Here is a 57671-nt window from a genome sequence, read left to right on the forward strand (position 1 = left end):
CTGGCAGACAAGAGACTCTCCCTTGGGCGTCGTTTGTGCAAGATGCCTGAGGGAGATCCCCTCCGCTACATCACGCAAGCTGCTCAAAACGCCCCGAATTCCCATCGATTTACGTGCTCACGCTCAAACTCTTCAAGGCCGCAGAGTGCGTCGGGGAAGTAACGCTGATGCAGGCGCATGAAAGCGGAGAGGAGGAAGGCTGGTCTCTTGACGACGAGTCGGTTTCCATATTCACCGAGATTCTCGCCCTGCACGACGCCCAGCTAAGGATCGCGCCGCTGCATCAGTACGAGAGCGCCGAGCGGCGCCTGCTAGCTTTCCTGCATGGCCCCGAGCGCTCCCCTATCCCAACTCCAACTGATTGACGGAGGAACGGTCGTGTGTACCAGTTACGAAGCGCCTGGGAAGATCGAATTCGAAGCGTTCAGCCTGTTTCCAATGCCGTCATTCCACTACCGCGGCGAGATCTACAAGGATTACGCTGCGCCGATCTTCCGGCGGCTCGACGGCCAGCTATCGACCGACGCTGCGACTTTTGGCATGGTTCCGCGCGAGCGTATTCCGCCTGGCGTCAAGGTCTTCGACACCATGAACGCTCGCAGTGAGACAGTAGGTCAGAAGCGCAGTTTCAGTGGCGCGTGGAACCGGCTTCAACTCGCACTGATACCCTGTCACCGATTCTATGAGCCTTCGTACGAAACGGGCAACCCGGTACGGTGGCGCATTGGCTTGGCCGACGAAAGCGCCTGTGCGATCGCGGGCCTGTGGCGAGCGTGGGAGAACCCGGACGGCTCACAGACGCTTTCCATGACGATGCTTACCTTGAACGCCGACGAGCATCCGTTGATGAAGCGATTTCACAAGCCCGGGGCGGAGAAGCGCGGCGTCGTCGTGCTTCCGCAAGCCGAACACCTCGACTGGCTATCGTGCAAGAGCACGGACGAAGCCAGGTCTTTCCTGCGACTGCTGCCGGCCGACGCATTGCAGGCAGAGCCCTACCCGCTTCCACCACGCAAGCGCGCGACATCCACTCCCGACGAGGGCGAACAACCGTCCCTAATCTAGGCATAAAAAAATCCCCGGGGTTTTAGGCCCCGGGGATGTTGGAAAGGTTTCTGCGGCACGCCAATCAGGCTGCAGCGGCAAACAAGTCAAACTGCGGAGAGACCGGTTCAAGCATCGCCGTGTGGTCCGCGTCACTCACACTGTTTTCGATCAGGTGCGTGTCCAGTTCGTCAGGCGTCAGGTTCAGACGCTGGGCGAGTCTGCTGAAATACTGCCCTCGCTTGGCCATCTCCTGATATCGCTGCGCCATACCGACAGGCAGCTTCACGAAGCCTTCGTTCAGCCAGAAACGCGCCGAATCCATTGCGTCGTGATTCTGCGTCTTCAGCATGAACGCGGTGTTGTACGTGCAAGTCACGAACTCGCAAGCGGCTTCCGCATCCACCTCAAACTGCGAGGCTTCCTCGAAGTACACCGTTTGCTCCCCCGCTGACGTGCGCGCGTACCAGCCTGCACGCCCTGAATGCCGATAGCGGTTCCACTGCTCCGCATCGAAATCGCGAAGTCCGACCGTTGGTGCTTCGCGGTCGTATTGACCAACGGGGTACCAGCCATGCAATACGATGTCCGCCTTGGGCCTTGGCTCAACGTGAGGCACCGGGTATCTGCGACCCAGCACGTTGACGTCATGCCACGCTGCCATCGCGGGAAAAGCATGCGGTGCGTAGTGGTGCATCGACAGGAAGAAATCGACTGCCACAAGCTGCTGCGGCGTCACGAACTCGAACTGCGGGTCACACAGCGTCCGGTTGTGCTCAGTGTCGGCGATGAGGCCCGACGCCAACTCCCCCGAATGCCGTTCCGCTCTGTCCCGCTCGTTCGCATCGATCGAAAGGAGCATCCTCAACATGGCCATGCGTTCCAGGAATCGATAGGTATCTGCCTGAATCCGCGTGTACCCGGCATCGCTCAATGTCCTGCCCACCAGTTCACGGCGTGAGAGGTCCCACTGGATCGCAAGAAGATAGTTGCGGAAGTCATTCAACGGCTTCAGGTGCGCGTGTTCCGGCTCCTGAATCATGAACTCCATCGACTTGTCGCGAGCGCCTGTGACAGCGCAGAAACTGCAGCCGAACCTGGAACCACAAGCTGCACGTGCGCCACTCTCGCCTGCTACTACACCGCAAACACCGCCATTACCAGCGCGGTAGATATCCGAGAGTCGTGCGACGGTTGCAGGTTCCAGCGGGCTGCTGAACCCGAGCGAAGAATTCGCCATGCATCCCAGCATCGACCAGACATTGTCAGAGGTCCAGTCTCGGAGCGGAGAAAGTGACAGCGACCCCGAAGCCTGCCGTGTCGCGACATCAGCCTGCTCATTGCGCTCGGTCATTGCGACGCGGCGCACAGCAGACTCATCGAGCCTAAGACCCACGACGCTGATGATTTCCTTCACGCGGGCAGATGACGCCTGCTTTTCGAGACGCGCGCGAAGTCTGCCCTGTGGCTGCACCTTCCACGAATCGGCACATACTCTCATCCGTTTGCCGTCTCGCACACCGTTTTCAGGCGTTCGGACCAGCGTGCCTCGTCCGATGGTTGAGACAACGAACTGTGAGGCGAGCGAAGGCTGTGTGACGTGGATCTCGACCGGCAGTCCGCTGTCTTCCACAAACATTGCGACCTCATCGAGCATCGCATGCAGGAAGTTCGCGGTACTCGGGTTCTCGATCGTTGTATCTGACGACGTGATGTAATGCCTGACGCTAGGCGCTACGTGCTTCGCGCGCCTGACTGCTTCGAGCATCAACACCATCGCACACGTACTGTCCTTGCCCCCGCTCACACCGGCGGCCAGCGAATACCCCTGCTCGATATACGACTGCATCGATGCAATGGCGTTTTCCATCAGGGTTTGAATGTCATGGTCCATCGTTCGCTCCAAGATAAAAATGGGAGCTGCCCTTTCGGGATCGGCTCCCGAAAGGGTTAAGAAATCATGTGTTCGTTACAAGGTCAGACCCAGACTCGCTGCCTGCGCCTCTTCAAGCGACTGATCGGCCGCTGCGAAAAGATCAGGCTGCCGGGTCGCCCGGTCTAGCCGTGGTAACGCGTTGGAAAAGCGGCTTGGCCCGCTGCCGTCGAAACTGTCAGCGCCGGCGGCCGCACAGATGTGAATACGGCGCGCCGAGTTGACCCGCCCGACATGCAGATGGCAATTGCGTCGACGCGCGAGTAGCCCCCACGCTTCGGCTGTCGATTCCTTCCACTCGGTTGATCCGCCGATGAAAATTCCAACGACGGGCGAGAGGTATGGCGCGACGTCCTCCAGTTGCATCCCGTTCTGCACGGCGATGAGCAGTTGCGAGGGCATGCCTCGCAGACGCTCCATCCACCGCAATGAGAAGTCGAGAGAAGCGAGGCCGCCCTGCACGACATCGGGAAGCACGATCCAGTCAGCGCGCTCACCGAGCTTGTCGACGACCGCCAGGAACGCGTACTCGTCAAACGGCTCGCCTCGCTGGTAGGCGGTCCACGCGCCGTTGTCGATCGCGTAGCGCATGCCTTCGGTACGGTGTTCGCCCTTCGCCGAGACGAGGAGATGCCAGCCGGCATGCGCCAGCGCATCAAGGTTGCGGCGCGTGCCGGTACGACTCGCATAGCCCACCATCGGTGGGCGGTGCATGCTCAGACGCTCCTGAACCTCGGGATCATCGTCAGCGCTCCCATCGACGCAGTAGTAATCGGCGTACGCCATGACCGCTTGCGACCAGCCCTGCTTCTCGCCATTTGCATACGGCGCGAGCCAGCGAGGCATTGCTGCCGTTGATAGTGGTGCAGTATTAACCATGAAAACTCCACAAGTGAATGCGGAGCGACCCCGGCGGGGATCGCTTCCCGCGAGGGTCATAGAAAAATAGCGAGGCTGTATCGCCGTTAGCGGGCGCGGTACGGCTCGCCCTGCGACGTCACTGCCTTCCAGTCATCCAGATACGCTTTCGCAATCTCAGGATGGTTCGACAGCACCAGCACGTTTTCAGAATTCACGCGCGCGGCCGCCTGGCTGTAGTTATACGAACCGGTCTCGACCGTCGCGTTGTCCACTACCAGGAACTTGCTGTGCTGCATGGGAAATGCGTGAACGACAATGACGGGCACGCCTGCATACGTGAGTGCGCCCATTGCGGCCGCAGCTTTTCCACTATGGTCTTCGTCAACGTTGCTGCGGTAATCGACAGTGACTGCCACGTCCACACCGCGCCGCTTCGCATCGAGCAACGCCTTAACGACTGGCGGCGCAGTGAACGAGTAGGCCATCACTCGAATCGACTGACGTGCGCTGTGGATGGTTTGCAGCACGAGCTGCTCCGCACCTCCGTCCGGCGAAAACGCGACCTGCACATCATTTGTCGCGCTGAAAGCGGGTTGCGTCCATAGCAGGCCAGCGCCCGCTACCAGCGCGCCGACGACCGTCGCAACGACAATCTGCTTTTTCATGGGTAGCTCCGTTGGATTACCGGAAAAAGCCCCGGCCCCGGTAAGGGCGCCGAGGCGTTTCAATGCCCGCTCAGGTGCAGGTTTTGGGATGGCTAACCGGATATGTGATCAGCCTGCCGTCCGGACAAACGCGAAAGTCACCAGGTTCGCCTCGCGGGGCGGGGACGACAATCGCGGGACGCGCGCTTACTGCGTGCGCCTGTGGCTGCGCAGTACAGGCGCAGAGCGACGAAGAGCCTGCTGCCAAGAGCAGCAAAAGGTCTCGAGAAAAGAAAAGGTGCTCCGCTTACGCGGTGCGCAGATCAGAAGGGTCGGCCGTCTGGACAGTGACCCACTTGTCATCGACAAGAACGTCACGCAACAGCGAGCCGTTCAGGACATTGCGGTGGGTATTTCCAGACCGAGGCACGGCAGGACGAACCGACACCGTCACCGTTTCGGTATGGGTCTGGGAATTTCGATTGATTGACATGGCGCTTCTCGTAGGGAAAAGGCGAGAAACGCCCTGTGGGGGCGTTCCCCACAGGGTTAAAAAAGTTGCGTCACGCGGCCAGTGCCTGAACATCGATCACGGCGTCGGCCTCGCTGACGAGGTCGGGCGTTTGCGAAATGAAAAACTCCCGCTCATACCCGCCCTGTTTCAGCACCTCCCGCTTCATCCGCATGAACTGCAGCTTGCGCTGCGGATCGAGCGGACCATCGGACTCGTCACTGAAAAGCGTCTGGTAAGGCTGACCAGTGTTCTGCGCCTGATAGAGCGCAATGCCACGTGTCAGACACTCGTTGATCCAGACCTTCTGGCCACCGGACATCACCGACACCGACTTGGTGCTATCGGCTTCGGCGTCATGCACAAGAATCTCGAAACCCTCCCGCAGTTCGCCAGTTGCTAGCGCGCGCTGCGTGCGGATCTCGACCGTGAAACGTGTGCCGTAACAGGCAAGCAGCAGCGTGTTGACGGTGTCAGCCAGTGCGGGACCCGCGTCGTCGATCGTCAACGCAATGACGCCGTCGTTGCCGAGCCCTTTCGCGAGCAGCTTCCACTGCGCAATTTCATCGGAGAGCCGCTCGGCGCGCCGCTGCGTAGCAGAGAACCCGTTCAGCTCTGCATCCAGTCCGTTGGCCTCAGCCTGTAGCACTGTCTGGGCGCGGATCGCACCTTCGATCCTGCCCTCGAGCGCGGCGACTGCTTCGCGATTTGCGGACAGCTTCCGGTCGGTCTCTGCAATTGCGGCCGTCACATCGACGGCTGCAAGCTGCTTCGATTCCTGCTGGATTCTGACCATCTCCGCCGTCATACGCGCCTTTTCAGACTCGTATCGGGCAGCTCGCGCAGCTGCTTCTTCCGCGACTTCCCTCAGTTCCGCGTTGGCGGTTTCAAGGCCCGTCGCAGCAGCATCAAGGAGTGGCTTGCTGGCAGCGAGTTCAGTCGCCGCCTGCAGATCACGTCGAGCGTCGCTCAGGGTGCGGGTCAACACGGCAAGTTCGCCGCGCTTTGCCGCAAGCTCCGCGACAACCGGAGCCAGCAGGTCGGCCTGCGCTTTCTTTTCGCGATACTGCGCACGAAGTTCGGCCACCGACACACGCTGCTCTTCTGCCTGCAATCTGGCCTGCAGCGCCTGACTGAGCAGCGGACACGTGGCATGCATCGCATGCCCCACGCACGGCACCTGGTCGACGACTGCAGCCTGCTTCGTCAACGTCTCGAAGTGGGCGGCTTTCGTCTGACCCTGCGTCATGAGGCCCGATAGCGCGGTCTGAAGCGTCGCATGACTGACCTGCTTCGCTTCGAGATCGGCGATCACACGCTGCAGAGGCTCCAGCTTTGCCTCCTCGCGACCGATTAACAGTTGCGCTGCATCGCGCTTCGCCGCCGCTCCCAGAATCGCTTCCTTGCGGGCAAGCGTCGCCTGATGAGTCGTCACCGTCTGCTTCAGGACATTCACGCGCTGCTGGGTCCGAGCGGCTGCTGCCCGCTCATCGCCATCGAGCGTTTGCACGCCCTTGACCAGTTCTTGCGCGCGGACCGACAGTTCGCGCAGACGAGCTTCGGCAGTTGCCGATTCGCCCGCCTTCGCGGCCAGCGTCGCACGCTCCTGAGTCAGCTTCGCAGCTTCCTCGAGCTTCAGATCGCGTTGTGCACGCGTATCGCGTAGAAGTTCGCCCTGTGCAAGCACGGAGCGTTCGACATCCGCCTTACGCTGCCGCTTGCCCGCGAGTGCAGTCAGGTCCGTCTGCATTTCATCGAGCGCGCGGCCAAGATGCTTCGCGACGTCGCCGGCTTTCGCCGACAGCGCCTTCAGGTGTTCAATGCCGACGGCATGATCGGATACGGATGCATGTTATCCATGATCGTTGTCTTGCCCGCCCCGTTAGGGCCGACAAGCGCGATCAGGCCTTCAGGCAACGACTCCAGATCGAGTGTGACGCTCTCGCGCCTCATCCCGTCACGAACGCCGTAAAAGCCTTCGAGCGTCAGTTTCAGAGGCCGCATGACGACACCTCCATCGATTCGGACATTGCTGCCATACGCGAATAGAAGGCGACATCGTCATCGTCGGGAAAAGGCTCGACCATCGGGTCGACTCTCTCTGCAACCGCCACAGGCGCATGAAGCTTGCCTGCGATCGCCGCCTCGACTTTTTCACAGGCCCGGGCAAACTCGCGGCGGGCACACGTGAGAAGTTCGTCCCAACCGGCATAGCCGGTCAGCAGCAATGGCAGCGAGTCGCTCCATGTCCGGAGGGCCGTCGAAGTCAACGCAGACCGTCTCCCGCGCCGGCGTTGGAACAAGCAACGCTGTCGCGTTCCCCGTCTCAACGTCCCACGCCAGATAGCCTTTGTCACCTTCCTCGCCGTAGTGAAACCGGCCAGGGGAACCCGCATAGGCAACAACACGGCCACCGCGCTCCCACTGCTGCGACTTGTGAATGTGGCCCAGCATGAAGGCATCGCATTCGGCCTCGAACAATGCACCGAGCGAAAACTCGTGATCGAAGCCCGCCATCGTGACGCCATGCTCAGTCGTGCAACCGTTGACCGTGCCGTGCGACACACCGACCGTTCGAATGCCTGCTGCCCGAAGCCGTGCATTGATTCGCCCAGCCGCCGCCAGATAGTCACCCAGCACCGCTTCAAGCCCGGTTGCCGCATTCTTCGCGCCGACCGCGGCCGCCAGTTGCCCCTTGTTGATGGAGGGCAGGCACGCATCACCGTCACCTCATCCTTGCCGGAAACGAGGACGATTTCGTCAGCGAGGCGCTGGAACACAAGGAAGTCGCCGCGGCGGATAAAGTTGCCGACGACGCGATCGCCGTGATCCTTGTACATCGGAACCGGCCACGTCTGCGCCCCGGCAGGCATGCGCATCCATATCGAATGGCCGTCATCGAACACGACCTCGGGCTTGAACTCCGCATTGCCGTCGACGGAGTAGTCCCAGTTCAGCTTGTCGGGCGCGACGCTGATGCTGCCGGAGTCACCACCCCGGTCGCCAGCGGCAGCCCCGGGGCCCACTCCACCAATGTCATCGCGCGTAGCAGCCCGAGCCATCGGTGCACGCGGATACTGGAAGCGCACGGTCTGATAGAAGAAGCCGCCGGCGGGCGACGCGATCAGCGTGAGGTCGTATTCGCGCCTGTTTGTCGTCAGGTGAAGCGTGTTGACCAGATCCGCCTTGTGCGGCTTGATGAACACGTGGTTCATCTTGTCGTCGTCAACCTCCCACTGGATGCTGTCGCCCATAGCCGGATCGGCTATTAACTTCTCGCCCGGCTCGAGCTCGATCGTCGTGAGTTTGAGCGGCGCGGTGAGCACGCGAAAAATCTGGTCGCGGCTATATGGGAAGACGCCGATACGAGCGTCGCCTGGCATCGTGAGCGGGTCTGATCCACCGTTGAATGGATTAACCGGACTCATCGGGTCACCGGCAATCATCGCGGCGTTGAACGAACCGTTGTCCGTAGGCTTTTTTGCGTTCGCCGCGGTCATCGGCAACGCTGTTGCCGCGAGCAGAACGAGGCCGAGCGCCGGCCGCTGAAGTCTGGAAGTCATGCTGTTCAAGCTCCACCGGTCCGCTCAAGGCGGAAAAACGGAATATAGATGCCGAAGGGATTGGCGGTGAGTGCTGCGTCGGCGGTTGGCGCGACGATCTGATAGCGCAGGGTCAGCGCATACGACTTGACCTCTGGTTTGCCCGAAGCGCCTGCCTGAGAGGTCGTCGTTGTGAATTCAACGAGGACCGTCTGGTCCTCCAGCAGCGCGATGTTGCGCACGTTCACTTCTCGGATCAGCTTGGGATTGGCCGAGATCTGCTGGAAAGGAGCGTCGTCGTGCAGCCAGCTTTTGAACTGGTCTGTGGCCGCGCCGATCATCTGTGCCTTCACTGAGTTGATGTTCAGCGACATACGCGACGTCTGAAGGCTGTCGGTCAGCACCGGCTCGATAGTGAACCAGCGGACGGCCATGTCACGCATGCTCGTGCGCAAGGCCTGCGAGTCCGGCTTGTACGCAACAAGTTCGGTCACCACCGGATGACCGCTGACGTCGGCCGAGACCCCGACCACGCGAGTAACGGAAGGCGGTGGCTGACGCGTCCAGACCGCTCCGGCGGCGACCGCAGCACAGGCGAAAGCGATGAGCATCCAGCGGTTGCTCTCGACCTTGAGCCGCGTGCTCGTCTCGAAGATGACTTTCGATGGATCTTCTTCCTCGGCATACATGCCGGGGGCCGTGGATAGCGCGGCCTGCCGCTTGTTCCTGAAAATGCGCATGGCAACCCTTGATGAATGGCTACCATTGAAGCAATTTCTCACAAGCGATTTGCGGCAAAAGGCACAGAGTTTTAGCGGCCTTTTATGTTTGCCTCTTTTACTTGCCGTTCGTCCAGGGCGAGCGTTTAACGCGTTACAGATCAAACCCCGGAAAGACCATCTTTTTCGATAAGCTTTTCGTTCCCTTTAGCGCTCAAACCCTGATACACGTACACGTAAGTGTGACGTTTATTGGGGTGGTCTATAAACGTCACACTTGCAAACCTCGGAAAATCAAAGGTTTACCAACGCGCGGAAATTAACGCGTTTTACGTGTACGTCCTCAGGCGAACCGTTTCATTTGTAAGTTCGCTTTGATTTCCTGGAGGACCTAAGCCCAAGACATTGTCCCCGGCGCTAGTGGACCTGCGGGCTCGCGTTCGACAGCAAACGGCGAGCATCGTGGCCATCTACCGCAGACGATCCCCTCGACGACATCCATTGCGAGGGCGTGTGGCACTGACGCTGTTGGCGCCGTAGCGGTCGCTCGGACGAAAGCATTTTCGTCGACAGTCCATACAACACCGTCGGGCGCACGGTACGACCTTCCATGATGTGCAGCCAGATGGCACAAATCTCTTGCCGCCTTAGTGTTTGAGCATGAGATTGGACCGCGGGTCCGTGGAAATTGCATCCAAGTTGCCCGAGATTTCCCCAACTTCTTGGTGGCGCGGTTCCGCGAAAGCACCCAAATCTGGCTACCTTTCCAGAGTGTGCTGGGGTGACGTTTATGGCGGCGGTTGGGGATGTTGCTGCCCGCTTTTTTAAAAACACTCGCTGCGTTTAGAGATTTAAAAACACGTTTACACCTTTAGTAAACCTTTAGACCGCCCAACGCCTTGCTGCATAAGGGTTTCCGGGCGATATGGATGTAGGCTATGGGACCGACGGTAACCATTGATGGGGCTAAAGGGTTGTGGATATGGGAAGTTCGGGGCCCTTTTATGGGACAGACGGTCTCTGGATATGGGAGAAAGGTAGCTTGCTATAGGATCGACATCGACATCGACGAAAGGTACCCATGTATGGGAAGAGAGTTTGGTAACCACCTATGGGATGCCTGTCCCCTTCGGTTTGAGCTTGTAGGTAGCCAGCTATGGGAGAGGTTCCAGGGTAGCAGTTTATGGGAGGCTTGATCGTCACTTCCAACGAAATAGGCGACGCGACGGATCTGAATCCCCAGCCCCAATGCCGAATCTCGCGTATATGGTAACTATGCATGGTATCCGACGAGGTACCCGTTTATGGTGCCCAGCGGACCGATGAACCGCGCCGACTTAGCAGCAAAGGTAGCAATCGATGGGTAGCAGGAAAGGTAGCGGCCCATGGGGACCGGGCCAGTTCATAAAGCGGAATCTCCCCTGCACCACAGGGCGCATGGGTAACCATCTATGGGGATTTCCCATGACTGGCCACCTTTGCCGGTGCAATCTGTGCTGCTTTCCCCGAAAGCGGTATGTTTTCTGCCCGCTTTAGGTAGTCACGTATGGGGCCCTTCGTCGCTTCGCTGCAGCTCCAGAATTACATAGTTTCAATGGCTTACGGGTCGACCTTAATTCCGTTTCGAAGGTGCTTGCACGTGTGCCGCCTAAGGTATAAAGTCGGAGCGAATTCCGGTTACCTATCCTACCATGGCGCGCCCCAAGTCGACCGACGGCAAAGACAATCAAGCTTCTCTGTTCAACGCGGTTCAACCGCCCGACCTGTTGCGAAAGGCTGTTCAGGCGATCCACATCGCTCCCAGATCTGGCAAGCTTGGCCTGCAACAACGGAAGATGTTTAGCTCGCTCATCAAGAATGCGATCAAACAGGAATCTGTCGAGCCAGGCCGTTCGAACTTCACGATCACCATCAGCGCCTTGTCGCAGGATAGTGGCCTGAACAGCAATAACACGCAATATGTGAAGGAAACCGTAAATTCGCTGATCAGCACGGTTGTGAACTGGGATTATCTTGCGCCGGATAGCAGCAAAGTTTGGCGCGCTTCCGGCCTGCTTGCCGGCGCTGAACTAAAGCAGGCCACCTTGCGATACAGCTTTTCTGAGCAGATTCGTGGCGAGCTGCTTAACCCGGAAGTCTTCGCCCTCATCGACATGCGCATCGCGCGAGAGTTTCGACGTTCGCATTCGCTCGCGTTGTGGGAGAACACGGTCAGGTATGAAGGTGTCGGCTTGACCGCAAAGATTCCACTTAACAAGTTCAGGGACCTGATTCTTGGGCAGGACAAGGGCGCGCAAACATATCAGGAGTACAAGCTTTTCAAAAGCAAAGTCCTCTTACCGTGCATCCGCGAGGTCAACGAGCTATCCGACCACATGCTTGAGCTAATTGAACACAAGGTCGGGAGAAAAGTCGAGGCCGTCCAGTTCAGGGTAACCCGCAAGCCGAGCGTTACTCTTGATCCCGAGGGCAACGGCCGGGATGAGGGGCTGATTGCGGAAATGACGAAGTTGGGCGTCCCTCGGTCTGAGGCGAAACGACTGCTCTCCCAGTATGGTGACCAGCGTATTCGTTCGGCGATTTCGTACACGAACGGACGAGTAAATAAGCGCGGCGCGGCGCCTGTCGACAACATCCCCGCATACTTCCGCAAGGCATTGCTTAATGAATATGCTCCGATCGCAGAGTCGGTTGACGACAGGTCGCCAAGATCACCCGGCGGAAAAGCTGAGCAACAGGCGCAACTGCGCGGTCGCTACGATGCTTGGAGGATCGGAGAAGCAAAAGCCTATTTTCAGGAACTGGAGTTCAACGACCAGTCGAAATTGATCGAACGCTACAACGAATCGGTCGACGCAAACAACTTGAAGCTGAACCCCTCTAAGAAGCCCACGAAACTCGCAGAGACTAGCTTTTTTAAATGGCTTTCGCTCGATACGTGGGGCGAACCCACGGCCGACGACCTACTCGAGTTTGTCCTTTCAAAAGCCAACTCCGGCACATAGTCCACTCAGGTGGCTTTGTGACCGTCCTCGGCAAGCAGTTTCTTTAGCGCTTCGATATAGGTATCCGCCCTTTCCGGGTCGTTGAGGGCAAGATTCACCTGAATGTTGCCGTTGCCCCACTCCTTGATTGCTCCGATCGAAGAGCCATCGGCTCCCGAGACCTTGTACTGCCGCGAGAAGGTCCGCCTCGGCGCGCGTTCGTGAGAGAGCGCTTCCCGGAGCGCCTTTACCTTCTGAAAAGACAGGCCTTCATCAACGATCTTTTGTACGAGATCGCGTGTCCGGCTCTCGCCCGCCAACTTGAAGTAAAGAGTGAGCTCGTACGCGATGTTGATACCCATTTGTTGGGGGTACAACGAAATAAACTCTTGGATGGACGATGGAAGGTCGAGAACTGCCAAAGTCTTGCTGACCTTCGACTTGCCTTCCTCAACGAGGAGAGCCAGTTCATCATTGGTCTTGGCATAGCCTTCCGTCAAGAGCTTTTTGTAGCCCAATGCAACGTCAAGGACTGTTTCCTGTTCCCGCTCGTTGTTTGCCGCACGAGCGAGGCGGTAGAAGTCGATGGCTTCGAGACCGTCCAGCAACTTTAGGTCCAGGGTTTGTGAGCGGTTGCGAAGTGCGCCCTGCTTGCGGTAGTGCCCGTCGATAAGTATCGCGCGCTCCGGATCGGTCGGGTGGCGTGCCGCCAGCGCCGGAATCAACTGCCCGTCCTTTGCCATAGATGCCGCGCGTGCTGAGATGAGCTCTTCGCGATAGACAGTCCGGCTGTTTAGAGGGTTGTCGTCAATCTTGTCGATGGGCCATGCGGCATACGTCGCGCGGACCTTCCCCGCCTTTTCCAAAGTCTCAACATATGAGTTCGCTGGAGCGGCTGTCTCCTCTGAACGCGGTTCGCTGACGGGTGACGACTCCAGCAATGTCGTACGGCCGCTAAGCGCCGCCTCCACGCGGTCAAACCGCGAACTGACGGCGTCGTCCCGGAGTTTTTGGTCTCGTGCCACACCCGCATTCAATGCCGCCGAAAAGTCTTTCTTTGCCATTTCGTCACTCCCCGACAATCTCGAGAACTTCGTCCACAAACGCGTTGATTTCGTTATGGGCTGCCTTGGCGCCACGTATCTGCAGCACCGTGGTCCCCGATACTTCAGCCTCCTTATATGCCGTCCGAAACCCGAGTCGCGTCCGCATCATGCTTATGTCCTCATCCTGTTCAACTGCTTTGAATATTTGCTGAACTATCGTGACTTTTTGGTCCATGTTGCCAATGGACCAGAGTTTGAGGTCGGGATTAGAGGCGCGGGCATTCAGACCGAGCTTCTTTGCTTCTTGGATCGCCCAGAGGTTGCCCCCTGATGCTCCGACTGGGATCAGGCCCAAGTCGGAGATAAGTAGCGCGATGGAAGGCGCAGGAGATCGAATGGCAGGCGGACAGTCAATGATGATGAATTGATAGTCGTCGACAAACTTGGCAATCTCGCGATCGGGCCGCGGACTGGCCGCCAGGTTGCTCAATGCGGCTGGAAATGGGCGATCATCGGACGCGGCCCCGACGGAAAGCGTCGCAGTACTCTGTTCATCGAGATCCACCAACAGCGTCTTATAGCCGCGTAGGCCCAAGACGCCGGCTAAATTGCAGGAGGCGGTAGTCTTTCCGGCACCGCCCTTTTGGTTGAATACAGTAATTATCTTAGCGGCCATCGAAACAATCCTTGAGCGAGGAGTCCAGCGTTAGCCCGGTTTCTACGTAGAAACCGCGATGATGCGCATGATAGAAACTGGACAAAGATTTTTCAAGAGAATTTTGTCACGTCTTTTTGTTGTAGAAACGCACAAGAGGCGGGCCGATGTGTGGTGTAGTAGTTTCTACGTAGAAACTGTGCCGCCCCTGGTCACAGGTTTCTATGTAAAAACTATGTTGAGGTTGACTTGAAGGGCCGTTTCTCACCTTTACGCACAAGAGGCGGGCCGATAGCGTGTAGCAGTTTCTGCGTAGAAACTGTGCAGGTCCCGGTCAGATGGTTTCTACGTAGAAACTATGCTGGGTTGACTTGAAGGCCCGGCCCTGTTTGTGCGCAATGTTCATAAAGGACGGAGCCTTGCGGTCGCCACGCCGTCATCGCCTGGGACGTGAAAGGCTTTCGATCTCTAAAACTACGCTACTTTTGTCTGACGACACCGGTCTGCCGGTTTCTACGTAGAAACTGACTACCCGGAATGAAATAAACCCAATTGCAGAAGCTAATGTGGAACGCGAGGGCCGGCCCGTAAATCGCCCGAAGGGAAAGCCTGAAGCCACAGAGTTGAGCGCATCTTGAGACTGAAAACGGTTTCTACGTAGAAACTGTGGGCACGGCGCTGGTTCTGGTTTGAGGTAGGTATGCGAAAACCGTACCGGAGTGCGGCGCAAAGGCTTGCTTTGCCGACGAGCGTCGGTAGTATGAGGGAATTCCTCATACTACAGATACCGGAGTGACGCCAGTTTTGATCTCTCTTTCGGGGAATCGGACAGGCGTGCGCTAGCCGACAATCATGAGAGTGCATCAGCAAGATGAGTAATGTGAATACTGGTGGATCCAACAATCTTGGTGACGACCCGCTGGCGCTTGCAGCGCTGTATCGTGCAGGGCTCAATCTGAAGTGGCATAACAAGAGCGAGGCAGCGCGGCGACTAACCAGCGCGGGCCTCCGCGTTCGCCGAGACCAGATTCAGCAAGCGCTGGCTGCTTCGGCGCTCCCCACAGAGGTATTGGCGCTGTTTTCTGACGTCGGCATGGTGCGCGAGACGGCTCGCCGGCTTGTCCAGGCTAAGAACGAAAACGGTGTATCTGAACTCGTAAGACGTGCTGCCCTTATTGATCCAACGGGGAAGTCTCGTACTGAAATTTTGGCGCACCTGTCAGGCGCCGATCGCGCTATCGACTTCCGCGACACATACAAAAAAGATAGCCCGTTGGCTCTCTATGGGCGGTATGTCGAAGGACTTCGGCTGAACACGTGGGCATCGATGCGCGAAGCTTCTGAGGTGATGGGCATTGCGCACTCAAGACTCGTGTCCGCTGCGGCTGTCGCTGAATTACCACGCGACCTAACGAGTGTTCTCCCGGCGACTTGCCTGACGTTTGAAATGGGTCAGGCTCTTGCCGATCTGATAGCCGTGCGGGGGGGTGAAGCCGTACGCAAGGAAGCGTTAGCTGTCAAAAGGCTGGGACGCCAGCTGAGCCCGCAAGGTTTGCTGGCACGCCTCATGGGGCTCGATGATTCACAGTTCCTTGCGAAGGTCCGGCGCGCACCCGAGAGGCACGGACGACCGGGCGGGATATTCGTCGAGCTACATCTTGATGCCTCCGACGTTGACAGTAAGTCGCGACTTGAAACGCTTATAGCCTGCCTGAACGTGGAGTTTGGCAAACGCTTGGCGACGGCGAACAACGCGGCAAGCGACGCGGACTCTATCGCTGTGCCACGCGAAGATCCGCTTCGGCCATATCTCGCTGAGCAGGAGCAACGACTGAACATGCCCGTTCCTCTTTCGCGTCTATCAGCACCTCCACACCTGTCAGGCGCTACGGGATCAAATCGTGGTGCTGGTAAGTCTCCCCTTGGAGTGCATGACGATCGATCTGCGCTCGAGCACTGGCTGTCTGCTTACGAGAACCCGGCGACGAAATGCAGATATCAAAACGAAGTGGAACGATTGATGTTGTGGGCCATTATCGCGAAGGGAAAGCCACTTTCCAGCATTGATGTTGCCGATGCGAACGAATACATAAACAAGTTCGCCGTGGATCCTCGACCGCGATCCGTCTGGGTCATGAAGGGTCAGGGCTCACGCGATGTGCCGACTTGGCGACCCTTTCGTGGACCGCTCTCGGATGAGAGCCGGCGCAAAGCTCTCGAAAGGTTGCGGAAGTGCTTCGACGACCTTGTCTCGTTGGAATACCTCGTAGCGAACCCCTTCCAAACGGTCAAGGTCGTATCAGTGTCGAAGTCTTCGGGAAAAGTGGATATACTGAATTAAACGAAATCACCGCGATTCTGAGAGCAGAGGTCCGCGCTACCGGGCTTGGCAAGCCGGCCCGGGTACCGCGTTCATGCTAGCCCGGCTCAAGAATGTCTCGGCCTCCCTGTATTGACGGGCAATTTCGGCCGTCGCGTATATCGACGTAGTGTCCAGCGAGTCGTGTCCCGCGAAATTCCGGGCACTTTCGAGACTCATGCCATTGGCCACCGCGTGCGAAAGGAATGTATGCCTCAGCCAGTGTGGGCTTGCCGCGGCAAATGCGCGCGCGTGTGGGGAGTCCTGACGCAGCGCTTCCGCATTCGCCTTCTCGAAAAAGCGCTTGATCGCGGCATATAGCTTGGCGTAGTGGACGGGCTTCGCCTGCCGCGCGAGGCTCGCCAGCGCCGCTTGCACGTCAACGCCTTTTGCAGCCGCTTCACGCCTTAGCCGGCCGATGTCCTGCTTGTCGGGCAACGCGGGAATGAGCGGCGTGCCGACCGGGCAGGCGAGGGGATCGCGTGGAAAGCCGCGTGCGGCCAGATAGTCACCGAGCGCCGCGAGGACCGGCGGCACCAGCGGAATAAAGCGCTCCTTCGCGCCTTTGCCAACGACACGGAGCAGGTGGATCGACCCGAGTTCGGTTCCGGCGTAGCGGATGCTGATGTCGTCGGTGAACGCACCACACAGCTCGGCGCGGCGCAGACCCGTGCTGTACATGAAAAACAGCACGAAGCGCATGCGGGCGGCGGCGGCCGAGTCGGGAAGGGCGTCGAGCACGCGCATCGCGAACGTCCACGCCTCTCTGGTCAGGCTGCGCTCGATCTGCACACGCGGCTTCGCGGCGACTCGCCGTTCATTGCCCGCTTCGTCGGTCTCAACACCGAGGAACACCTTGACCTTCGCGAAGGCATTGTGGTCGAGGTACTGCGCGTTGACGAGATCCCCGAAGAACTTCTTCAGTGCGTTCAGCGCATCCTGGCGGCTTTTGACCGTCAGCGGGCCGCGAAATGGCTTCCACGCCGGATCGGACCGCGGTACCGGCGCTTCGTTGACCCATTGCGCTGCCGGTTGAGGATCAACGAGGAAGCGGTTGATGTAGTCACGTGCATCGTCGATGTCGAGGCTCGACAGCGGCTTGCCCTTTGCGAAGATCGCCCACAGCAACAGGCGTTCGGCCTCGGCCCGGTACCGCAACCGTGTGTTCGCATTCTCGTAATCAGCCAGCCAGAAGTCGATGGCTTGCAGATCGTTCAGCGCGCGGCTGTTGTTCTTGAGCAGATTGCGATTCGCTCCGGTTGATCCGTCCAGATTCGGGGGAATCAGGAAATACTCCAGCGGCACGATGCCCGTCGCCGGCGCCCGCTGCAGCTGCGGCACGGTTAAGGAGCGCGTCGACGGATGTGCCTGGGCTTGCGGGAGGAGCGCCAGCCCGTCGACGTCGCGGTAATGCGCGAGCCATGCGGTGATCCGGCGCGCCCCGACTTCGCCGAGCCGCGGCACGTGCCGGTACCAGCGGTAGCCGACGGCGTTGATCGCCTCGACCAGCCTGCCGATCGTGGTGAGGCCTACGTCGGATAGACGCAGCGCCACGGCGGTGTCGAACCAGCCGAGCACGTGATGCTCCGGCCTGGGGTCTTCTACCACCAGCCGTGCGAGCGCCTCGAGCGCTGCCAGTTGACGCACCCGCAGGCGCGCGTTGCGCTGCTGACGGCGCAGCGTCGCCGCGGCTTCCGCATTCTGTGCGGAAGGGGACCCGGCGTGATGCGCAGCGAAGAGGTCGAGCAGCTCCTTCTCGGTATAGAAGCCGTCAGCGTCGTGCGCGGCGGCGAATTCTTCCAGCGACGGCGCGACGGCGCCGGGCGCGGCGGCACCGGCTAAAGCGGACGGGCGGATCGCGAGCAGCCGCGCTGTCGCAAAATCCTGGCGCTTGCGCGCGGCGGCGACAAACGCCGTCAGCAGCCAGTTGCGCGTGGCGGCCGCCTTGCGGGCATCGTGGCCGAACTCGAGATACTGATCGGCCAGCGCCGCCAGGTCCAGCCCTTCCAGATAGCCGCGAAAAAATGCGAGGTGTTGGAGGCCGATGCGTCGCTTCTGCTCCCGCTCGCGCTGCGCCAGTCGGCGCCGCGTGCGGCTGCTGACCGTGGTGGCGGAGCTGCCGCGCGCGGCGGGCAGGTCCCGGAATTCAACATCCTCTACATCGTAAGTCAGTGGCACGAGGGGGGTCGCCTCAGGTTACGGAAACTGTAGCGTCCGGTACGACGCGGATCGTACTGCGTTGGCAGCGGCGCACCGGTTCCGGCACGCGGCACAACCGGCGTGATGCTGCTGGGAGCCATGCGCGGCGGGGCTGAGAACAGGTACAGAAAAAAATGTACCTGATTGGCCAAATAAAGTGAAGGGTACAATAGTTGGGGCTATTGTACCCTTCATTTCGGGACATTGATTGACGCGTCAATCAAATTTCGCCCACACAACCAAATTTGTTACCACTTTTCGACTGAATTTGTTACTGCCGCTCCGCGCTGCCCGTCGATAAGCGCGATCGCTTCCGATTTCGTGGCCCGTTATCGCAACTCGCGGTTCCGCCGTGTCTGGTCCTGCCGTGGCAAGCGCTTGACGGTACCGGTCGGCCGATCCGGCCAGTCTCTCCGCTCATTCGGGAAACCGTGACGCGCCCTGACGGTCAATAAACAGTTGGTAATTGGTCGCCACGGTCGTGGCCATCGGGCTCGGTTGATCACCGGTGGAGCGGGGAAGACCAGCGCCTGACCACTCCGTCTCTTCCTTGGCTCGCCCTCTATCAACCTGCACGTTGCTTTACGTTGGCACGCTATCCGGTGAGTTACCGCACGCGGCGCGCGGTAGTTGGAGGGGGTTCCCTGCTGTCCTCACGCGAGAATCTTTAATTGTGCTTGGGTGAACAGCGTTGAACTGACCATCCCTCAATACGTGAGCGTTTCACGGGTTACCCAACAGGCGACGAGGGGAAGCAAGGCTGAGGGCGGCCGAGTCGCCTTCTGACTTTTTTTGCACGCGCTCTTCAACATAACGGGTGTTTTGCCGATACCCGTAAATCGCGACAAAAAGAGGAAGCGCACCATGTCAGATACCGTTAACCGCTTTGCCGGCGCACCCGGCGACCGTCCCCGCTCGCCTGGATCTGCATCGCCCGATCGCGCTGACCGAGTAGGCGGAGAGGCAGTGGAGGAACCGACCCGGGGCGAAAACGCCGCCGCGCCGGGGAGAGGCGCTACCCGGTTTCGGCGAGGGTGCCTCGCGACGGCCATGATTGCCGCCATTGCGTTCTTTCTGTGGGCAGTGCTCTGGCCGCAACTCGACGGGCACTACACCGGCGACGCGGGCAGAATCAGCGTTGATGTGGTGTCCGATAGCAACCGGACGCACGTGATGCTCTCAGGCGACGCCGCTGAAGGCAGCGCCGGGCAGCGCGTCGATGGCAACCGGAGCATGACAACGGTCACTTTTGGAACGGACGAACTCCAGCGCCAGGCGCTGGTGTTTCACCCGTTCAGCGGCGGATCTGGGCAATTCACGCTGGTCAGTGGATGCCGCTCGGTCACGCTCAACAAGAGCACGTCTGGCAGCCGCTTTGTTGTGGCGCACCCCTATCTGACTTCCTCGTTGTCACGGTCGGCGTGCTGTGCTTCATGGGCTGGGTGCTTAACCAGAAGGCGAAGGGCGAGCCTGAGGCGATCTTCCCGATGTGGCTCGCGTTCTTTGTCGCATTCTTTGCCAGTACCGGGGTGCTCGGCTGGGCCGGCAATGCGGGGATGTTCGGGTTCGACGGCGTACCCCGAAACCCGGTGGCGCAGGTCATTGTTCGGGGCGCTGAGTGGTTCCTCGCCGTGAACGACGAAAGCGCGTTGCTGCTGGGCATCTTGGCCATGTTCGTCCTGTCGCAGTGGTGCGCATATCTCGCCGCGGGCGCCAGCGGCGCAGCCCGGCGCTCGCGCTTTGTGGTCTTCGCGTGGAAATGGGTCGCGCTGTTCATCGCTAAGGCCTTCATCAGTGCCTCCGCGGTACTGTTGGGAATCGTGCTCGTCGGCAGCTACTACGCCTGGCTGAACCCCGAGCCGCTCAATGTCTGTGCGAATGCCATGACCGCCCTGCTGCTGCTGATCCCCGGGGTGGCGATTTTCTGCACCGTCCCGCTCAAAAAGGCGGAAGGGCGGACTGTCTCGCGCCGCGTCCGGCGGATCCACAAGTGGACCAGACTTTGCTCGACCGCGCTCGCTGCTCCCGCTCTCCGGCACGTCGCCACGTTGCACGGTGGGCTGTCCCGATCGCGGCGTCGTCGAAGAGCGCCGCTACCGGGCGCTTACCCTCAAGCCCATTGGTGACTTGATACCCGAAATGTCCATCGCCAAGCTTACATCATCCGCACGTCAGGGAGCGGCACCGGTTGAGGGCATAACCGAGGGGAAGACCAAACTGTTTCAGGCGCGAGCCGTGACTGGAACCCAATGGCTCGCCGTCGTGGCCATGGATGAGTCAGAGGTGAGTGCCGGCATGCGATCGCTCCTGGCAATTTCGCTAGCTGCGCTCGTGATATTGACGGCTGCAGCAGTCGCGATCATCAGCATCGTCACTGGTCCGTCGTTCCGAAAGCTAGGTCAGGCTCGTGACGCAATGGAAGCAATCAGCTCGGGCGACGCTGACCTGACTCAGAGGCTACCGGATGCAGGTACCGATGAGGTCGCAGATATTGCGCGCGCTTTCAACCGTTTCGTCGACACGATCAACGGCGTGATGCGAAACGTGCGCGACACCAGTGAATCACTTAGGCAGGCAGCCGCTGAGATCGCTTCAGGTAACCACGATCTTTCGCGTCGTACCGAATCAGCAGCAGCAAGTCTTCAGGAAACAGCCGCCTCAATGGAAGAAGTTACGTCGACTGTCAGCCAGGCAGCGAGTTCGGCGCGACTGGCCAGCTCTACTGCATCCTCGGCGGGAGACGCCGCCTCGCGAGGAGGGATCGTGATGTCGGATGTGATTGCGACAATGCAGGAAATCGAGGGAGCTTCGTCAAAAATTGGCGACATTATCGGCGTCATTGATGGTATAGCTTTCCAAACGAACATCCTGGCGTTGAATGCGGCCGTCGAAGCGGCGCGTGCCGGCGAAAACGGGCGAGGTTTTGCAGTCGTGGCGGGTGAAGTTCGAACGCTCGCTCAGCGCAGCGCTCAGGCGGCGAAAGAAATCAAGGATCTGATCGGTGCAAGCGTGACAAGCGTAACAACTGGAGCCTCGCTGGTTCGCGACGCTGGCATGTCCATGGAAGAGATCGTGGTCAGCGTCTCGAAGGTCACAACGATGATCGGTGAAATCGCGCAGGCTTCTCACGAGCAGAGTCGCGGTATCCAGGAGATGAATCGGGCGGTTTGCCAGCTCGACGAGATGGTGCAGCAAAACGCGGCGCTAGTGGAGCAGTCAGCAGGCGCAGCCACCGCCCTTGAAAATCAATCACGAGACCTCGCTGGAATCGTGGCCCAATTCCGGATAGCGTGAATGTGGGCACTTTACGCCTTCGTGAAATGGTCACGGCGAATGCCAAGGATGAGCCGCGATGATAGGAACGGCTCTCCACCGAAGGGGGTTTTTCCCGTGCGCCGTGGCGGCAGTGCATTGCGGCCCGTCGCCATGAGGTAGCATCGACAGCATTTACCGGGCGTGCCGAGCTCCCGGCTCGAGCATGCTCCAAGGGAGGCTGCGACTTTGATTCGGGGTATCGCGACAAAGGAAGAGCAAAATCATGCGAGAGGTTAGTCTCAGTCTGACGCAAACTTTTTTTCTGGTCGCACGAGAGGGAACTTATTCAGCTGCTGCCCGGTTGTTGAACATCTCCTACCAGTCCGTCGCGAATCATGTTCGGCGCCTGGAACAGTTGGTGGGCGAGCGGTTGGTGACGGCTCAGAGAGGAAGCAAATCAATCACGCTGACTGCGCGCGGCAGTAGCCTCTACCAATTGCTGGAGCCGGAGTTTGATGTGATGCTTGCGCGGCTGGGCAGTCTCATTGACAAGGAACGCCCTGTTGTCCGTATGGGCATGCCTCAAGCTTTTTTCTACTATCTGATGCCAGAAGTCTTGCGCGACTTCCGAGCGTTGTATCCCGCGGTCGAGATCATCTGCTATGAGCGCGATACGGCGTTGGCGGACCTTGTGAAAGAGGGCCGCCTCGATGCATTTTTGACTGAACGGTATTTCGGGGATCAGGCGGTCCCGCAGCATCTGATTTGTAGTTACGAGCCGGCGCTTGTGTTTCCAAAAGCATGGGAAGGACCAGAGAATGAGGCGCAGTTGGCTAGCTGGGCAGAAGGGCGCCCGTTCGTCACCCACGAGCCGGGCCAGTTGCTGCGGAACGTTGCAATGGACTTGCTCACCCGCGGGGATAACGGAACGATAATGGTAGTCTGTGCGGATTCGTGAGCGTGGATCAAAAATGGCGTCCATGAATGGGCGGTCGGCCGTAGCTGTGATAAACCTGCGCCTTATCGCGGCCAGTACGTTTGAGTAGGATCGTGTAATTGGAAGGGCAGGGCCGCATCTTCGTGTTGCTCGGCCTTATGCGAAGCTTTCCATAAGGCCGAGCAGCGCCTGTCGACCCGACGTGGAAGGATGTCCGTTAGGGCCCACGGTGTTAGTTATTCGTTGTCCGCCAGCCCTTCCCTTGGCAATGCCATCTCACTCTGCCGTTATTTTCGCGACCAACCGAGAGGAAACCCAAATGAAGGGGTTCTTAGGCTCTAACCCGAACGAGCCGTTCCAAGGATAGGCCAACCGATGTTAGCGCGTCTTGCGGTCTTGCCTCACCGCAATAGAGTTCACTACGATGCCGTCGAGAATGGAGATCAGCGTTGGTGAATCGGACGCGGCATCGGAACGTGACTATCATTATCAGTTCGTTGGCCATCGCAAATACAATAGGCCATGAAGGCGTGGTCAGACCGAATAAAGAAAGGCGCTTTCCGGAGGACTGGGCGGCGACCTCCCTTCGCCGCCCGTTGCGCTTACGGCAGTGAGATCTGGCGGGTGTACTCTGCCGTCACGTTGGGACCCGTGGCTACGCCGAATAACGGGTACACGGTCGTGGGTCCGCTAGCCGCCAGGCCCATGTAATCGCCGAGGAAATGGCCACGCGCCACCGGAGCGTTCAGTATGTTGAACGAGGCTGTGGTCAGTTGCTGCTCATGGCCCCAGTTGGCAGCGCTCGCGCACCCGGCGGAGCAGAAAACCGCGAAATAGTCGGTGCCCTCGAAGCCGGCAGGTGTGTTCGTGTCGTTACGAAAGTCGTAGTAGGTCACCACGACCGTCTTGCCGTCCCCCGACGCCACCACTGCGGGGATGAAAGCCTGCTGTCGGCACGGGTTCGTGGCATTCGCCGGCGTCTTGTTGATCATCACCGGCGTTGACCAGGTGGCTCCGCCGTCATCCGACTCGCTGAAAGCGATCCCGTCGATTTTCCCATTGGACGCACTGGTGCAGGTGGCCGGCAAGAAGCGATCGTCCTGCCAGGCAAGATAGATTGCCCCCGTGACCGGGTTCACAGCGATACTGTAGAGAATGGAGGCATCGCGCAACGGCTGGCCGGTGTCCGGCGTGACCACGCCGACCACCTGAATATCGCTGGCAAACGTCGGCCCCGACCAGTTCACGCCCTTATCCGTGGACTTGATGTAGCCGATGCTCAGACCTGCCTTCGTGACACCGATCGCTGTGAAGAAATCGAGCAGGGTCCCATTAGGCAACACCCGTACGATGTTGTCGATCGTCTGTTTGTTCGTGCCCGGCTGGTAGATTGGGACGGCTGTGCTCCACGTCACGCCATTGTCGATGGATCGTGAGAAGAAGGTCGGGCCGGTGAAGTTGAACTTGAAGGACGGTGCACCGCCCGCTGCAGCGCTAAGCAATTTGCGCGCGATTACGACACCGTCGTTTTCCGCGAGCAACTGAGCGGCGTCCCTGGTTGCCGGGAAAACGCTCAGTTGATCCCACACCGCATAGACGTTACCGTTCGCGGTCGGATCGGCAGTGAGCGAGTTCTTGTCATTGAGCACGTGCGGCGAGTTGTTGCGGATCAGCGTAACCGGAGATTGCCACGTCGCGCCGTGGTCGACGGAGCGGCTGACCAGCATTCCGCTATTTCGCGCGCCAAACGGAGTCGTCGGCTTCATTGGGTCCAACACCAGCGACATGAAGAAGGCCGTTCCGTCCTGCGCAAAGTCGACCCAGGGATCGGAGGCGCGACCGAATTTGCCCCCGGTGCACTCGCTAACGCCGGTCGGGATCGTGTTGGTCCAGGTGCTGCCCGCATCGTTGGACACGACGCCGACGAGCCCGCGCGAGCCACCGTCGTCCCAGCGATCCTGCTGGTGGCCGACGAGGAGGCGAGCCGTGTTGGTGCCAGTCGTGGTCGGATCGGCCGCCAGCCACGGCTCGATCGACGTGGCGGGAAAAACGATACTCCCGAATGCGGACTCCTGCGCGTGCACCTGGTCGGCAGTGCATCCGCTGAATGGATCGCCCGCGGCGACCTGGACGAGCGGGCCGAGCGTTTGCGCCTCGGCGCCTGGGCCGATCGCGCACGTGAGCGCAATGATTCCGCCGGCTATGATGCCTTGGGAAACAGAACGGGATAGGCGTCTGGAAATGGATTTCATTCTGTGCCTCGCAAAAGAGGGTAAAACGCCCTTGCACTGCCGGCTATACATCACCGGCATCATGACTCTCGCACTTGACCGTTCGATCCATGTGCGAAAACGACTGGCCCCACCGTAAAATCTCCGATCGGAGGCGCCGGCCGAGTGATACACCTGCAGAAACACACTAGGTCGCGGCAGACGCATTTGTGTGAAAAATTCATTACGGATGCCAGCACATCACGCGGTGTCCTTGCCGCTACTGACGTGGTATAGGAGTTGCGGAGGAGCAAACAGAGCATGTATGCACTTGCAGAAGCTCGGCGTGCCAGATTCGCGGGGTTGAGCGGTGGCGGTCAAGTCATCGTGCATGATGCGTGCGCTTTCGATGGCAGCCCCGGGCTCTGTTTCGGCTGGTTTCGTACCTGAGATGAGACCCGTCGATGGAAGAAGATGACCGACCACCAGCGCCATAAGGTTCTGAGCAACCGGTTCCGGCGACAGGTAAAGGCCGACAACTCGTCGGCGAGCGGCCGTACCGAGCGGCTGCTCGATCTCTGAAACCCGACATCGCTCCGGCGACGGCTCGACCACCGACAACGGGTCGAGATCAGCGCGTTAATCCATCGTCGATGGGGTGATTCCCAGCCAGAGCCACGAGATACGCTAAGGAATGCGAATCAAGCCGAACGAGGCTTCTCATCAAAAAGGTCTTGATGCTCTGCCTGTCTGACACGCCGCTGTCCGTTTGCTTTCAGCTTGTCGGCCAGACCTTCGCATGTGTGCGTTCCGACGTAGCCAGCTCACGGAAGACCAGCTTGGGGTCACCGTCCCTTTGGACGTGCGCGAGTGTCTCATAGAGCGCGGCGCTGTGACGTTCGTCGGCAAGGTGTGCGCGGTATCGCCTGAGTTCGTGTCTGGATGCCATGGTGTCGCCTGGTTGCATTCTCAACGTTTAAGTTTATCCATCAGTTACCCTTTTATGTGGAAAGCCCTGGTTCGGGCTTTTATCGAAAATGGCAACGGTTCTCATAAGGATTTGCTGGTCGGAATCAGATCCAACGATCCAACGGCAGTCCGAATCCCACCCGTGGGACCCTGAACAACCATGAATGGCAGGGGTCTCGGGTTGAAGCCGCAGGTGGGATCGGACACACCGGGACCACTGCTATCATGAAGATGACGTCCCCCTGGTTGGTGGCGCGCGGCATTCCTCGTCGGGAACCGGTATTCATCTTGCCAGCGGTGCACGGGGGGAGTGGGTGATGAAACCTGAGACCAGACTCGCATTGCAGTCGAAGGTTCGTGTCGGCCTGGTTGCCATTCTGCTCGCCGAAATACTGGTGCTTATCGGCGAACTGGCAAGTCGCATCTTGTCCATCGACGTGCCCGCATCGGCTATCACCGTGTTTGGTGTCTGCACTGTGATCCTGGCCGCCAGCTGGGTACGTAGCGACGCGCGACACGCGTACGAGGACGCCGTGCGCGCAGGTCATGTCGAGCTCGACGATGCGCGAGCCGTGGTGCTTTATATCGCGCCCCGGTGCCCGAGACGCTGGTTCGTCATACTTCATATCGGGTTGCACCCGGAACTCATCGGCTGCGAGGATGCGTCTCACAGGTGACGTTCGGCGCAGCCCCGGATTCTGGCAAAATTACCGGCGCTCCGTTGCGCCGTTACTCCGGTGCGGGTTCGGCTTCCTTTGCGGACCAGCTGATGCTGGACACTCCCTTTTCCATGCTGATACGGCTTGCCATCAGTTCAAGCTTTGCCTGGACCTTCGGATGCATGCGCACGGTCGCCGTCACTTCAATGCGCGCCGGGTCACCCTCAAAGTCCTGGCTGGTCAGGCTCTGGAACGACAGCGGCTGTGAATACATGGAGTTTGACAGCAGCGTGCGGATGTGGATTTCGTCCTGTTCGCGACAGACAACGGTCAGCACATATTCGCGCACCAGGTCCGCCCCTGACACCGGCGTCGCGTTGATGGCGCGACTGACCTCCCGCAGCAGGGTGTTGGTCACCAGCACCAGTATCGTCCCCGCGATCGCGGGCCCGAAGTGTCCGGAACCGCACAGCACACCGACGGCAGCCGCGCACCACAGGGTTGCAGCCGTGTTGATGCCCTGTATCGAGCCCTTGTCGCGCATGATGACGCCGCCACCGAGGAAACCGACGCCCGATACGACATAGGCCGCTATCTGCGTGACGCCGGCAATCCCGTTTCCGGTCAGCATGCCCAGCGTGACGAACAGGCACGCACCACTTGCCACCAGCGTGATGGTGCGTAACCCGGCGGTGCGCTGACGCATCTGGCGCTCCAGTCCAATGGCAACGCCGCAGGCAAAGGCGGCAAGCAGCCGCCAGAAGAAGTCAGCAGTCATGTTCGAAAGAAGTCTGGGATAGTCGGGGGGGTCCCGTGGCCGGGAGACCGTTCGGCATCGGGATATTGCAACATATCCCGATATCGCCGTGGTCAAGCTGTTTCAGCCGTATGTGCCGCTATCGGATCGCGGCACGCCCCGCACTGAGCACGAGGATGAGCGCCACGCCGCCAAACAGGAGGCCGGGCATGAAGGCATGATCGACCCATTCCGTCCGGGTGAGTACCGCTGTCGTTGCGATCCAGGCGAGCACGCCGGCAGCCAGAAAGCCATCGTCGACGAATAGCCCGAGGAGCGCTTTTCGCCGGATGCGCACGGTGCCACGACGCGGCGGATGCGCGGCAGCACCCCGCGCGGTGCTGGTGGGCGCGGGCACGTGCGCACCGTATCGGCGGCACGCAATGATCAGCATCTGCGACACGATCAGGTAGCCGCCCGCAAGCATGAGAATAGCGAGGTCCCCCGACGGCCACCCGAGCCCGAGGCCTTCACCTGACCAGAACGTGCCGAACGCGCAGAGCAGGATGCCGACTGCGTACTTCAAGGTGTTTTCCGGCATGTTCGCCAATGGTTTGTGCAGCACGACACCTAGACCGCAAACGAGCGCGAAGGCGGCTACTGCCCCGGCCGACACCGCGCCCATCTGACGACTGCTGGCGCCCAGCGCGATCACGATGAACACGACTTCCATGCCTTCGAGCATCACGATCTTGAACGACGTTACGAGGGCGACGGGATCCATCTGGCACGGTGGACGACCGCCTGACGCAGCGCGGTCGTCTCCCTCATGAACACGGCGTTTTCGTCATGCAGCGGGATGACGCCCGTTGCCCGAAGCATGGCCTTGCGCAGCCAGCGTGCGCCGAACAGCAGTGCAAGAGTGCCAACGAGGAGCCGCACCGCAACGATCGGCGCCTGCAGCAACGACTGGCCGAGCACGACGACCAGCACCGCCATGGCAAGCACGCCAGCAGTTGCCCCCGTTAGTGCTGAGCGCCAGCCTCGTATCGACCCGACCGCAAGAATCACAGTCAGCGCTTCAACGAACTCAATCAGGGATGCGAGGAATGACGCAATGACAGATGGACCGGTGTGTATCCAGGTGATCATGAAGTCTCCCGGTGTCGGGCCAATATGGGCCGTATCTTTTAGTGTCTGCGGAGAACATCGCTCAGACAGTATTTTCCGTAGATCAGGCAGTGGAAACGATCAGCGCGCCACGCATCGTGAGCGGGCGTCGCGACAGCAGTGACGCCGGTTGTAGCTGGAACTGGCGCGAGAATGATCTGACCCACGGTCGCAATGGCGCCAATGATCGCCACAAACAGGCCGATAACGAGGACGACGGGTCCCGTCTTGTGACGCATATGCAGGCGATTCATGGCATCACCTTCTATCCGTTTCGCGAAAGTCTCTTCGTCGTTGTCAGGATGCGAACCCGCTCCCGTCGCAATGGGAGCCGGCATCAGCCGAGCGTACGCTGAATCGCGCGAATCAATGCAACGAGCGCGGTTGCCTAGAGCACCGACGTCAGGAGGCATGCCCACAGCACCAGCAGCGTCCATTCGGTGCGGCTGAGCGGTCTGCCCCGCCAGTCACCATGACTGACTCGCAACGCCTGGGCGCGCGTTGCCCGCCGCCCCGTCATGCGGGCAGCGCGAGCGGAAAGCGGTCGAATCCGGCTCACGTTATCCACCTTTCGCGCATGGTGAACCTGCCTGGTCGAATGCAGGCAGATTCACGCTGCGAGCCAGCGGGAATTGCTGACGACGCAGGCGAAGTACGCAGGCCCGCTCTACCTGAGAAGCGTCATCTGAACGACCTTGACGATGACGAGCCCCACCGCGAGCAGCAGGTATCCGCGCAACACCCCCATCCAGACGCGCTTGGCTAATGTGAGGTTGGGCGGCGGCAGTTCGTCCAGCGGCGGCATACGCCATGTGTCGCGCGCGTTCTTCGGCCAGGCCTGAGCCGTGCCTACTCCCGTGCCCTCAGCGGGTTCACGGCGAAGCCTGCGAAGCACGACCGTCGAGGCGTACCCGACAATGGCGAGCAGCGTGCCGCCGCCGAGCATCGTGAGAATCGTCTCGCCGCTCATGTCCGGGTACATCACCGATGCCGTCAGGATGATCGACAGCATCACCAGCACCCAGATCACCGCGCCCGTGAACAGGTTCAGTTTCTTCGAGTTGACCCACGGTCCGAGCACGGCCTTGTCATTGCACAGCAGCAGCAGCAGGAATACCGTGGCACTCGGCAGCAGCACGCCCGCAAGCGTCTGCACGGTTTCCGTGAGCAGACCGAGTGGACTGCCAGGAATCAGCACGATGGCCGCAGCAGCGGCGACAATGCCGAAGTAGACCAGATAGAAGCCCTTCGCGTCCGACATGCCACGATGCAGCGAGTGATGGATCCTGAACACGTCGCCGATCGCGTAGGCCGTTGACAGCGACACCGCCGCCGCGCCGATGATGGCGGCGTCGAACAGCGCGATCGCGAAGAGGACGGCCGACGTATGACCCGCATACTTCTCGAGTCCGGCGATGACGCCGCCCGCATCGGTGAAATTGCCGAACTCGGGCTTGCCCTGGAAGAGCGCCGCGCAGAACGCGATCATCGCCACCGCACCGATCAGCACGAACGCAATGCCGATCCACAGATCCGCCTTCTCATACTTCATGAAGCGCGGCGTGATGCGCTTGTCGACGACATAGCTCTGCTGGAAGAACAGCTGCCACGGCGCAACCGTCGTGCCGACGATGCCGATCACAAGCAGCATCACGTCGGCGAGCTTCGAATGTGCGGGCCAGTTCGGAATGAAGAAGTCGCGCGTCATCTGGCCGGCGGGTGGGTGGATCGACACGAGCACGGGCACGAGCAGCAGGCTCAGCATGCACAGCAAAATCGCGAAGCGCTCGAACCTTCGGAAATTCCCGGTGCTGACGGCCGCCATGGTCAGCGCTGCGGCGATGCACACGCCGGCAAGCTTCGAGACGCCGAAGAAATCGACCACAAACGTGATGCCGATGAACTCGGTCACGATGGTCAGCGCGTTGAGCATGAAGAGGTCGATCACGCTGAACGCCCCCCAGAACCTGCCGAAGCGTTCGAAGATCAGACGTGCATGGCCGACACCCGTCACGGCACCGAGGCGCAGCACCATTTCCTGGTTGACGAAGAGCACCGGCACCAGCAGCAGCATGGTCCACATCAGCGTGGTGCCGTAGTTCTGTCCGGCCTGGGTATAGGTGCCGAACGCGCCGGCGTCGTTGTCGCCGACCATCACGATGAGGCCAGGACCGAGGATCGCGAGTAGCGTACGCAAGCGCGCCCACCAGCTGGTGCGGGGCGCGGTGTCATGACGCGCAATCGTGCCGAGTGCGCCCTTGATGTCACCGAGATGGGCGTCGTCGAGAACCGCACTGCGTTCGATTGCTACGCTGCGTGGTGGTGAAACGCTCGAGGGAGTGGACATTGTATTTCTCCGAGACAGGCAGGTCGAGTCGATCCCGCGGGTTTCCGCCATACGTAAGGATGTGAGTGGCCGGTCGACGGCACCGCTTGCGTATGTCGGACTACGCGCAGGTGCTTACGAAATCAGGGCCTTGAGGCCGAGCCAGAAATTAGTGAGCCGGTGTGCACTGCACTGATGTAGCGAAAGCATGGCGTCGTAGTAGTCGCGTGACTCTTTGACGTGCGGCAGATTCGAAAGGAGGAGCCCGAAGTTCATGATGTTTCTCCGTGCGTCTGGCTTGACGCGACACACGATATGCGGAAAGCCAGTGGGCACGCGGCCGGGCTCGACTTGGGGCGCGGCGAACGGAGCCTACCCGCTTTCCTCAGGACACAACTGGGACATGCGGCGTAAGCGGCAACTGTCACTGTCTGGCATCACGACCTCCCTTGCTCAAAGGTTTCGCGCACGGCTTGTACGCGCGCGTATCCACCTGCGCACTCGTGTCTTGGGACAGACGGGCGCGCAAACGCAGCCGCGAAATGACTCGCGACGAAATGCCTTACGGACGTGCAAATGCGGGACGCGCAGATGCGACGCCTGTATGGCGCTGATAGAGGTGCACGGGAGTGTCAAGACTGCGACGCGCACCGTCCGCCTGCTGGCGGGACGGCGGCTATGGAAGGGAAGCGCGGACGTCCTGCCGGTCAGGCGGCGAAACTATTCGTGGATCGACTACTGCAGCTGTCCAAGGCATCAGCCCCCTTTGTCAAGATGCGCAATTGTAGGCGCGTATCTTGCGGCAAGTCAACGCAGTTGATACAACGCAGTTCATAAGTAGAGCAAAACTATGAGACAGGCACACTGTGAATGCGGTCCATTGCCGGCAGGGATACATATCGGGTCTTTCTATCCTGTCAGGTAGCTGACGCAATCGAAGGGCCGTGTTGTTGATTCGCAGTGCGATGATCTTTACGCAAATTTAACTTGTCAGGCTATGAGTGCTCCGACTACAATCCGCCGCGTTGCCTTAAAGGAGTCCTCCGTGGACACATGCTCTAGCAGTGGAAGTCCGATGCCGGTATGCGCCGGCAGCATTACCGCGAGATAGCCGCCGCAGGACTCTCCTTCGCCGCTAGCTCGCCAAGTCGGGTTAGCGCGCTTCATCGATGACGGCCTGTCTGGTCGTCCGTCAGCAGCACGCTCCCTTTGTTCGATCGCCTCGCAGTCTTGCTGCGAGACGTGGCACGTCGCCTGACCTCGTCGGGCCGGACGGGAGTCGGGTCATGTTCTTCAAATCGTTCGCTGTTCCATTTGCTCTTCCTTTTGTCGGTACGTTCAGGGCCGTGGAGGCCGTACGTCCTGCGGCTGTCGTTGTCCGCAATGCGCCGTCGCGGCCCGGCGGGGACTGGGCCAACCGGATGACGGGTGTCGCCGTCACGGCCCATCTGCTGGTCGCACCGGCGCGGGGCGCGGGCGGCCTCGTGGCGAACGGACCGGCGGTCAATGGCCGCGCACCGCAGTCGCTGCGTCGGCTTGCCATCCGGCAGCTGCATCGCGCTGCGATCGCGGCGGCACGGACCGCCGTGCGCGTGGCGGTCGCCGGACGTCCGCTCACGCCCACCGGCTACGCGATTCTCGCGGCGATGGTCATGGCCGTGGCGCTCGTCGCGATGTTCTGCGCATCGTCGGCAGGCGCCGAACTGGAGAGTGCGTTGCGGCTCAGCTGGTGGTTCTGCTGAACCTTTTTTGGTTTCACGCTCGCGCCACATCCAGCGTATCTGGTCTCCCAACTGACCCTGCCGGTGAACCGGCAGGGCACAACATGTCTCGTCCCGCCATGAAGAAGAAACTGAAAACCACACTGCTTTCATCCGCCGCGCCGGTTGGTCTGGGCGTGCTGTTCTCGCTCGGCGTCATGTCGACGGCCGCCGCGCAAACCGGCACAGACAGCGCACCGCCCGCAAAACCGGCGTCGAAGGGTGCAGCAGATGCCGCCAGCGGCGCGCCCGACCAGGCAGCCCAGGCAGCCCAGGCACCCGTGGCACCGACGGGCTTCTGGGAACGCCCGAACCTGTTCGGCGACATGGGCGGACTGCGTCCGTGGCTCGGCCAGTACGGCATCACGCTGAACCTGCAGGAAACCGGTGAGTACCTGAACAACCTGTCGGGCGGCACCAGACGGGGCGGGGCGTATGACGGCCTGACGCAGCTGGGTGTCGGTGTCGACCTGGAGAAGGCCGTTGGGCTGACAGGGGGCAGCTTCAACGTATCGGCACTGCAGATTCACGGCACGAATCTGACCACACGCAATCTGCAGACCCTGCAGAGCGCGAGTGGCATCGAGGCTGACGCGACCACGCGCCTGTGGGAGCTCTGGTATCAGCAGACACTGTTTGGCGGCAAGGCCGATGTGAAGATCGGCCAGCAGAGCCTCGACCAGGAATTCATCGTGAGCCAGAACGCGGCGCCGTTCATGAACGCGACATTCGGCTGGCCGGTGCTGCCCTCCGTCGATATGCCGGCGGGCGGTCCCGCCTATCCGCTGTCGTCGCTCGGCATCCGCCTGCGTGTGAAGCCGTCGGATGCATGGACGGTGCTCGCGGGCGCATTCGACGGCAATCCGGCGCCCGGCGTAGGCGACCCGCAGAAGCTGAACGCCCACGGGACGAATTTCGGCCTGGGCAACGGCGCACTCTTCATCGGCGAAGTACAGTACGCGCTCAACCCGCCGCCAGCCAATCCCGCCGATGCGGCATCATCCGGTCTGCCGGGTACCTACAGGCTGGGCTTCTGGTACAACACCAATCACTTCGCCGACCAGCAGCTGGACAATACCCGCCGCTCGCTCGCCGATCCGGCAAGCACCGGCATCCCGCAGAGTCACAAGGGCAACTACAGCTTTTATGCCGTCGCTGACCAGATGGTCTGGCGACCGTCTGCGGACAGTGCGCAGTCCGTCAACGTGTTCGCGCGCATTATGGGCGCGCCGGGTGACCGCAATGTGGTGGACCTGGGGGTGAATGCGGGCGTGACGCTGAAGGCGCCGTTCAGGGGACGCGATAACGATGTGGCCGGACTTGCGGTCGGCTACGCGAAGATCGGTTCGCACGCGCGCAATCTCGCCAGCGATACGGCAACGTTCACGACGCCTGGCTTCCCGTCGCGCAGTGCGGAGACGGTTGTCGAAGCGACCTATCAGTATCAGGTCGCGCCATGGTGGATGCTGCAGGCCGATGCACAGTACTTTTTCCGGCCGTCGGGCGGCATTCCGCAGCCGGACAACCCGACGACGCGCATCGGCAACGAATTCGTTCTCGGCGTACGGACGAACATCGTGTTCTGAAGCGTAGTACGTGCATGAAGATCAACAGGCGTGCAATGCGGCCGACCCGGGCGGGAAGCGTGGAGCGCTGCGTCGCTGGCATTGCGCTTCTGGCGCCACGCGCAACGGCAACGATCTGTCATGTATCAAAGGCTGGCAGGAGCCCGGCTTGACCGCAAACTGACGGTTTCAGAAATTCAGCAAAGTTTCGGTCACAAATGCCCGCCATGATTGAAGATTGGGGGCGCGCGTGCCGTCACCCGAAGCCGACAATGACCGATCCAACGATACGCTGCCAACGATACGTTGAGTGCGACCACGCTACCCGGCCGGTAAGTGCACGACCGAGTGGCTCACCCATCCCTTTTCCGGGAGACCTCTGATGGAATTCAGTTTCAGCCTTAACCGCACGGCAAACGCATCTGCATGGCGCCTGCTTCCGAACGGATGGGACTTTGTTGCCTTTCCATTGATCATCGGTCTGATCGCGATGGCGGCCATCGGCTTTCATCAGACGCTCGCACCGATGTCGACCCTGAAGACCCAGGTGATCTCGCTCGACCCGTCGAACCTGCCCGAGTATGCGATGCGTACCACGCTGCGCATGCTCGCGGCGATGATCGCGTCCCTCATTTTCACGCTGACCTATGGCACGCTGGCGGCCAAGAGTCGCCGCGCCGAGAAGGTGCTTGTCCCGATTCTCGACATCCTGCAGTCGGTGCCCGTGCTTGGCTACATCTCATTTACGGTCACGTTCTTCCTGTCGCTTTTTCCGGGGCGCGTGCTCGGTGCCGAACTTGCGGCGATCTTTGCGATCTGGACGAGCCAGGCGTGGAACATGACGTTCAGCTTCTACCAGTCGCTGCGTACGGTGCCACGCGATCTGGACGAAGTCTCGAAGGGCTTTCACCTGTCGCCGTGGCAGCGTTTCTGGAAGCTCGACGTGCCGTTCTCGATGCCAGGCCTCATCTGGAACATGATGATGTCGATGTCGGGCGGCTGGTTCTTTGTTGTCGCGTCGGAGGCGATCACCGTCGGCAACAACACGATCACACTACCGGGCATCGGCGCGTATCTTGCGCAGGCCATCGCCGAGAAGAACCTGCATGCGATCGGCTGGGTCATTCTCTCGATGACGGTCGTGATCCTCGCCTACGACCAGTTGCTGTTCCGTCCGCTCGTCGCGTGGGCCGACAAGTTCCGCATGGAAACTACCAGTTCCGGCAACGCGCCCGAGTCGTGGCTGCTCGACATGCTGCGCCGTACGCGCATGATCCACCAGATGCTCAAGCCGATGGGCGCGATGCTGGCGAGGACGGCGCGTCTTCCCATGCATACGCCGATGCGCGATACGAAGCGTTTTCCCAACGCGCAGCGTCAGAAGTGGACGCGCGTAGGGGACATCATCTGGGGCATCCTGGTGCTTCTGCTGACCGTGTACGTCGTGTATCGCGTGGTTGCGTATGTACGTACGGGCGTCACGCTCGACGAAGTCGGGCACGTCTTCGTACTGGGGTTCATCACGCTGTTGCGTGTGGCCGTGCTGATCGCCATCTCTTCGCTGGTCTGGGTGCCGCTGGGCGTGCTGATCGGGCTGCGCCCGGCGCTTGCCGAAAAGATCCAGCCGCTCGCGCAGTTCCTCGCGGCGTTCCCGGCGAACCTGCTGTTTCCTGTCTTCGTGATCGTGATCGTGAAGTTTCACCTGAACCCGGATATCTGGCTGTCGCCGCTGATCGTGCTGGGTACGCAGTGGTACATCCTCTTTAACGTTATCGCGGGAGCGACCGCCTACCCGAACGACTACAAGGAAGCCGCGACGAACTTCCGCATTCGCGGCTGGCAGTGGTGGCGCCAGGCCATGCTGCCTGGCGTCTTTCCGTACTACATCACCGGAGCGATCACGGCATCGGGGGGCGCGTGGAATGCCAGCATCGTGTCCGAGTTCGTCCAGTGGGGCGATACGAAGGTGGCGGCCCACGGGCTCGGCGCTTACATCGCACAGACGACTGCCGCGGGCGATTTCCCGAAGATCATCCTGGGTATCGCCGTGATGTCCCTGTTCGTCACGCTGTTTAACCGCACGTTGTGGCGCCCGCTGTACGCCTACGCCGAATCCAGACTCCGGCTTGATTGAGAGGGAATCCGATGCTGAATGCTGCCGTAACTGCTGACGCGTTCCAGTCGCCTCCGCGCCTCGGTGAAGAAGTGCTGAGTGTCGAAAAAGTACGCCGTGGCTTTGACAAGGCACAGGGCGAACTGCTCGTCCTTGACGACGTTAACCTGTCGCTGCGTGAAGGCGAGATCGTTGGTCTGCTCGGCCGCTCTGGCTCGGGCAAGTCGACGCTCCTGCGCATCATCGCCGGGCTGATCGAGCCGACAGACGGCGAAGTGACCTATATGGGCAAGCCGCTCAAGGGTCCCGCCGAAGGCGTCGCGATGGTGTTCCAGACGTTCGCGCTGTTTCCGTGGCTCACCGTGCTGCAGAACGTGGAGGCGGGTCTCGAAGCGCTGGGCGTAGGCGCGCGCGAGCGGCGCGAACGCGCGCTGGCCGCGATCGACCTGATCGGTCTCGACGGCTTCGAGAACGCGTATCCGCGCGAGCTGTCGGGCGGCATGCGCCAGCGCGTCGGCTTTGCGCGCGCGCTGGTGGTCGATCCGACGCTGCTGCTGATGGACGAGCCGTTCTCCGCGCTCGACGTGCTGACGGCCGAAACGCTGCGTACCGATCTGCTCGATCTGTGGACGCAGGGCCGCATGCCGATCAGGTCGGTGCTGATCGTCACGCACAACATCGAGGAAGCGGTGTTCATGTGCGACCGTATTCTCGTGCTGTCGTCGAATCCGGGCCGCGTGATCGCCGAGATCAAGGTGCCGTTCAGGCATCCGCGCAATCGTCTGGACCCGGCGTTCCGCCGCCTCGTCGACGACATCTACGCGAAGATGACCGCGCGTCAGACGGACGAAACGACGAAGAAGGAGCTGGAGCTGCACAGCTGGCTGCCAAATGTGTCGACCAACCTGATGGCCGGTCTGATCGAGACGCTCGCGGCCGCGCCGTATCATGGTCGCGCGGACATGCCAGAAATTGCGCGCACGCTGCACCTGGAAGTGGACGACCTGTTCCCGATTGCCGAAGTGCTGCAGCACCTCGGGTTCGCCGACGTGCGCGAGGGCGACGTGTTCCTCACACCCGCGGCGCGCGTGTTTGCAGATTCGGGTACGCAGGAACGCAAGATGATGTTCGCCGGGCATATGCTGCGCCACGTGCCCCTGGCCGCGCGGATCAGGAAGGTGCTGGACGAGCGCCGGGGACACCGCGCGCCGCGCGTGCGCTTCGAGCAGGAACTGGAAGACTTCCTGTCCGATGGTGCGGCACAGGAGACGCTCGACGCCGTGATCGACTGGGGCCGCTACGCCGAGATCTTCTCGTATAACGACAAGACGGAAGTGTTCAGTCTGGCCGACGTCGAATCATGATCGCGCAGTAGCATTGCCGTCACTGGGCGCGTCGGGATGCGTGCGACCCGCCCAGTGCAGGCGTTCGACGGACACCGCGATGTGCCACTGTATCCGCGATGGCGTCGACGCCCCTCGCGCCGTGTCAGACACGCATCAGAGATTGATCTGGCCGCCCATTTCGACAACCCTGTTAGGCGGCAGACTGTAGTATTCCGCTGCCTGCGCTGCGTTCCTCGCGAGGAATGCAAACAGCCGTTCGCGCCATAGCGACATCGCATGGCTTTGTCCCGTGGCAACAATCGTGTCGCGCCCAAGAAAAAACGAGACCTCGTTCGGCTCGTAATGCCATTCCGGTATCGACTTTTCGACAAGCCTGAGCACAGTCGGAACATTCGGAATCTCCATGAATCCGTGACGCACGGCTACCGAATAGCAACCGTTCCCAAGGTCCTTAACGGAAACCCGGTCCTCGTCCGGGACATGCGGCGTGTTGTCGGTCGCGCCGGCCATGAAGATGTTGATACGGTGCATCACACCGTTGTGCTTCAGATTGTGCAGAAACGCAGAGGGCGTCATGTCGGTTACGCCGCCCGGAAAAACGGCTGTTCCCTGTGCACGCAAGACAGGATGTTCCGTCAGCGAACTGATGAGCGGCGCCAGCGGAAGGCTGTCGTTCCTGATCTGTTGCACGACCATCGCCCGGCCCTTGTGCCACGTTGTCATGATCGTGAAGAGCACGACGCCTGCCGCCAATGGAAACCATCCACCGTCCATGATCTTGTTCGCGTTGCTCGACACGAACAATGCATCGACGACGGCCATCGGCCCGATGACCACGAGCGTCGCGAGTGGCTTCCAGCGCCAGAGGCAATGCGTGACGAAGTACATCAGCAGCGTCGTGAGCAGCATCGTGGATGCAACGGCAATACCGTAGGCGGCTGCGAGGTTGTCGGAGGATCGGAAAAACAGCACGAGAAAGACGACGGCCACATACAGGGTGAGGTTGATGAAAGGCACGTAAACCTGCCCGATCTCCAGACTCGAGGTATGAACGACAGGAATGCGTGGCAGGAGCCCCAACTGCACGGCCTGCTTGGTCATCGAGAATGCGCCGGAGATGACGGCCTGAGAGGCGATGACGGTCGCCACCGCGGCGAGCACGACAAGGGGGATCAACGCCCATGTTGGCGCTGACTCAAAGAAAGGCTGGCTGATCGTGGAAGGCCTGGCCAGAACCAGTGCCGCCTGGCCGAAATAGTTGAGCACGAGTCCGGGAAACACGAGAAACAGCCACGACAGCCGAACGGGCGTTTTGCCGAAATGCCCCATGTCGGCATACAAGGCCTCTCCACCTGTCAGCGCCAGAAACACCGAGCCGAGCACGATGAAAGCGGTGGCGGGTGCGTGGGTGATGAAGATGAAAGCGTATTGCGGCGAGGCGGCAAGCACGATGGCGGGATGAGCGGCGATGTTGATCACGCCGAGCACCGCGAGGGTCGCGAACCAGACCAGCATCACGGGCCCGAATATCTTGCCCACGGCGCCCGTGCCGCGTTTTTGCAGCTTGAAAAGCCCGGTGAGAATGACGAGCGCAATCGGGACGATCCACTCCGACAGATGAGGGTCGACGAGCGTCACGCCTTCCACTGCGGAGATGACGGATATCGCCGGCGTGATCATCGAGTCGCCGTAAAACATCGCGGCGCCGAACACACCGAGGGTCAGGAGCACGGCACGAAGCCGAACGGGAGCAACGCCCGATGCGAGTGCCGTCAGCGCAAGAATGCCACCTTCGCCATCGTTGTCAGCGCGCATGACGAAGCAGACATACTTGAACGTGACGACGACGATAATGGACCACAGGATCAGCGATACGATGCCATAGACGTTCATCTGACTGACGCCGCCCGCGGCTTTCAGGCATTCCCTGAGTGTGTAGAGCGGACTTGTGCCGATGTCGCCGAAGACGACGCCAATCGCGCCGAGCACGAGGGCAGGCATTGTGTGGGTTCCATGTGACGCAGATCGAAGGGCAGTTGTAGACATGGTTGAAAGCGTGTTGACTGGTTCGGGCAAAGGTCGCATGAATCGAACCCGGGATCGGACGGGAGCGTGCGATCCTACGGGATGTTTCTTTCAGGTTTGCTACATGTGTCAGGCATCCGCGCGCCAAGGCGATTTTCACCGTCAATGACTGCATCGGATGTCCTGACGCGTGTCATCGGTGGCGCCGGTTGCAGCGTTAGGGAGAGGGAGTCAGGTCGAAGTCGCCCGTGAGAGGCTTTCAATCGTCAGCATTGCCCATGCGTTGCGCGCAAATTCCATCTCCATGTCACTACCGATCGCTTTCATCAAAGGGGCGGGCGCCTGTGCCGCATTGCTGGGCGGCATGGCTCACGTATTCCTGACAGCACCGGCAATTCAGAGGTTTTGATGATTCACGATATCCTCGCGCAACTCGATAACGGCATCTCCGCGCTACAGACGCTGCGGTATGTCGATACCGTGCAGCCGTTTTTCTACCGGTTCGGGCTAATGGGCTACGACGAGGACACGTACGACGCCCTTTACTGGGTGATCATCGGCGTGCTGGAAATCGTCGTCACGTATGCCGCGCTGAGGCCGCTCGAAGCACTGCGGCCCGTCGAGGCCTGGCATGACCGCAAGGCAGTGCGGGCCGACGTGATCTATACGTGGATCGCCAAGCTCGGCATCGTCAATATTGCGTTCTTCTTCATTCTCCAGCCGCTGTTCGACCACTGGCAGAGCCTGATGGCGATCTACGACGTGCCGAACATCGATCTCGAGAGCATCTGGCCGGGTGTCACCGATCAGGCGGTCGTATCGTTCCTGATCTATCTGGTCGTGCTCGACTTCTTCGGCTACTGGTATCACCGCTGGCAGCACCGCTTTGGCGTGTGGTGGGAGCTGCACGCGGTGCATCATAGCCAGCAGCAGATGTCATTGTGGGCGGATGACCGCAACCACCTTCTCGACGACATGATCCAGGCCGCGTTTTTTGCGGCCGTTTCCCTGTTCATCGGCGTACAGCCAACGCAGTTCGTCGTGCTGGTTGCCGTCGGCAATTTCATGCAGAGCGTGCAGCACGTGAACGCACGATTGCCGTACGGATGGCTGCTTGAGCGCGTAATCGTCAGTCCGGCGTTTCATCGTCGTCATCATGCGGTGGGCTACGGTCATGAAGGCACACGCTACGGGTGCAACTTCGGCGTGCTGTTTCCATGGTGGGACATGCTATTCCGGACCGCGTCATGGAACCGGACCATCGAGCCCACCGGCATCCGTGACCAGTTGCCTGCGCCACACGGTGCCGCGCGTTCTTACGGCGAAGGCGTGATCGCGCAGCAGTGGGTTTGCGTTCGAGCGCATCGTGATGCGTCTGCGCGGAAAACGTTTCCACGTCGATGGCGCGACGGACTGAGCGCTGGTGACGCATCCAATCTGAAAAGCTGAAGGAGTTCCAGATGCCAGCAATCCATGAGTCCCTCATTCATGAACTCCACCCCACGCAGCTCACGGTTGGCATGATAGAAGTCGTGGATCAAAAGCATCACCTGAAGTCGCTCAAGCCCGGAGATCAACGGGCGTTCATGCAAGCCCACCCGATACCCGCGGTGATTGGGCCGGCCAAAAAGCTATACATCACCGACCACCATCACCTCGGGCGAGCTGCCTACGAAGCGGGGGTCGCCAACGGTTTCTTTCTGGTCGAGGCGGACCTGTCCAATTGCGCGATTGAAGAAGCGTTCTGGACGGAGATGGATAAGAACCGGTGGGTTCACCCCCTCGACGAGAATGGCGTACGGCACTATTACTCGTTTATACCGCATCACCTCGAAAAGCTGATCGACGACCCCTATCGTTCGCTCGCCGGGTACGTGCGCAATGCCGGCGGTTATGAAAAGACGCCCACAGCTTTCGCCGAATTTGTGTCGGCCGACTATTTCCGTCGTTCGATTGCCATCGAGGACGTCAAATCGAACTTTCAGGCAGCGGTTCAGTACGCCATCGGCATCGCAAAAAGTGAGCATGCCCGGACGCTGCCAGGCTACAAGGGATCTTGAGCGCAGGCTGCGCACAACTCGCAGCCCCCGCCACAAAGCCGTTGGCAGCTCCGGGTGCGTGGTGCCGCAGCGGGTGTCGCCAGCCGGGCTGACGAGCGCGCGGATGCCGGGAAGATTCGTGGCATTTGTTATGTCGTCGCGCCAGCCGACCACAATGACTCGGATAACTAATCATCCGTCGCCTCAACGAGGGACGCCAAACAAGGTTCGTGTTTGTCCTCTGCTGGCATATTGCGAATCCCGGCCGCCTCTCTTGATCGCCTTGTTCACGATCCCACCTGTTTCGCGGTCGATGTAATGCCCCTGAACACTGTCTTCGCGATATCCATGCCCACTGCCGTGCAATTCATTCGGATCCTCCGGTTGCCAGGAAAAATTCATGTTTCCACGTGGGCACATCGATGTCGTCGGCCCGTGAGGGTTCGCCGTCTCGACGATCAAATTCAGTCGCGTTGATTCCGCGCATCACGAGCATGTCCCTGAATGGTTCGGGAAGGTGGAAGCGTCGCGATTGGCTGCGTGTTCATAATCGGCCGGGCTTGCTGAACGGGAATCCGAACCGACCGCGCCGCGAGCAGAAGCGATATGACGAGAGAAAGAATCAGAACATTCGACGGCGACACGAGTCGGTGTTCCGTCGCCGCCATCGTGAGCAGACATACCGAAGAAATTTCAACGAAGCGGAACGCCGCGAAGTTCCGCCCTTCGTCCCGCAAGGCGCTGTACGCGGCGCCGTCCTGGGCCCACTTGATGAGCTTCCAGTAGAAGGCCAGCAGCAGGAACAGGCCCACCACGCCCAGTTCCGCGAGGAAGTTCAGATAGGAGTTATGCGCGTGAGAGTCGCTATGCTCGACGACGATGTCCGAAGGCACGCCCAGCACGCCGAAGTAAGAGACGACATTGCGGATATTGTCGTCGAATGAGCCGAAACCCATTCCGACGATCGGGCTCTGGCGGAAATAGGTGAGCGCGCGTGGCCACAGCCACTCATACCGGATATCGAGGTTCGCGACCTTGGCGTCCGAATTCTGGATGTTGAACGTATAGCCCATGTAGTCGATGTTCGGCTTCATGTGATAGTACGCGATGCCCAGCGAGCCGATCACGAGGCAGCTCATCAGCGTGGCGAGCACCCAGCGCTTACGTCCCAGATACAGGTATGGGAAGATCGCGACTGCGCCGAGCAGCGAGCCACGGCTGTAGGTCGAAAAGAGCATCAGCGCATTGAGCGCGAGCAGCGAAAGAATCAGCTTGCTGCGTTGCTGAAGCTGGCAGGCGACGCCGACACAGAACAGCATCGCGAGGAATCCGCCCGCGGCATTGCGTGCGATGAAGAAGCTGCCGAACGTGTCATCCGGATGTCTGAAAATACTGAGCAGTCCGTTTTGCAGTATGTAGATCACGTACGGCGGCACATTGACCATCACCGCAAAGATGAAGAAGTTGCGCAGGATCCTGCTTAGATCCCAGCGATGGGCGTACACGCAGCCGGCAAAAATGGGCGCATAGGAAACGAAGAAGTTACCGTCGCGACGATAGAAGTCGAAATTGATCAGCGACTGAGGGTCGTATAACGCGGTCGATACGAGCGCAAAGAGCGTCAGCGCGGTCAGAGGTGCGAAGAAGCCGGGGTAGTTGCGTCCGAAGAAACGCCACGCGCATAAGACGATCGGGACAAATCCGATTGCGCTGACAGGTATCAGGTTGGTCACCGTCAGGAATAGCGCAAGCAAGGATATGTAAGCCATTTCGACTCTCGTGAAGATCGAAGAGCAACTTTCATCGATGACTACGCGAGCGCCATAAACAAGTCGGCACGGGGACGAACTGCGCGGCAAGTAATCACGTGATGTCGTGACAATGAATATAACGAATCGTCCTTTCTGGGTGCTTCCAGGCTTCGGCGGTCGTTCCATCCGCTGCGAGGGGCGCCGAATTCTTCACCGAAGGCTTCCCACGGTTTTTGGATATTCTGGCCATCATCCGTGAGAAACTATTTCTGCAGCGACACAGCACAATTCGGCAGAGAGCAGCCTTTCGAAGCGGCGAGGGTCACACGTTCCGGCGAACCCCACATCGGAGGTGACGGTATCCCCTGCTATGGCGTGGTGACCGCGAAGAGGACGCCCAGCGCGCGCTCGAGGCTGGCATGCAGTGAGGGATAGAAGGTTGACAACGTGCCATCCAGATACAGCGCCGTCTGACAGGAGAAGCGCTCTGCAAGCATGTGGGCAAAGTCGTAGAACGTGATGGGATCGTGCGTTACTACGAGGACGACGCTGGTTGGGCTACGGACGCATACCGCATTGCGTGTCGTGATGTTCGTCGAATCCGCCGGGAACAGAGAATTGGGTTCGCCGTTGCGCACGAGGAGCGGCCCGGACTGGTTGGCGAAGGCGATCAGGCGTTTCTCTGCATCGGATTTGGCCTGGTATTCTTCGGTTGTGACGATCTCGGCGCGCCCGGGATAGAGGAGAAACACCCCGTTGGGCTGCAGGTAGAAGTTGCCGTATGCATTGCGGCGCAGATTCAGGCGCCGCAGCAGTGTGCCGTTTTCAATGTACAGCCCAAGAGGTTTCTGCGACCGGTCAAAGATGCCGCCGTTGGTCCCGCACACTATCTTTCTGCCCTGTTTGTGGAGCGCAGCATCGAGTGCTTGCAGCGATCCATAAGCCTGGCCAGCGTCCGACTTCCAGTGCATGGTCAGCCTGTCCTTGCGCAGATCCATTGCGCAAGCCGAGAGGCTGACGCCATCGACGTTCAGCTCGGTCACATCAGCTGCGCATGCGGCCATGGGCAACACGACGAGGCAGATGTGGAGCAGGTTCTGCGCGTAGCGCGTGATACTCCAAAGTCGTCTGAGCGAAATGCCCTGCATGGTGGCGTCACTTCCCTGGTCATGCGCTGAAGCCAATCAGGCCCAGCGGGGATCGATAGGACCGCACCGTTGCCAGTCGTATTCGAGGCGCATCGTGGCACGGACGGAACTGGAGCGCGTTCGCGGCTTGAGACACGTGGCGTCGCCGGGTGACGTGAGCAACTCTCCTGTCCGGGCACGTCCCATTGGCGAGGCGCCGCATCTGGCGCACGCCCGGGCAGCAGCGCCTCACTGCCACGAGCCGACGTAGCCTGCTTCGCCTGCGCCTGTCGCTTTGCCCGCGGGGCCATAGCTGAAAACATCGATCTCGCCGTGCACGCCCGGATTCAGGTACTGGTACGCATTGCCCCAGGGATCGTTCGGCAGACGCTCGAGATAGCCGCCGTCCTTCCAGTTGTTCGGGATCGGGTCCGTGGTCGGCTTCTCGACCAGCGCGCGCAGGCCCTGCTCCTGGGTCGGATAGCGGCCGTTGTCGAGCCGGTAGAGCTTGAGCGACTGCATGATGGTGCTGATGTCCTGCTTCGCGGCCACACGGCGCGCTTCGTCAGGACGGCTCATGATCTTCGGCACGATCAGCGCAGCCAGAATGCCGAGGATCGCAATCACCACCATGATTTCAATGAGCGTAAAGCCGCGCTGCGTATCGCGGCTAACAATGCGGGCGTTGCGTTGCGGTTTCATGGGCAGGTTCATATGAGCTCAGGGTCGTTGCCGTCAGCCCAGCCTGGCTGCAAGTGCATGCGAGGGTTCAACAGTACGGCATGTAACGATCGATGCAGGATTGGGCGCACATCCGAAGGATACCGTACCGCGCTTTCTGTCGCGCCAGTCCCGGCGATGCCTGATCAATTGCATGGGCGTCTTCCCCACGCTGTCAGGCCGTGCGCGATCAGGATCCGGCGAGCCCGCCGACGAACCCGATCCCGCAGACCACCGCCGAAACGCCGATCAGCACCCATCGGTAGCCACCGCGCAGGCGGTACCTGTCCGGAAGCGTTTTCGTTGCCAGGGCCACCAGGAACCCGATGACCAGCGGCAGCAGAAAAGCATTCAGCACCTGCGCGGCGATATTCAGCCATACGAGATCGGCAACCCCCCACACGAGGGCGGCGGCCCCCATAACGCTGGCCGCATAGACCGCGTAGAACCAGCGAGCCTCGAACGGGTGCAGTTCCAGCGAACGGCGACAGCCGGCGACTTCACCGATCCCCCAGGCGAGGGCGAGCGATGAGACAATCGCTGCAACCATGGCCGCACCCAATACGCCCATGCTGAACACGCCTTGCGCGATGTGCCCGCCGAGCAGCGGACTGAGCGCGGTGCTGATCTCGCCCACGCTGTTCAGACCTGCCGACGTGCCCCGGGTACCCAGGGTCGCCGCGGCAGCGACCAGCACGGCCGCCGTCAGAAGCTGCGTGAGAACCGCACCGAAGGCGGTGTCCCACCGCTCAGCCTGGCAGTCATCCGGCGTCAGGCCCTTGTCCGCGACGGCAGACTGCTGGTAGAACACCATCCACGGATTGAATACGGCGCCGACGATCGCCGCGGCGAGATAGAGGAAGTGCCGGTCACCCAGTGGCATGTCGCGGGCGTGGCGCAGCACCGTCGCAGGATCGGGATGCGCAGCCCAGGCCACCGCGAAAAAGGCCAGCTCGAACAGACCGATCAGGAGCGCCGCCCGTTCGGTGCGCCGGTAGGAACCCGTCGCGACCACCACGAGCAGCACCGTCACGCTGGCCGGCAGCGTGAGCGCGCGCGGCACACCATACAGTTCGCCAATACCGGCGATACCCGTGAATTCCGTAATCAGCGAGCCGATGGTCGCGATGGCCAGGCTGCCGGCCGACAGCCATGCCCAGCCACGTCCAAAACGCTCCCGGATCAGCTCGCCATGACCACGGCCGGTGAAGACGCCCAGTCGTACCGTCAGTTCCTGCAACATGTAAAGCAGCGGAACCAGCAGGAGCAGCAACGGCAGCAGGCGGTAGCCCCATTGGGCGCCGGCCTGAGCGGCGGTGACCACATTGCCGGCATCGGTATCCGCCAGCATGACGAGGACGCCCGGTCCCCATACCGGAATGAAACGGAAGGCCGCGGTGATCCTTGTCCTGAACGGAACGCTTTCTGCGGCCGCAGTTCGCTGAGGCTGGCGTCGAGAGGTCAATTGCGGGCAATGTCTGTGAAAGGTCCTGGGAGCACGGAAAAGCTCGTCGGCTACGCCCGAGGTAGGAGTAGGACATGCCCACGCGCCCTGGAGTGGTTCTCGAACGCGGCAGGCGACACGCCCACAACCGGTTGCCGACAGTTCGAAGCGAGCATAGCATCCGGGAACGGGATCCGCCTGCCCTGGATTTTGTGCGGCCGGGATGGCCTGGGTTGCTGTTCGCGCACGCCTGCCCGCGCTGACACAGGTCGCATCCTGAGCCGGCCCCGCCATGTCCTGCCGCCATCACTTTAACGGCGTCATCCGCACGACCTTTCACGATCAACGGCAGCACGGCAACCTGCAGGTCGTCGCGCGACACCCCCATCCCGATGCGGAGATGCGCGTCGCGAGCGTCGTATGCGTGGAGCCGGTCCAATGGCGATAGCATGGGGCAGGGCAGAGTGCTCGAAGCGCCTGTCGTGCGAGCGTGGCGCATGATGGATCCTTTCGCGGCTTTAATGGAGAGACTCAATGGGAAAACTGCATGAGGTTGAAGTGCGCCGGCTGCATCCCACCCAGATTACGGTCGGTATGATCGAGGTGCGGGAGAAGCGCGACGAGCTGTCCAGGCTCAGGGAGCCTCATCTGCACGATTTTCTGCGCGCCCATCCGGTACCGGCGGTGGAAGGTCCGAACGACAAGCTGTACATCACGGATCATCACCACCTTGGGCGGGCGTTGTCTGAGGAGGGGATCGCGACGGGTTTCTTCCTGGTCGAGGCGGATTTTTCCACCCTGGCGCTGGATCAGTTCTGGACCGAGATGGACCGGCACCAGTGGGTTCACCCCTATGACGAAAATGGCCAACGGTGCCCATTCGACGAGATACCGAAACACGTGGAGCACCTGAGGGACGACCCGTTCCGGAGCCTGGCCGGTTACGTGCGCAATGCGGGCGGATACCAGAAGACCCCGGAGGCTTTTGCCGAGTTTCTGTGGGCCGACTTCTTCCGCAAACGCATCTCCATCGGAAGCGGCAAGGAAGGTTTCGAGACCGCAGTCCGCATGGGCATCACCCTGGCGCGCAGCGTTGACGCCAGGGGGCTGCCAGGGTACATCGGCCCGATGGCCGCGCCCGAACCGCAAGGGCTTTGACCAATTGATGACCCACAGCTCCTGCGCCTGGTTCGCGGGCGTCCCGACACTGGCGGCGAAATCCATCATCCGCTGCAGGCCTTCCCGGATGGCCTTGGCGCAGCATCATCGCGATGATCTTCGCCTTTTAGCCAACGGCCTTTGCGAGCGCCCCTGCAGCAATTATAGTGAGCACTTCCTGGCGCCGAACCCGCCCGAAAAAACGTAAGGAGATTTCCATGCGCGCTCACGGTGCGATGGGCACGATGACGCTCCTGTCCGAGGTGGACGACACCTCTTCGCGCGAGCTGCGCGTGCTGCGCCTCGAGGCGTCGATAGATGGCAGAACGGTGGTGATGATCGATGTCGACCGGAGGAAGCCTGGCGTTCACCGGGAAGTGCGGTATGAGATAACAGCCGCCGAACTCGTCGCGGCCATCCGTGCGCACGGCACCGAGTCGTCAATTGAATCTCACGGTCACTGATGGTACTGGTGCGGTCCGCAAACCTCCACTCGAGGCGCAAACCTCCACTCGAGGCGTCAGGGGTACCGCCAGGATTCGGGCGACAATGTACGTGAAACCGACAGCCCGTCCCAACGGGTCACCAGCGCGGCGGTCGTTCGTGTGTAGACCACTGTCCCGTCCCCTCCTGACAACCACGAGTCCCGGCGCTTCAGGCTGCTGCAGTAGCAGCGGCCCTATTGGCCGCCCAGCTTGCCGCACCCGGCGCCGTTACCGGACTCGGCGGGGGGAGGAAGGCAGCATACCTAGGAGTCCTCAGCCTCATGATCACCCACCATGCCCTTCGTGATATGTTGGTCGACCCGGGTTTTTGGGGATGCACCGAGATTCCATATCCCCCAGATCGAAATAAGCAGGCCCAATCCGAAGCCGACGCCCAACAGGATGTATGTATCCATCTCAAATCCTCAAAATTGTTGCGGCGCTGGACCAGTGGTGTCGGCTGCGCCCCGGCTCTCATAATCCGTCACCGAATACGGTTCGCGTATGAATTCTGGTTGCCGCTTTCCCTTTCAAGGTGGAAAGCGGCTGCTTCCATCTTGAATGCAGCCGCGCGGCGGCGGTGTGTCATTGAAACGTCTCACTGACCTGTCAGGTTACGGAAGCCGGCAGCTATTTGCTACCGTTTGAACTGACTCTGCCGTCGCTGTCCAGTCGAGTCCCAACGAGATGTCAACTGACGCTGAAATACACGCATATTTCCTGCGTGCTTTCGACGGGCTGACTGTCGCGCAATGCGGGAAAGAAGCGCCAGCGACGCAAGGTCTTGAGAAGCAACTGGTTCAGGCGCGGTCATGGCGTCGCCTTGACGAGTTCAACGTCGACAGAGCCGTCGACGTGAATCGTGAAATGCGCCGTCGCGACTGTCTGATACGCCGCTCGCGTAAATCGTCAGGCAATACCGGCAGCGGCTGCGCGATGAGTGTTGGCGTGGTTGGGCGACCGGGTGGTGCCCCAACTGAACGTTGCTCGAAAGATTGTCGTGCACACGGCGGCTGACGATGAGCAGACCAGGCTGGAAGCATTCCCGTCGTGACGCCGGCTCTCCATGAATACGCTACGCCGACGGCCCGAAGCTACAAGTGACCGCCGGCGCTTTCATAGCCGTTACTCCGAACCGTCGTTCCTATTGGACGAGTCCTGGAAGGACCTTAGTACCTTCACGCTGAACAGCCACCAGCTTGTCCGGGTCGAGGCCGAGCGCCTTCAAGATGGTCGGCGCCACCTGCATGTTGGTCACCGGCGTATCGACGACCTTTTTCCCCAGCTTCGGATTTGAGACCACTAACAGCGTGTTCGTATCGTCAGCGGCGAGGCCGCCGTGCTCGGCCAGCTTTGCCGCGCTCTTGCTGTAAATCGTCCCCGGTATCGGCTGGACGATGAGATCGGGAACACGGCCTTCCATGGGATCGCCCCAGATCCCCTTCAAGGTCGTGCCGTCATAGAGGGTCTGGATGTGGGTGGAATTGGCGCCCGCCTGGTCCTTGCTGAGGATCGATGCTGCGTTTCCCGCATCGCTGTGGTTTGCGAGCCATATGAGCGACACGTCGTCGGCCGTTTCCTGGGCGACCGTTATGCTGTTTCTGGCGAGCAGGTCGGCGACGTCGGTCACGTCGGCGGTGGCATAGGCGTTCGTCGAGCCGTTCAGCATATGAAGCTTCTTGATGTCGATCGGCGACTGGCCGTGCTTGGCTCCGACGATGAACAGCGTCGACTGCAGCAAATGGCTCGCTTTGAGCGCCTCGTACATCTGGCTCAGAGAGTCATCGACGAAGTCTAGCGATTGCGCCAACGGCTTTGTCGGGGTCGCGGCTGCGTCGACATAGCCACCACGGGTCGTGGAGCCGCTTTCCATGGCCACCGTGACCTTCTGTCCGACGCTGACAGCCTGAAAGTTCATGCCGAAGATCGCGGGTACGCCGACCTGCTTCGTCCCCGTCTGATCCAGCCCATGGATCCAGTTCAGGACAACCTTGACCTTGAAGCCGTCGTAGGCCCGGGTATATATGGGATCGGCTGTCCAATCTGCGTCCGAGGGTGCATTCGGAAAGCCATTCGCTTGCAGGGAGGTCGAGTTGATCTCGGGTGCGTAGAGTTCGTCCAGACCCGTCCCCGACGGCCCGTTGACGATCTCGTAGGCCGGGTGCTTATCCGACCACGCGGTGCGTAGGCCAGCCTGATGGATGATCTCGAAGATCGTGTTCGTATTGTTCTTGAGATATAGATGCGGCCAGACCTTCTCGCAGCCGCTGGAGGTCTTTGCCAGCGGGAGCTTCTCGGGATCGATGTGCGGATTTCGCGGATCAAACGTCGCGCCGGCCGGTGCCGATCCACCGTCCAGCTTGGTGAGATCCCAGTCGAGTGCTTCGAAGTTGGTCACCTCAGTGCCAGGCGTGCCGGTGCAATTACTGCCCGGCGGGAAGAGGGTCGCGTCGTAAGTATCGTCATAGAAAACGCCGTGGCTCAGAGGGCTCCCCCCCGTCGCAAAGGCCAGAAGCCCAGGATACGAGTCCGACGGCTTCGAGGTCGAAGCATGGGTGTACTCGACGCCGTGTTGGACCAGCTTCGCGAAGGTGGAATTCGGGTGAGTCTTGATGTAGTTGACCAGATCGGCCTCATGCATCCCGTCCACACTGATCAGCAAAACGTGCGTGTACTGCTGGTGGTGATTGCCATTCTCATCCTGCGCAGTTGCGGCCATGCTCGCGAACGCCAGCACGCTCGCGCTGAAGATTGCACCGACTCCAAACCACTTCCTCATTTTGTCCATTATTCGCCTCGTAAGTTGGTTGGGCACGACCGTGCCCTACGAGAGGTAAGTATTGAAATGAGAAAATCCCGTGAAGGGCTGCTTTCGTTTGTCTTCGTTTGGGGGCCAGGAGGCTCGAAGGGCGTGCGGTTGAGAGAATGTAAAAAATTGTATCGGCGAATCGCTTTTAAGACCTGACGAAACACAACAGTTCGTGTACGCGACCGTCGACAGGACACGCTGGTCGACGACATGCCACCATGAGCAGCGTATCGATACCCTACGCGGAAAGCCGTGCCTTCAGGTCGGTACTAAGGACACTATGACTCGGTGCGCAATGGTGATCGGCTGGGTGCGGGCCACTTCCGGCCGTTCGACTTCGCTCTCGAGGCGACATCCGAACGTCGGTTTCAGGCCAGTTACCGGACCTATGCTCAATGATCTCGGACCAAAGCGCAACCGATACAGGCAAATGCTCTGTGCAGACGCCAGCCGCGGCACAAACACCTCCACGTCGGCTGACACCATTTTCCAGTTTCGCGGCGGACCGTTTTCGGGCCGCGTACTGGTGGTCGCGAAGTTGTCGCTTCGCAGAGACGAAGCGTCAGAGATCGGCGGTAGAGAGTGCAATCCGCTCGCCTGTACCTGGCAAGCGTTTCCCGGCGATCGTCTTGCGAAGACGGTGTTGGGCCAGCCCGAACGCAAGCAACAACTGTTTTGGCGAATCGTCCGCCGCACCGAGTCCCTCGCAAAGCACTTCGGCAGGAAGCGCGAAGGCGCAGTATCCCCATCCGGGACCATACGCTGAAAACCATAACGACGAGTCGGTAGTCAGGATGGGTGCGGTGAAATGGGTCCTGGTTTGATCTTTGTCCAACACCATCCTGTCCGTTAGCAAATGGTACGGTAGATCCGGCCAGATTCGCTGGTCGCAAGTAGCGCAACGCTGTCGCAAGCGCTTGTAGAAACACACCCGGTGTATATCCGACTCACACACTTCGTGCCGTTGCCGCCCCTGACCACCTGGCGTATTCCTACAAGCGCTTGCGGCAAGCGTCTACGAAAAGAACGCGAACGGCAAGATCGCAGCGACATAGACGGAGATTCCGAATGTGGCAAAGCCGAAGCTGATCGCCAGCAACCCGAGAATGCCAGCGGTGACTGCCAGCCCGACGCACCAGCGGTGCCGGATTTGACGGCCCAGGATGACGCTTCTGTCCTGGATCGCTTCCGCGACGGTTTCTGCCGTATTTTCGTATTGACGAAATCTCAATCGAAGCATGTACCACCTCGCTTTGCTTGACGTTGAGATTCTGTCATTTGCCGTATAACGAATTTATAAAATCATAGGCGCGCGCCGTTAATGCGGCATATGCGAGCGCGCGACCAAGTGTTTTGATGAATGACTGGCGCCGCGCGTCGTGTTAGATGCGCGCTGTGAGACCGACATCTACTGGACGGCCAGTGCAAGCTCAGCGCGCAGTTCGTCAAGGACCGTGCGCGATTCAGCCAGCTGCCCGACCAGCCGGGCGGAGGCGGGCGTGAGCGGCACGCGTACCTCGTCCGAAATGCGCCCCTCGATGGACAGCATCGCCTTGATCGCCGACGGATTGGGCGCTGCGAACAGCAGCTTGAGCACGGGCCTGAGACGTTCAAAAATGCGACGCGCGGTATCCACGTCGCCCGCCAGCATCAACGATTGAATTTCGACGAACAGATCCGGACATATATGCGCGCTTGCGAGAATGCCGCCATGCCCACCCGCGGCGAGGCAATCGAGGAACGCTTCGTCCGTGCCGCACAGCACGTTGATGGGCAGATCGCGCAATGTCTTGAAGTGACGACTCGCGCATGCCTTGATGGCGACGATGTTCGCGCATTCAGCCAGCCGACGCACCGTGTCGGGCTCAATCGACACGCCTGTTCGATGAGGGACATCATAGAGCACGATCGACCGTTCCGTCTCGCGAGCAATACGCTCGAAATGGCAGGTGATGCCCGCCTGGTCGGGGCAGACATAGGCAGGCGCCGACACCAGAAAGCCGGCCACGTCCCAACGCTCGAAACGCAGGATTTCATGCACGAACTCGCGCGTGCTGAAGCCTCCGACGCCGACCAGCACCGGCAACCGGCCATCGATGACATCGCTGATCGCCTGTAGAACAGTCACGCGCTCGGTGTCGGACAGAAGGGCGGCTTCGCCCGTCGTGCCCAGCGCGACGATGCCGGCGATGCCGGAACGCGCATAGTGCTCGGTGAGTGTTTGAAGCGCCTCGACGTCCAGTTCGCCTGAACGAAACGGTGTGACGAGCGGAAGCCAGATTCCCGAATACATGTCAGTCCTCCTTTCGCATGCCGGGGCGCGTGATCGCGCCGATCGTCGCTTCAGGCAAGGTCGTGATCAGCGTGTGGAGTGTGAAGTCGATGTCTTCCATTGCAATGTTGAACTGCACGCAGATGTTGTTGCGCGCTGCCTCGGTTCGCGACACATAGACGCCGAGCGGAGAGTGAAAGAGGATGGCGAGATTGGCGCGGAGCGTGTCGGGGCGCGTGCCCGTGAGAAAAACTTCGAGTTGTGCGCGCGGCGCGCGCAGCGGGACGACGTTGGAGCGGTATCGCGGTTGAGCGTCCGGAACGGTGTCGTGCCTGAACAGAACTTGTGCAGAGCCCATGTCGTTGATGTGTACCCTTGAGGGGTTGTCGAGATGGACCAAGCGTAGACCGAAGCGAATAAATGTCGCGTAAAAAAGCGCGTGTTCGCGGAAAAGATTCACGATCGTGATACGGCTTTTATCTGTCGCATCAGCGTCTTTACTCCGAATTTAGAAGCGGCCCGCTACGATCTCCCGGCTTGGCGTTGCAGCGCCGCTGCGTGACGCCGTATCTGGGAGTCAAACCATGTTTGAAATCGGAAAAGAATATTCGCGCGAAGACATTCACAAGGTCACGGGGGGAAGCAAGCATGCGTTCCTGCCCGTCAAAGGCGGCAAGGTCGTTGCGGCCCGCCTGCGACAGGACCTGAATCCCCATGCGCCCGATATCATCGTGTGCGACGGCAGCGCGTCGGCGCGCGCGGCGGGGCGCACGCTCGCGCGACAGACGGATCCCATCCCGATCTTCCTGCGTACCGCGACGGATCGCTTTCGATATGCGGGTGAATATGTGGTCGCGACTTCAATGACCGCCCCTGCCGGTTACGCAGAGTTTGTGAAGAACAGCGGATTTACACTCGGGCAGATATCGCGCGTGATCAGGATGAAGCGACGTTGATTGTTTCGCGAATCCGGCCCGGAACGATGTCGTCGTCCAGATGGATCGACGGCATCGAACCGTGATACCAGGGAAATGACTGTTTCGACGTGAGAGGCACATCCCATGCGACTGCGACCGCCAGGAAGCACACATCGACACGCACCGCGTACCAGGGCAGTGGTGATGATCGTTGTGCTTGTCGTGCTAGTCAACCAGATTCTGACGACTACCTTCGCCCAGAATCATCCAGACATTGCACTCGGCCTGACGACCCTTTTCAGTTTTGCGTTGTGCACGATTCTCAGCGCATGGATGCGCTCCGATGCGAAGCACGCATGGCTCCACGCGCGCGACGAAGGTTTTCTGAGTTCCGCGGAAATACGCGGCGGTCGCACCGTGTGGATCCGGCAGGACTGTCCGAGGCGCTGGCTGGTCGTGCTTCACATCGAGTTCGAAGGCGGACTTGCTGCATCGACGACCGAGTTCCACGTGAGCCGCGCAGACTGACCACGAGACCTGACACGCGCGTCGCACGAGCGCCGATCTTCTATCCGACATTCATCGGTAGCAGCACCATTTGCCGGCCCTGCAAGTGAAGGCGTGTCTGTATTTCGACGGGCGTCTGGTTGTGAAGCCACGCCGTGAGGAAATTGACCCGCTTGAAGATCAGCTTGCTCGCAAAGCAGACGCTATTGGGAAACTCATCCATCGTGGTTTCGGCCAGTTTCATGAACTCGCCGATCGGATGCGTGCCGAAGGCGATCCGGTAATCGGCGGCGATGCCATGCCGCCGGCAATGCGCGACGTAATAGTCGAGCGATGAAGTGATCGTCTGCCGCAGTTTCTCCAGATGCTCCGCACCTTCGTAGCTTTGCGCATCCACTTCGCCGACGGCGAGGAAGATGATGTTCCTGAAGTGTCCGGGAAACAGCCGGTTCACCCACAATAACGCATGCATGCTTGCGCCCCGGTGCTTGCCGACGAGCAGGATCGCGGTGGGCAAGGTCGGGTCGAGTTTGGCCGGCGCCGCATCGGCATCGACTTCAGGGGCAGCACCTGCGAACAGGCTATCCTCTTTTGCGATCTGCGCGCGCGTATCGCTGTAATGACGCTTGATGAGCACGCACAGCACGACCACGGCGCTCGTCACCAGCACGGTGAGCCATCCGCCAGCGGTGAACTTCTCGATTAGCGTGATCACGAGAACTGCGCTCGTGACGGAGAGCCCCAGCGCGGAAAATCCGAAATGGCGTACCCAATGCCTTCCGTCGCCGCGATGCTTCCACCAGTACACGCACAGACCCAGCAGTGACAGGCTGAATGTCAGGAACACGTTGATGCTGTACAGCACGACGAGCACATCCACGTTGCCATGCGTCCAGAACAGGATCACAAGACTCGAAACGCCCATCACGATGATGCCGTTCTGGCGCACCAGTCGTGTCGACAGGTCGCGGAAATGGCGTGGCACCCACGAATCAGAGGCCATGTTCGACAGCACGGCCGGACCGTCGAGAAAGCCGGTTTGCGCGCCCACAAGCAGCAGTCCGGCTTCGAACGCAAGGACGGCCGCGAGCAGCGCATGCCGGGCGAACGACGAGCCGAGCCCGAGATGATCGATCACGCTGCCGAACACGACGGCATTGAGCGTCTGTCCTTCGACCGGTTTCGCGTGCCACAACATGTACAGCAGGATGATGCCGCCTGCGGTGAACGCGAGCGAGGTCGCCATATAGAACATCGTGACCTTGCCGTTCGGCACGCGCGGCTCGGCAAGCATGTTCACGTTGTTCGACACCGCTTCGAGGCCGGTGTATGTACCGCCGCCGAGCGAGAAGGCGCGCATCAGCAGCGCTGTGACGACGAGCGGACCGAGCGCGTGCGACATGCCGTGCGCCTCGCTGGTTGCGCTGGGAACGACCGAGGCCAGATTGCTGCCGTGCACGGCGACGCCGTAGACGATCAGGCCGAAATGCAGCACGACGAAGCCGAGAAAAATGGGCAGCAGCACGAGGATCGATTCGCGCATGCCGCGAAAATTCAGGCCTGTCATCAGAACAATCAGGATGAACTCGGTCGCGAGCTTGAATTCCTGGGCGCCGACCGGCAACAGGCTGAAGAAAGCATCGACGCCGCTTGCCAGCGATGTCGCCACCGTCAGCACGTAGTCGACGAGAAGCGCCGCGCCCGATATGAGGCCCGGACGCGGACCAAGCAGGGCGGTGGCGACGCGATAACCGCCGCCGCCTGTCGGAAACAGTTCGATCACCTGGTTGTAACCGAGCGCGATGATGAAAACCGTCGCCGCCGTGGCGATGGCGAGAAACAGCGCGAGCGCCGTGTGCTGTCCCAATGCAAGGAACGCTTCTTCCGGCCCGTAACAGGACGAGGACAACCCATCCGCGCCGAGTCCGACCCACGCCAGCAGGGGCGTGACTGCAATCGCATGACGGGTGCGGGGATCGAGTGGATCGAGCGGGCTCCCGACAATCAGCCGCCACATCTTGTTCAGGGTGGCCATAGTCTGTCCCCTCCGTTGTAGCGGTTCAATGCGGGCACACATGCCTGCATCCGTCACGGTGGCTGCGGCGCGAGCCCCTGATTGCGCATTTGCGCGCACCCTCGAAGGCGGATCGTCAGAGGTCCGGCCGTTGTGCGGCTGTTCGGTGGTGCAAATGTAGGCGTGGCGGAAATCGTGCGCCAGTCGGCCTTACCCGGGTAAGCCGACGTCGGGAATGGCAACAAAATGCTTACACGTTGCTCAGTTGTACTTTCACAAGGCGTGTGCTCGCTCTGGCGGACAAGGAGGTGTTCGGCCACGGTCGATTGCAGACCTGACAGGCCGCGTCATACGGCCGTTCTCAAACGGTCTCTCGTTTACGGCGTTTTTATACGGGATGCCACGGTCTTGCTGCGGCATTTACCCAAACTGATCTACCGTTCACGCTGTCCCCATTCGTCGCGGGAGACCCTTCCATGGACGTGTTCTATCTCCTCGGAGTTGCGGCTTTCTGGGCGCTGGGCGTCGCGCTGACGCTGGGTTGCGACACACTGCGCAATCGCGCGCCGGGAGGCCGTCCATGATCGCCTGGATGATGTGGCTGGCAAGCGCCGCCACGCTGCTTCTGCTTGTCTACCTCGTGTACGCGCTGCTGCGTGCGGAGGATCTGGAATGAACGCCAACACCCTGTTCCAGTCGGCCCTCTTTATCGTCGTTCTGATTGGCCTCGCCATTCCGCTCGGACGTTATATGACGTCCGTGCTCGATGGCTCGTCCGTCGTCGTGCGCAGGATAGGCCGCCCCGTCGAACATTTTCTGTATCGCCTCTCGGGCGTCGACCCCGAAGCGGAAATGTCGTG

Annotated in this window: 44 protein-coding genes and 6 pseudogenes (1 of these 50 running past the window's edge); 21 read left to right on the forward strand and 29 right to left on the reverse strand. The window is 60.4% G+C overall.

The genetic code is table 11. The features are described from left to right. The first annotated feature begins 113 nt into the window (after window positions 1-113). Window positions 114-365 (forward strand): hypothetical protein, encoded by a 252-nt coding sequence (locus AB4Y32_RS32380; RefSeq protein ID WP_368725224.1) that lies wholly within the window; start codon window positions 114-116, stop codon window positions 363-365. A 13-nt stretch (window positions 366-378) separates the two neighbouring features. Continuing rightward, entirely contained in the window at window positions 379-1065 is a 687-nt protein-coding gene (locus tag AB4Y32_RS32385) for an SOS response-associated peptidase (protein WP_368725271.1), read from the forward strand. Window positions 1066-1129: 64 nt separating this feature from the next. Here AB4Y32_RS32385 and AB4Y32_RS32390 read toward each other — a convergent pair whose 3' ends face one another. From AB4Y32_RS32390 to AB4Y32_RS32425, 8 genes and pseudogenes are all read right to left on the reverse strand, one after another. Next, entirely contained in the window at window positions 1130-2938 is a 1809-nt protein-coding gene (locus AB4Y32_RS32390) for a phosphoadenosine phosphosulfate reductase domain-containing protein (RefSeq protein ID WP_368725225.1), read from the reverse strand. A 75-nt stretch (window positions 2939-3013) separates the two neighbouring features. Continuing rightward, window positions 3014-3916 (reverse strand): hypothetical protein, encoded by a 903-nt coding sequence (locus AB4Y32_RS32395; protein WP_368725226.1) that lies wholly within the window; start codon window positions 3914-3916, stop codon window positions 3014-3016. Window positions 3917-3942: 26 nt separating this feature from the next. Next, window positions 3943-4566, reverse strand: coding sequence for a phospholipase D family protein (locus AB4Y32_RS32400; RefSeq protein ID WP_368725227.1), 624 nt, complete (start codon window positions 4564-4566; stop codon window positions 3943-3945). A gap of 223 nt (window positions 4567-4789) precedes the next feature. Next, window positions 4790-4975 (reverse strand): hypothetical protein, encoded by a 186-nt coding sequence (locus tag AB4Y32_RS32405; protein WP_368725228.1) that lies wholly within the window; start codon window positions 4973-4975, stop codon window positions 4790-4792. A 70-nt stretch (window positions 4976-5045) separates the two neighbouring features. Then, window positions 5046-6997 (reverse strand): annotated as a pseudogene (locus tag AB4Y32_RS32410) (SMC family ATPase). Window positions 6998-7210: 213 nt separating this feature from the next. Continuing rightward, window positions 7211-7708 (reverse strand): annotated as a pseudogene (locus tag AB4Y32_RS32415) (metallophosphoesterase family protein); the annotation flags it as partial. After that, window positions 7708-8556: pseudogene (locus AB4Y32_RS32420) on the reverse strand (TrbG/VirB9 family P-type conjugative transfer protein); the annotation flags it as partial. The pseudogenes AB4Y32_RS32420 and AB4Y32_RS32415, both read right to left, overlap by 1 nt. Window positions 8557-8561: 5 nt before the next feature. Then, window positions 8562-9275: a type IV secretion system protein gene (locus AB4Y32_RS32425; protein WP_368725229.1), complete on the reverse strand. Its 714-nt coding sequence runs from the start codon at window positions 9273-9275 to the stop codon at window positions 8562-8564. 1670 nt (window positions 9276-10945) lie between these two features. On the opposite strand from AB4Y32_RS32425, the gene AB4Y32_RS32430 reads away from it, so the two are divergent. Next, complete coding sequence (locus AB4Y32_RS32430; RefSeq protein WP_368725230.1) at window positions 10946-12259, forward strand: replication initiation protein; 1314 nt, start codon at window positions 10946-10948, stop codon at window positions 12257-12259. A gap of 5 nt (window positions 12260-12264) precedes the next feature. Here the strand turns inward: AB4Y32_RS32430 and AB4Y32_RS32435 are convergent, their stop codons facing one another. Both AB4Y32_RS32435 and AB4Y32_RS32440 read right to left on the reverse strand, forming a co-directional pair. Next, window positions 12265-13302, reverse strand: coding sequence for a ParB/RepB/Spo0J family partition protein (locus AB4Y32_RS32435; protein ID WP_368725231.1), 1038 nt, complete (start codon window positions 13300-13302; stop codon window positions 12265-12267). Between the two features lie 4 nt (window positions 13303-13306). After that, complete coding sequence (locus AB4Y32_RS32440) at window positions 13307-13960, reverse strand: AAA family ATPase (protein WP_368725232.1); 654 nt, start codon at window positions 13958-13960, stop codon at window positions 13307-13309. An 850-nt stretch (window positions 13961-14810) separates the two neighbouring features. On the opposite strand from AB4Y32_RS32440, the gene AB4Y32_RS32445 reads away from it, so the two are divergent. Beyond that, the gene (locus AB4Y32_RS32445) at window positions 14811-16280 is read left to right on the forward strand and encodes a hypothetical protein (protein WP_368725233.1); all 1470 of its coding nucleotides are present in this window, start codon (window positions 14811-14813) and stop codon (window positions 16278-16280) included. Between the two features lie 36 nt (window positions 16281-16316). On the opposite strand, the gene AB4Y32_RS32450 is transcribed toward AB4Y32_RS32445, so the two are convergent. Then, window positions 16317-18476: a phage integrase family protein gene (locus AB4Y32_RS32450; RefSeq protein ID WP_368725234.1), complete on the reverse strand. Its 2160-nt coding sequence runs from the start codon at window positions 18474-18476 to the stop codon at window positions 16317-16319. A gap of 1352 nt (window positions 18477-19828) precedes the next feature. On the opposite strand from AB4Y32_RS32450, the gene AB4Y32_RS32455 reads away from it, so the two are divergent. The 3 genes and pseudogenes from AB4Y32_RS32455 to AB4Y32_RS32465 all read left to right on the forward strand — a co-directional run bounded on the left by AB4Y32_RS32455 (window position 19829) and on the right by AB4Y32_RS32465 (window position 22710). Continuing rightward, window positions 19829-20623, forward strand: a complete 795-nt coding sequence (locus AB4Y32_RS32455) for a hypothetical protein (RefSeq protein ID WP_368725235.1) — start codon at window positions 19829-19831, stop codon at window positions 20621-20623. Next, window positions 20601-21791: pseudogene (locus AB4Y32_RS32460) on the forward strand (methyl-accepting chemotaxis protein); the annotation flags it as partial. The gene AB4Y32_RS32455 and the pseudogene AB4Y32_RS32460, both read left to right, overlap by 23 nt. Before the next feature lie 244 nt (window positions 21792-22035). Further along, window positions 22036-22710, forward strand: coding sequence for a LysR family transcriptional regulator (locus AB4Y32_RS32465; RefSeq protein ID WP_368725236.1), 675 nt, complete (start codon window positions 22036-22038; stop codon window positions 22708-22710). Between the two features lie 581 nt (window positions 22711-23291). On the opposite strand, the gene AB4Y32_RS32470 is transcribed toward AB4Y32_RS32465, so the two are convergent. Beyond that, a complete protein-coding gene (locus AB4Y32_RS32470; protein ID WP_368725237.1) occupies window positions 23292-24941 on the reverse strand; it encodes a sialidase family protein in 1650 nt (549 codons plus the stop codon). Between the two features lie 1244 nt (window positions 24942-26185). Here AB4Y32_RS32470 and AB4Y32_RS32475 point away from each other — a divergent pair. After that, window positions 26186-26545 (forward strand): hypothetical protein, encoded by a 360-nt coding sequence (locus tag AB4Y32_RS32475; protein WP_368725238.1) that lies wholly within the window; start codon window positions 26186-26188, stop codon window positions 26543-26545. Window positions 26546-26597: 52 nt separating this feature from the next. On the opposite strand, the gene AB4Y32_RS32480 is transcribed toward AB4Y32_RS32475, so the two are convergent. The 3 genes from AB4Y32_RS32480 to AB4Y32_RS32490 all read right to left on the reverse strand — a co-directional run bounded on the left by AB4Y32_RS32480 (window position 26598) and on the right by AB4Y32_RS32490 (window position 28415). Further along, the gene (locus AB4Y32_RS32480; protein WP_368725239.1) at window positions 26598-27305 is read right to left on the reverse strand and encodes an MgtC/SapB family protein; all 708 of its coding nucleotides are present in this window, start codon (window positions 27303-27305) and stop codon (window positions 26598-26600) included. A 118-nt stretch (window positions 27306-27423) separates the two neighbouring features. After that, the gene (locus AB4Y32_RS32485) at window positions 27424-28008 is read right to left on the reverse strand and encodes a hypothetical protein (protein ID WP_368725240.1); all 585 of its coding nucleotides are present in this window, start codon (window positions 28006-28008) and stop codon (window positions 27424-27426) included. Between the two features lie 17 nt (window positions 28009-28025). Continuing rightward, window positions 28026-28415 (reverse strand): hypothetical protein, encoded by a 390-nt coding sequence (locus AB4Y32_RS32490; protein ID WP_368725241.1) that lies wholly within the window; start codon window positions 28413-28415, stop codon window positions 28026-28028. 11 nt (window positions 28416-28426) lie between these two features. On the opposite strand from AB4Y32_RS32490, the gene AB4Y32_RS32495 reads away from it, so the two are divergent. Then, window positions 28427-28789 carry a hypothetical protein gene (locus AB4Y32_RS32495; RefSeq protein WP_368725242.1) on the forward strand — a complete coding sequence of 121 codons (363 nt, stop codon included), beginning with the start codon at window positions 28427-28429 and terminating at the stop codon, window positions 28787-28789. 311 nt (window positions 28790-29100) lie between these two features. On the opposite strand, the gene AB4Y32_RS32500 is transcribed toward AB4Y32_RS32495, so the two are convergent. Both AB4Y32_RS32500 and AB4Y32_RS32505 read right to left on the reverse strand, forming a co-directional pair. Beyond that, on the reverse strand, window positions 29101-30780 hold the full coding sequence (locus tag AB4Y32_RS32500) for an NRAMP family divalent metal transporter (RefSeq protein ID WP_368725243.1): 1680 nt from the start codon (window positions 30778-30780) through the stop codon (window positions 29101-29103). 114 nt (window positions 30781-30894) lie between these two features. After that, window positions 30895-31035 (reverse strand): hypothetical protein, encoded by a 141-nt coding sequence (locus tag AB4Y32_RS32505; protein WP_368725244.1) that lies wholly within the window; start codon window positions 31033-31035, stop codon window positions 30895-30897. 1010 nt (window positions 31036-32045) lie between these two features. Between AB4Y32_RS32505 and AB4Y32_RS32510 the strand changes: the two genes are divergently transcribed. The 4 genes from AB4Y32_RS32510 to AB4Y32_RS32525 all read left to right on the forward strand — a co-directional run bounded on the left by AB4Y32_RS32510 (window position 32046) and on the right by AB4Y32_RS32525 (window position 37561). Beyond that, on the forward strand, window positions 32046-32501 hold the full coding sequence (locus AB4Y32_RS32510; RefSeq protein WP_368725245.1) for a hypothetical protein: 456 nt from the start codon (window positions 32046-32048) through the stop codon (window positions 32499-32501). A 98-nt stretch (window positions 32502-32599) separates the two neighbouring features. Further along, a complete protein-coding gene (locus AB4Y32_RS32515; protein WP_368725272.1) occupies window positions 32600-34105 on the forward strand; it encodes a carbohydrate porin in 1506 nt (501 codons plus the stop codon). A gap of 361 nt (window positions 34106-34466) precedes the next feature. After that, window positions 34467-36218, forward strand: coding sequence for an ABC transporter permease (locus AB4Y32_RS32520; RefSeq protein ID WP_368725246.1), 1752 nt, complete (start codon window positions 34467-34469; stop codon window positions 36216-36218). 11 nt (window positions 36219-36229) lie between these two features. Then, the gene (locus AB4Y32_RS32525) at window positions 36230-37561 is read left to right on the forward strand and encodes an ABC transporter ATP-binding protein (RefSeq protein ID WP_368725247.1); all 1332 of its coding nucleotides are present in this window, start codon (window positions 36230-36232) and stop codon (window positions 37559-37561) included. 135 nt (window positions 37562-37696) lie between these two features. On the opposite strand, the gene AB4Y32_RS32530 is transcribed toward AB4Y32_RS32525, so the two are convergent. Then, window positions 37697-39589: a potassium transporter Kup gene (locus AB4Y32_RS32530; RefSeq protein WP_439899872.1), complete on the reverse strand. Its 1893-nt coding sequence runs from the start codon at window positions 39587-39589 to the stop codon at window positions 37697-37699. A gap of 387 nt (window positions 39590-39976) precedes the next feature. Here AB4Y32_RS32530 and AB4Y32_RS32535 point away from each other — a divergent pair. Continuing rightward, window positions 39977-40985 (forward strand): annotated as a pseudogene (locus AB4Y32_RS32535) (sterol desaturase family protein). Between the two features lie 43 nt (window positions 40986-41028). Beyond that, window positions 41029-41628 (forward strand): ParB-like protein, encoded by a 600-nt coding sequence (locus AB4Y32_RS32540; RefSeq protein WP_368725250.1) that lies wholly within the window; start codon window positions 41029-41031, stop codon window positions 41626-41628. A gap of 219 nt (window positions 41629-41847) precedes the next feature. On the opposite strand, the pseudogene AB4Y32_RS32545 reads toward AB4Y32_RS32540, so the two are convergent. From AB4Y32_RS32545 to AB4Y32_RS32565, 5 genes and pseudogenes are all read right to left on the reverse strand, one after another. Further along, window positions 41848-41978 (reverse strand): annotated as a pseudogene (locus AB4Y32_RS32545) (IS110 family transposase); the annotation flags it as partial. A gap of 93 nt (window positions 41979-42071) precedes the next feature. Beyond that, window positions 42072-43376 (reverse strand): O-antigen ligase family protein, encoded by a 1305-nt coding sequence (locus AB4Y32_RS32550; RefSeq protein WP_368725251.1) that lies wholly within the window; start codon window positions 43374-43376, stop codon window positions 42072-42074. Between the two features lie 350 nt (window positions 43377-43726). Further along, on the reverse strand, window positions 43727-44506 hold the full coding sequence (locus AB4Y32_RS32555) for a phosphodiester glycosidase family protein (RefSeq protein WP_368725252.1): 780 nt from the start codon (window positions 44504-44506) through the stop codon (window positions 43727-43729). A gap of 228 nt (window positions 44507-44734) precedes the next feature. Then, complete coding sequence (gene gspG, locus AB4Y32_RS32560) at window positions 44735-45187, reverse strand: type II secretion system major pseudopilin GspG (protein ID WP_368725253.1); 453 nt, start codon at window positions 45185-45187, stop codon at window positions 44735-44737. Window positions 45188-45395: 208 nt separating this feature from the next. Then, the gene (locus AB4Y32_RS32565; protein WP_368725254.1) at window positions 45396-46556 is read right to left on the reverse strand and encodes an NRAMP family divalent metal transporter; all 1161 of its coding nucleotides are present in this window, start codon (window positions 46554-46556) and stop codon (window positions 45396-45398) included. A 627-nt stretch (window positions 46557-47183) separates the two neighbouring features. On the opposite strand from AB4Y32_RS32565, the gene AB4Y32_RS32570 reads away from it, so the two are divergent. Then, window positions 47184-47807 (forward strand): ParB-like protein, encoded by a 624-nt coding sequence (locus tag AB4Y32_RS32570; RefSeq protein WP_368725255.1) that lies wholly within the window; start codon window positions 47184-47186, stop codon window positions 47805-47807. 218 nt (window positions 47808-48025) lie between these two features. Continuing rightward, window positions 48026-48271: a hypothetical protein gene (locus AB4Y32_RS32575; protein WP_368725256.1), complete on the forward strand. Its 246-nt coding sequence runs from the start codon at window positions 48026-48028 to the stop codon at window positions 48269-48271. A gap of 1165 nt (window positions 48272-49436) precedes the next feature. Here AB4Y32_RS32575 and AB4Y32_RS32580 read toward each other — a convergent pair. From AB4Y32_RS32580 to AB4Y32_RS32600, 5 genes are all read right to left on the reverse strand, one after another. Continuing rightward, window positions 49437-51080: an alkaline phosphatase family protein gene (locus AB4Y32_RS32580; protein ID WP_368725257.1), complete on the reverse strand. Its 1644-nt coding sequence runs from the start codon at window positions 51078-51080 to the stop codon at window positions 49437-49439. A 583-nt stretch (window positions 51081-51663) separates the two neighbouring features. Further along, window positions 51664-51942, reverse strand: a complete 279-nt coding sequence (locus AB4Y32_RS32585; RefSeq protein WP_368725258.1) for a hypothetical protein — start codon at window positions 51940-51942, stop codon at window positions 51664-51666. A gap of 174 nt (window positions 51943-52116) precedes the next feature. Continuing rightward, window positions 52117-52341 carry a hypothetical protein gene (locus tag AB4Y32_RS32590; protein WP_368725259.1) on the reverse strand — a complete coding sequence of 75 codons (225 nt, stop codon included), beginning with the start codon at window positions 52339-52341 and terminating at the stop codon, window positions 52117-52119. A gap of 168 nt (window positions 52342-52509) precedes the next feature. Further along, window positions 52510-53394 (reverse strand): 4-hydroxy-tetrahydrodipicolinate synthase, encoded by an 885-nt coding sequence (dapA, locus tag AB4Y32_RS32595; RefSeq protein ID WP_368725260.1) that lies wholly within the window; start codon window positions 53392-53394, stop codon window positions 52510-52512. 1 nt (window position 53395) lies between these two features. Next, window positions 53396-53731, reverse strand: a complete 336-nt coding sequence (locus AB4Y32_RS32600; protein ID WP_368725261.1) for a hypothetical protein — start codon at window positions 53729-53731, stop codon at window positions 53396-53398. 226 nt (window positions 53732-53957) lie between these two features. On the opposite strand from AB4Y32_RS32600, the gene AB4Y32_RS32605 reads away from it, so the two are divergent. Continuing rightward, complete coding sequence (locus tag AB4Y32_RS32605; RefSeq protein ID WP_368725262.1) at window positions 53958-54329, forward strand: hypothetical protein; 372 nt, start codon at window positions 53958-53960, stop codon at window positions 54327-54329. 165 nt (window positions 54330-54494) lie between these two features. Continuing rightward, on the forward strand, window positions 54495-54818 hold the full coding sequence (locus AB4Y32_RS32610; protein WP_368725263.1) for a hypothetical protein: 324 nt from the start codon (window positions 54495-54497) through the stop codon (window positions 54816-54818). Between the two features lie 40 nt (window positions 54819-54858). On the opposite strand, the gene AB4Y32_RS32615 is transcribed toward AB4Y32_RS32610, so the two are convergent. Beyond that, window positions 54859-56832, reverse strand: coding sequence for an APC family permease (locus tag AB4Y32_RS32615; RefSeq protein ID WP_368725264.1), 1974 nt, complete (start codon window positions 56830-56832; stop codon window positions 54859-54861). A gap of 559 nt (window positions 56833-57391) precedes the next feature. Between AB4Y32_RS32615 and AB4Y32_RS32620 the strand changes: the two genes are divergently transcribed. After that, window positions 57392-57487, forward strand: a complete 96-nt coding sequence (locus AB4Y32_RS32620) for a potassium-transporting ATPase subunit F (RefSeq protein ID WP_368725265.1) — start codon at window positions 57392-57394, stop codon at window positions 57485-57487. Further along, window positions 57484-57671 carry the 5' portion of a potassium-transporting ATPase subunit KdpA gene (gene kdpA, locus AB4Y32_RS32625; protein ID WP_368725266.1) on the forward strand. Its footprint extends 1621 nt past the window's final position, so only the first 188 of its 1809 coding nucleotides appear in the window; it begins with the start codon at window positions 57484-57486; its stop codon lies off the right edge, out of view. The genes AB4Y32_RS32620 and kdpA overlap by 4 nt, the downstream gene beginning before the upstream one ends.

It is taken from the genome of Paraburkholderia phymatum (assembly GCF_040965635.1).
Lineage (GTDB): Bacteria > Pseudomonadota > Gammaproteobacteria > Burkholderiales > Burkholderiaceae > Paraburkholderia > Paraburkholderia phymatum_B.

Coding starts and splice junctions, on each gene's coding strand:
- AB4Y32_RS32390 (WP_368725225.1), bottom strand. CDS start 2,938: ATGGACCATGACATTCAAACCCTGATGGAAAACGCCATTGCATCGATG.
- AB4Y32_RS32395 (WP_368725226.1), bottom strand. CDS start 3,916: ATGACCCTCGCGGGAAGCGATCCCCGCCGGGGTCGCTCCGCATTCACT.
- AB4Y32_RS32405 (WP_368725228.1), bottom strand. CDS start 4,975: ATGTCAATCAATCGAAATTCCCAGACCCATACCGAAACGGTGACGGTG.
- AB4Y32_RS32425 (WP_368725229.1), bottom strand. CDS start 9,275: ATGCGCATTTTCAGGAACAAGCGGCAGGCCGCGCTATCCACGGCCCCC.
- AB4Y32_RS32430 (WP_368725230.1), top strand. CDS start 10,946: ATGGCGCGCCCCAAGTCGACCGACGGCAAAGACAATCAAGCTTCTCTG.
- AB4Y32_RS32435 (WP_368725231.1), bottom strand. CDS start 13,302: ATGGCAAAGAAAGACTTTTCGGCGGCATTGAATGCGGGTGTGGCACGA.
- AB4Y32_RS32440 (WP_368725232.1), bottom strand. CDS start 13,960: ATGGCCGCTAAGATAATTACTGTATTCAACCAAAAGGGCGGTGCCGGA.
- AB4Y32_RS32445 (WP_368725233.1), top strand. CDS start 14,811: ATGAGTAATGTGAATACTGGTGGATCCAACAATCTTGGTGACGACCCG.
- AB4Y32_RS32455 (WP_368725235.1), top strand. CDS start 19,829: ATGCCGCTCGGTCACGCTCAACAAGAGCACGTCTGGCAGCCGCTTTGT.
- AB4Y32_RS32465 (WP_368725236.1), top strand. CDS start 22,036: ATGCGAGAGGTTAGTCTCAGTCTGACGCAAACTTTTTTTCTGGTCGCA.
- AB4Y32_RS32470 (WP_368725237.1), bottom strand. CDS start 24,941: ATGAAATCCATTTCCAGACGCCTATCCCGTTCTGTTTCCCAAGGCATC.
- AB4Y32_RS32475 (WP_368725238.1), top strand. CDS start 26,186: ATGAAACCTGAGACCAGACTCGCATTGCAGTCGAAGGTTCGTGTCGGC.
- AB4Y32_RS32480 (WP_368725239.1), bottom strand. CDS start 27,305: ATGACTGCTGACTTCTTCTGGCGGCTGCTTGCCGCCTTTGCCTGCGGC.
- AB4Y32_RS32485 (WP_368725240.1), bottom strand. CDS start 28,008: ATGCTCGAAGGCATGGAAGTCGTGTTCATCGTGATCGCGCTGGGCGCC.
- AB4Y32_RS32490 (WP_368725241.1), bottom strand. CDS start 28,415: ATGATCACCTGGATACACACCGGTCCATCTGTCATTGCGTCATTCCTC.
- AB4Y32_RS32500 (WP_368725243.1), bottom strand. CDS start 30,780: ATGTCCACTCCCTCGAGCGTTTCACCACCACGCAGCGTAGCAATCGAA.
- AB4Y32_RS32505 (WP_368725244.1), bottom strand. CDS start 31,035: ATGAACTTCGGGCTCCTCCTTTCGAATCTGCCGCACGTCAAAGAGTCA.
- AB4Y32_RS32510 (WP_368725245.1), top strand. CDS start 32,046: ATGTTCTTCAAATCGTTCGCTGTTCCATTTGCTCTTCCTTTTGTCGGT.
- AB4Y32_RS32515 (WP_368725272.1), top strand. CDS start 32,600: ATGAAGAAGAAACTGAAAACCACACTGCTTTCATCCGCCGCGCCGGTT.
- AB4Y32_RS32520 (WP_368725246.1), top strand. CDS start 34,467: ATGGAATTCAGTTTCAGCCTTAACCGCACGGCAAACGCATCTGCATGG.
- AB4Y32_RS32525 (WP_368725247.1), top strand. CDS start 36,230: ATGCTGAATGCTGCCGTAACTGCTGACGCGTTCCAGTCGCCTCCGCGC.
- AB4Y32_RS32530 (WP_439899872.1), bottom strand. CDS start 39,589: ATGTCTACAACTGCCCTTCGATCTGCGTCACATGGAACCCACACAATG.
- AB4Y32_RS32540 (WP_368725250.1), top strand. CDS start 41,029: ATGCCAGCAATCCATGAGTCCCTCATTCATGAACTCCACCCCACGCAG.
- AB4Y32_RS32550 (WP_368725251.1), bottom strand. CDS start 43,376: ATGGCTTACATATCCTTGCTTGCGCTATTCCTGACGGTGACCAACCTG.
- AB4Y32_RS32555 (WP_368725252.1), bottom strand. CDS start 44,506: ATGCAGGGCATTTCGCTCAGACGACTTTGGAGTATCACGCGCTACGCG.
- gspG (WP_368725253.1), bottom strand. CDS start 45,187: ATGAAACCGCAACGCAACGCCCGCATTGTTAGCCGCGATACGCAGCGC.
- AB4Y32_RS32565 (WP_368725254.1), bottom strand. CDS start 46,556: ATGCTGGCGGATACCGATGCCGGCAATGTGGTCACCGCCGCTCAGGCC.
- AB4Y32_RS32570 (WP_368725255.1), top strand. CDS start 47,184: ATGGGAAAACTGCATGAGGTTGAAGTGCGCCGGCTGCATCCCACCCAG.
- AB4Y32_RS32575 (WP_368725256.1), top strand. CDS start 48,026: ATGCGCGCTCACGGTGCGATGGGCACGATGACGCTCCTGTCCGAGGTG.
- AB4Y32_RS32580 (WP_368725257.1), bottom strand. CDS start 51,080: ATGGACAAAATGAGGAAGTGGTTTGGAGTCGGTGCAATCTTCAGCGCG.
- AB4Y32_RS32585 (WP_368725258.1), bottom strand. CDS start 51,942: ATGGTGTTGGACAAAGATCAAACCAGGACCCATTTCACCGCACCCATC.
- AB4Y32_RS32590 (WP_368725259.1), bottom strand. CDS start 52,341: ATGCTTCGATTGAGATTTCGTCAATACGAAAATACGGCAGAAACCGTC.
- dapA (WP_368725260.1), bottom strand. CDS start 53,394: ATGTATTCGGGAATCTGGCTTCCGCTCGTCACACCGTTTCGTTCAGGC.
- AB4Y32_RS32600 (WP_368725261.1), bottom strand. CDS start 53,731: ATGGGCTCTGCACAAGTTCTGTTCAGGCACGACACCGTTCCGGACGCT.
- AB4Y32_RS32605 (WP_368725262.1), top strand. CDS start 53,958: ATGTTTGAAATCGGAAAAGAATATTCGCGCGAAGACATTCACAAGGTC.
- AB4Y32_RS32610 (WP_368725263.1), top strand. CDS start 54,495: ATGATCGTTGTGCTTGTCGTGCTAGTCAACCAGATTCTGACGACTACC.
- AB4Y32_RS32615 (WP_368725264.1), bottom strand. CDS start 56,832: ATGGCCACCCTGAACAAGATGTGGCGGCTGATTGTCGGGAGCCCGCTC.
- AB4Y32_RS32620 (WP_368725265.1), top strand. CDS start 57,392: ATGATCGCCTGGATGATGTGGCTGGCAAGCGCCGCCACGCTGCTTCTG.